Origin of the sequence: uncultured Gelidibacter sp., from assembly GCF_947500795.1 — a bacterium.
Lineage (GTDB): Bacteria > Bacteroidota > Bacteroidia > Flavobacteriales > Flavobacteriaceae > Gelidibacter.
Genome location: NZ_CANMTE010000003.1, coordinates 57,672 through 115,342, shown reverse-complemented (window position 1 = coordinate 115,342; position 57,671 = coordinate 57,672). Strand labels below are relative to the sequence as shown.

Sequence of the window (57,671 nt, the reverse complement as noted above, 5' to 3'; positions counted from 1 at the left end):
TGGTGGTAGGTATTCCATGCATTATTGTATTTATCTCTTGGGATTGGACCAGCATTACGCCATTCTTCCTGTAAATCCTTAAAATGTTTGTAGGTTGTATTGATGTTTTCTTCAACATTAATAAGGCCTTTGATATCCTCAATAATGCGCAATCTGTTTTCTAAGTTAGATTTAAGATTGGTCTCTAAAGTTTTGTAGTATGCTGTAAGATTATTTTTATAATCTTTATAAAGCGAATTGAATCGTTTTTTTAGCGGACTGGAATAAAAGAAATCGATCTCATTTCCACCTTCGCTTAAGAACTCTTCTTTCTTTTCTTCCAGAATTTCTGAAAACTTAGAATTGAATTCCGTTTTAATCTCATCAACGTGAGATTTTATAGTCTGTACTTTTTTATTGTTTAGTAGGGCTTCAAACTCATCTGCCAACTGCTCCATAGACATGGCGTGATAGTCCTTGTCCTCTAAGGAATGACGCTCAACATTGCCTTCATCTTCTGCATCTTCTGCATTAGATTCTTCAATTTCATCTACGTGGGCATCCTTCTTTTTAGCTGGAGTTTCTTCCGCAGTTGTTGTATTTTCAAATTCACTTGTTACAGATGTATCCGTGTTTTTGGCCTCTTCTGTAGTTTCGGGAGCTTGAGTTGTAGTAGCGCTATCTTCAACAGAATCTGAAGATTCAGTTGTATCTGTTGATTTGGCATTTGCTTCTGATAGGTTTTGGCTCTCAGCAACTGTATCTTCAGTAGTGATAGCCTTGCCTTTTAAATCCTCGTTTCCATCTGCATCATGCAGGTTATCTTTCTCTGACATTTCGTAATGTTTAAAGTTCTTGCTGTTGTAAAAAGTAAATATACTAACAACGCTTTAGATTACAAAAGAGAAACTTGATTTTAGGACATTTAGGCTATCGGTGCCATATTTCCCATGCTTTTTCGGCTTGGTATTCCAACATTTTGGAGCCGTTGCAAATAGTCGCACCTTTAATTTCACCGCAGATTAAAAACTTAGTTTGAATCGGGTTGTAAATCAAATCATAAAGAAGGTGGTTCTGTGTAATTCCGTCATACGGAATGTCAGGGCACTGATTAACGTTAGGGTAGGTGCCAACAGGTGTACAGTTGATAATGAGTGGATGATTTTTAATAATATCTTCAGTCAGATCAGCATAGGTATATTTAGCTTTTGGATTGGAATTTCGAGACACATAATCAAAGTTGATATCTAGATTTTTTAGCGCATATGCAATCGCTTTTGATGCGCCACCCGTACCTAAAATTAGTGCCTTATGATGATGTGGTTTTAAATGAGGTTGAATGGAATTCTGGAAGCCGTAATAATCCGTATTATAACCTTCAATTTCTCCTGAAGCTAAGAATTTGATAGTGTTTACGGCACCAATTTCTGATGCGGTCTGATCAAGTTTGTCTAAATATGGAATAACTTGTTCTTTATAGGGAATCGTGACGTTTAGTCCAAGTAAATCACCTTGGTTAAGAATTTCTGTGAATTTTGAAATATCATCAATATCAAAGTTGACATACGTATTTGAAAGGTTTTCATTTTCAAACTTCTCCGTGAAATAGGCTCTTGAAAATGAATACTCAATATTTTTACCAACAAGTCCAAATTTAGACTTTGACTTTTCTAGTTCTGTGGCCATACCATTCTAAAGCTAAGACAATTGCTATGCCTACAACAATATACGCAATTGCCAAGTAGGTTTCACTATGTAATTCGGGAATAAATCGTTCGTAATTGGAGACTACTTTTTTACCGGTTGAGTCGTAGATGTAACTGCCATCTTGAGCTAATCGATAAATTGTTTTTTTCCATGGCCAAACCACACCTAATGACCCTACAATAAAGCCGATAATAGAGGCGGTGGTAATACTTTTATAGTGCTTAAGAATATAGCTTAATATGTGCGAAAATGTGACCAAACCTGTTACAGATCCCAAAGTGAAAACAACTAATACCTTCAACAAGGTTATACGTTCAGAATTATAGAACACACTGAAATCGCCCTTAATAATTTCATAAAAGGTGTCTGAAAGTGCGTTTACGGAATCCACCAAGAGAAGCACATAGTTCCCTAATAATATCAATATAAATGATCCGGAGAAACCAGGCAATGTCATTCCTGAAACACTGATGATGCCACAGAAAAACACAAAAAAGAGATTGTCATTTTCTCTGGCGGGATCCAAAAAACTAATGCCCACGCCAAGGATAATACCTATAATAAGCGCAATTATAGTTCTATAGTTCCAATCGTTAAAATCTTTGTTGATGTAATAAATTGAGCCGATGATCAATCCGAAGAAAAGACTCCATACATACAGTTCAGCATGGACAAGAAAGTAGTCCAATATTTTAGAAATACTAAAATAGCTGATAATCATTCCAGCGAAGAGCAAGCTTAAAAATCGGCCGTTTATATAATTGAAAAAACTCTTAAAGCGTCCGTTAAAAAGGAGTTTGAAGGCCGTTTTATTGACCTTTTGAAGCGAATAAATGAACTCTTCATAAAATCCTGCAACAAAGGCAACGACACCACCAGAAACACCTGGAACCTTATTTGCAGCACCCATAGCCAAGCCTTTAATGACAAGGAAAAGTCTATCGGTAAAGGTTCTCGTGCTTTGCATTTACGGAGTTTTGGAGCCTACTTTTTCAAGAATGAAGATAGTTAAAAATCCAACAATCATCAATCCAATTGCCATTGTTATTTGTGGATCTATCGCGTTATTAATTTCTGAATAGCGGAAAGGGGATATGCTTTTTTCAGAAATCATTTTAAAGGTCTCAAAATCATTGATTTGACTTTGGTAAACTTCAATGGTGCCAAAATCTGTTATGGTGTCAATTGGTACTGTGGTCCCTGTGGCTTTATCTAAAACGGTTAGTGTTTCCTTCCAAGGCCATATTTTATTCAAGGAGCCAAAGATAAATCCCGTTAGGACTGCTAATGTTGTGTTCTTATAATTATTGAACAACCACTTTAAAATCCGACTAAAACTTAATAAACCAATGACTGCTCCAATGGCAAAAATGGCTATTTTTTTGAAATCAAAATCGTGTAGCGCATCACTTAATGTTTTATACGCCCCTAAAATCACCAAAATAAAGGAACCTGATATTCCAGGTAAAATCATGGCGCAAATCGCTAAAGCTCCCGCAAAGAACAAGAATAACGAACTATCATTATTCGCCATTGAAGGTAGGGTAGTGATGTAAAATGCAGCAAGGGTTCCAAGAATCAAAGCAACGATTGTTCCTAAATTCCAAGTTTTTATCTGTTTGCCGACAAAAAAGATACTTGCAACAATGAGCCCAAAAAAGAAGGACCATATTAAAACTGGGTGGTGCTCAATTAAGTATTTTGCAAGACGCATAAACGACACAAAACTGATCACAATACCTGTCAGAAGTGCTAATAGGAAATTGCCATTAAGTTGTTTCCAAAACGCTGAAAAACCACTTTTTCTTAAGGTTTTTAATAAATCTAAATTGACGCCACTAATTGTGGTAATCAATTCTTCATAAATGCCGGAAATGAAAGCGATTGTGCCTCCAGAAACTCCAGGAACAGCGTCTGCCGCGCCCATTGCTATTCCTTTAAGTGAAATAAATAGGTAATCTGATAAGCGTCTTTGCATTTTTAATTTACATATAAGAGCCGTAAATATATATAAATTTACTTGGAGGTCTTTTTGGAATTTGAAATAATATTGACCACCATTTGATGATCAGCAATTAAAGGAAATAATTCCTGTAGAATAAAATGATAGTCTGCATTAAGCAGTAATCCATTTTTAAGATGGTATTGGGCTTTTTCGTTTTCCAGAAGTGTGAAATAGATGCCTGCTAAACGGTATTCAATTTCAGCTGTTTCTGGATAAAACTCAGCAGCTTGGATAAGGTTTAGAGCAGATGCTTCATGTTCACCTAAACTAATAAGCACATCAGTTCTTGCAAGCCATGTGTCCAATTCATAATTACCTAAATCCAATGTTTTTTTATAACCGCGTTCTGCTTCTTCAATAAAGTTCAAACGGTGATTGATTTGCGCGTAAAGTTTCCAATACTTCACATTATCGGCATCAATATTAATCGCTTTATTGATATAATAGAGCGCTTTATGGTAATCTTTCTTTTTGTTATAAAAACGTGTGATAGAAATCCATCCTTTATCTAACAATGGGTCTTCATGAACAGTTTTGAAGTAATACTGTACAGCCAAGTCATCAGATCCTAATTTTTCATAACAGTTTCCAATTCTCAACAACGCAAAAGAAGTCGGTTCATCTAACGCCAAGGTGACGTTATAATTCTCAATGGCTTCTTCATACTTTTTCATTTTCTCCAACACCTTTCCCTTTTCAAGATAAGCGCCAACAAAAGTATCGTCAGAAATAATGGCGAATTCAAATGCAGATAAGGCTTTTGGATAATCTTTAAGGGTAGAATATTGCTTGCCTAGTTGATGCCAGGCCACTTCGCAATACGGATTTTTATCTAAATAACGATTAAGGAAATCAATCGCTTCCTCATTCAAATCTAAAAATTCGAAACAATAGATAATGTTATACAAAGCAGAATAATCTTCCATGTCAAGATCCAAACACTTAATAAAATAGTCTTTAGCGTTCTCAAATTGATCCATGAAAAGGTATTCCATTCCAATCAGCGCGTATAAATCAGCATCTTCTTCATCAGCATCAGACAATTTTAAGGCGATTTTTAGCGTATCAATGGCTTTTTCGTGCTCATCACGTTTAGATAAAATACTGGCTTTTTGAATGTAGATTTCTTCGTTGGAAGGTTCTAATATGTACAACTCATCCAATAGTTTTTCAGCTTGTGGTAATTTGTCTTCAAGAATGTAAATTTCTACTTGAAAAAGTCTTAAAACAATGGATGAAGGGTGCTGCTCCAGTCCTAATTTGACAGCTTTTTTTGCAAGTGCAATTCGGCCATTTTCAAAATAGAATTGGATGATATTTTCAAACTCAGCAGAATCAAAAAACAACACATTGTTTGTTTTAAGCATCGACTCAAACTTTGTTAGCGAATAATTATTGTCGTCGTCATGTTGACTGAACTCCATAAGCACTTTGTATTGTTCGTTGAAATAAATGTAACGTTATCATTAGAGAAATGTGATTTTTATGCCGAATGTTTTCAACAAATTAATTAACAGCATCAAGTTTCACGCTTCAATGTAATGGTTGAAAGGTGTGTCCTATAAGGGATTGCAGGCGATAACGATCTCTAGAGTTTGGCTGAAATTTCGTCTAAAATTTCAATGATTATCTGACAACCCTTAGTGATCTCATCGTTTGTAATGGTCAAAGGTGGTGTTAATCGTATGCCTTTCGTTTCAAAAAGCAACCAAAACAGAATCAAACCTTTAGCTTGAGCCTTCAAAATGACCTCCGTCGTGATTTCTGCTGATGGTGTTAAAGCCGTCAACATTAATCCGCGTCCCCTAATCTCTGTAATCAAAGGGTGTACCAAAAGTGATCTGAAAAGTTGTTCTTTTTCTAAAGCTTCAGACATCAAATTACTTTCCGTAATTTCTTTTACGGTTGCAAGTGCGGCAGCAGCAATTACGGGGTGGCCACCAAACGTGGTAATGTGTCCTAATTTTGGACGGTCTTGTAAGGTTTGCATCATCGCTTTGGAAGCTGTAAAAGCTCCAATTGGCATTCCGCCACCTAAACCTTTACCGGTCACTAATATGTCTGGAATACAGTTGTAATGTTCAAAACCAAATAATTTTCCTGTACGGCCAACACCTGGTTGAATTTCATCTAAAATCAATAAGGCGCCAACTTCATCGCATCGTGTTCTGACTTTGGTTAAATAATTGGCATGTGGCTCTATAAATCCGGCGCCACCTTGAATGGTTTCTAAGATGACCGCTGCCGTTTTATAAGTAATCTGTTTTAAATCTTCAGTATTATTGAACGTAATGAAATTGATATCTGGAATTAAGGGTCTAAACGCTTGTTTGCGCTCTTCGTACCCCATAACACTCATGGAACCCATGGTATTGCCATGATAGGCGTTATGCGCAGCAATAATCTGACTTCTGCCAGTAGCACGACGCGCTAATTTTAAAGCGCCTTCAATGGCTTCAGTGCCTGAATTAACCAAATAGGTACAGTCTAAGGATTCCGGTAGATGTTTCGCCAAAATTTTGGCAAGTTCCACTGCTGGTTCCTGAATATATTCGCCATACACCATAACGTGCATGTACTTGTCCAACTGATTTTTTATAGCATTGACCACTTTAGGATGTCGATGTCCTAAACTACAAGCTGAAACGCCCGCAACAAAGTCGAGATACGCCTTGTTATTGGTGTCATAAACATAACAGCCTTCAGCGTGGGAAACTTCCATAGCTAAAGGATGTGGTGATGTTTGTGCTTGGTACTGTAAAAAATCGCTTGTCATGTTAATTGTCCTTTTGCTGAGATTTTTGTGCCGGTTTTACTTTTGATGAATCTGCTTTTTTAAGCGCTTCCTTAGGAATGTTTCGAGATGCTTTTTGTTGATCATCCTTTTTTGCGCCTTTTGGTTTCGCGTCCTCTACACGTTTCAGTAAGGCGTCATCAAAGAATTCTTCTTGTGGTACATATTCACCCAAACCTTTAATTACTGGTAACTCCAACGGTGGGTCATCACTAAACAGATCCTCGACACTTTTTGGTCGCTCTTCTTCACGCCAGTCAAAACCTCTTAATTTTCTTGCGTTTTCAGGAAATTTCGATTCTGGATAAATATCGCCGTCCACCTGATCAATTAAAGTGATTATTTTATAACCGTCTTCAATTTTGAGGTTGATCTTTCCTGATTTCGATTTGTTAATGCCGATTAATTCTTGCTTGTCATCTCTGGAATAATTAATCACTTCGGCATTTTTTATAATATCAACGTTATATAGATCATTGTCTTTAAAAAGTCCAATAAGTCGCAGACCTTTTATTTGATTAAAACCTGTGCCAAGGGTGTCCTTGCTAATTAAAAACGCATCATTAAAAACGACTAAGGAATCTAATTGCTCTGTTTTTGGATTGGAAATAAGATGAATGGTATCACCAGTCATTTGGTTGTCCAAATTCCAAAGAATAGGCCTTCTTTTAGTCGTAAATGCATCTGAAGTTGAAAAACGCTTCAGATTGATGAGTTGCGTGAGTCCGGTTTTATGATCGGCATGAATAGAATCTGCCTTTCCGCTCAAATCACTTTTAAATATTTTAGCATTATAATACGCTCTCGTAATGCGGTGCTCAGGTTTACCGGTAACCATTAAGATATCACTATGCATGTAGATAGAATCATTTTCCTGAACAGTAATGGCTAAAGCGCGTTTGGTGATGAACACAGAATCCTTAGCGCGCCATATTTCTGCATAGTGGCCGCGGGCTACACTATTATTGATTGTATCTGTAACTTTGATGTTGTTGGTTGCTGATGCAAAACTAATTTTTCGATCAAAATACATGCTATCACCTTCAAATACACGATTCTGATAATTGATTTTCGAATTTTTGACGAAGTAGCCAGTATCATTATTAGTGTTGTAAAAACCACGCTCAGCATAAATTGTGTTAGATTCTCCTACAATAGTGGACGGTCCATAAAGATACGCGTGTCCTGTTTCAGTATAAAAATCGAGATGATTCGTGGTTAAGGTGTATTGTGGATTTACTAAAACGACATCTTGAACAAACTGATATTTTTTAGTATTCATATAATACCGACCAATTTGGCTGGTAATTGTTCCTGAAGTATCTCTTACAACCTTTCCTTTATTTCTGTAAAAGGCTTGTTGTTTTACGCGGTCAAAATGTAAGGTGTCTGTGGTTAAAACCGATTTAGGTTCTCTAAGGACAACATCACCACTTGCAAAAGCCAATTGCGTTTTTCCACTATATTCCGCATATTTTGCAGTCATATTAATGGTGTCACCTTGTTGCATGATCACATTACTGTAAGCTTCAATAAAATCTTCTTTTTCGTAATAGACGGCTTGATCGCACCATAAATTGATGCCTTCATGCGTAAAGTGAACTTGTTGGGTGTTATCTCGGGTAAATACGGAAACTCCAGGGCCTCTCAGACTGTCAGAATCGACAAATCCTGCGTATTCCACTCGGATTTTTTTAAGCTTTTCAGTTTGTGCTGTGACTGAAAGACTAAAGCTTAATAATAAGATTAAGAAAAGGGATAATGCTCTCAATGTGTGACAAATGATTTTCAAAAGTAACTCTTTAAATTAAGCATTATTTTGCATTAACATATATTTATGTTCCGCGGACTCTATTATGATGAGCATCTCAATGAAGAATTTCACCAGCAATATCATGATGAAATTTAAAACGAACCTGCCTAACTCGCGTAAAGCAGGTTCGTTTATATAATTTATCTTATGATGGTCTGTTTTCTATCCGGACCAACAGAAACAATAGTAATTGGAGTTTCAAGTTCTTTTTCTAAAAACTCAATATAGTCTACCAATGCTTGTGGCATATCCGAAGCATCTGTCATTCCAGTTAAATCCTCATTCCAGCCTTTAAATTCTGTATAGATGGGAGTTACATATTCTGGTTCAATATTGTAAGGGAAATGCTGAATTTCCTCACCTTTATATTTGTAAGCCGTACATACTTTTAAGGTTTTGAAACCTGAAAGCACATCGCCTTTCATCATAATTAATTTAGTCACGCCATTTACTTGACAAGCATAACGTAAAGCAACTAAATCTAACCATCCACAACGACGAGAACGTCCGGTTGTAGCGCCAAATTCATTACCTACGCGGCCCATAATCTCTCCATCTTCATCAAACAATTCTGTTGGGAAAGGTCCTGAACCTACACGAGTAGTGTATGCTTTAAAAATACCATAAACATCGCCAATTTTATTAGGTGCAATACCTAATCCTGTACAAGCGCCCGCAGCAGTTGTGTTTGATGAGGTTACAAATGGATATGTTCCAAAATCGATATCTAATAAAGACCCTTGTGCGCCTTCAGCCAATATAGATTTTCCTTCTTTTTGTGCTTGGTGTAAATATTCTTCAGAATCAATAAATGTCAACGACTTTAAAACTTCAATCGATTTGAAAAACTCATTTTCAAGTTCTTGTAAATCGTATTGGATGTCTACATTGTAAAAGGCTATCATCGTTTCGTGCTTATCAGCAAGAGCGCGGTATTTGTCTTTCCAATCGGCCATTTCGATATCGCCAACTCTGAGGCCATTTCTGCCGGTTTTGTCCATATAAGTTGGACCAATTCCTTTAAGGGTAGAGCCAATTTTAGCTTTTCCTTTAGAGGCTTCACTCGCAGCATCAAGCAAACGGTGTGTTGGTAAAATGATGTGAGCTTTACGAGAAATCAATAAAGATTTTTTGTAATCAACGCCTTGTTCTGCAAGTTTGTCGAGCTCTTTGTTAAAGATGACAGGATCAATTACGACACCATTGCCAACTAAGTTAATGGTCCCATCATGGAAAATTCCAGAAGGGATGGTGTGAAGCACGTGCTTTTTGCCGTTAAAGACTAAGGTGTGACCCGCATTTGGACCGCCTTGAAAGCGTGCAATAATGTTATAATTAGAGGTCAAGACATCGACAATTTTTCCTTTGCCTTCGTCGCCCCATTGTAATCCTAGTAGTAAATCTACTGCCATTTTTAAGATTCTTTAGGTTGTTCGTTTTTTGTTCCGTAAAAGTAAAGTGAGTGGTTGGAGATAGAGATATCAAAAACTTCTTCAATCGTTTTTTTGATAGATTGGATCCTAGGATCGCAGAATTCGATAACTTCTCCTGTATCTGTTAAGATGACGTGGTCGTGCTGCTTATCAAAATAGGACTTTTCATAATGCGCCTGATTTTGACCAAACTGATGTTTGCGCACCAACGCACATTCCAATAACAATTCAATGGTATTGTAAAGTGTCGCACGACTCACACGATAGTTTTTGTTTTTCATTTTGATGTAGAGAGATTCTATATCAAAATGTTCTTCACTATCATAAATTTCTTGTAGAATAGCATAACGTTCAGGGGTTTTTCGGTGCCCCTTACTTTCCAAAAATGTGGTAAACACGTTTTTAACTATTTCCTGATTGTTATGTTTTGTTTTTGCACTCATAATTTACGTTGGCAAATTTACACTATTTAAACTCTTGTAACCTTATCAATCCCGTTAATTTTTTTTAGATTTTCCATGAGTTTTTTAAGCATCGTACTATTTTTTACGATAACGTTGATTTTACCTGAAAATATACCGTCATCACTTTGAAAACTAATACTTTTCATGTTAACATGCATGTTGTTGGAAATAACTTTGGTGATGTTATTTACCAAGCCCATGTTGTCAATGCCAGAGAGTGTAATTTGTGCCGCAAATTCTTGTTGTGACGAGTCTATCCATTTTGCTTGCATAATTCTGTAAGCGTAGTTAGATTGTAGACTCAGTGCGTTTGGACAGTTTTTTTTATGAATTTTTATACCTTCATTTATCGTTAAGAAACCAAAAACGTCATCACCCGGAATAGGGTTACAGCAAGCCGAAAGTTTATAATCTAATTTCTCTTCTTCCTTGCCAAAAACCAACATGTCATATTTGGCGGTAATTTCATCCTTATCAATATTCTGAATTACCGTTGGTTTACGGATCTTACTCTTGATATAGCTCATAAATGCATTGCTGCGCGATGATGCATAATCTTTGAGCATAGGGTTGTCAATAGAACCGATTCCGACTCTATAAAATAGATCTAAACTTGTTTTTAGTTTGAAGAAGACCACCATTTCGTTGATGGATTTTTCGTCCAAATTGATCTTAAGCTGCTTTAATTTTCGTCTTAAAATTTCCTTGCCTTCTTCAGCAACTACTTTCTTTTCGTCTTTTAATGAGGATTTTATCTTGCTTCGTGCTCTAGCAGTAGTAGCATAATCTAACCAGTTACTGTTAGGTCTGATGTTTTCCGAAGTTAAAATCTCTACTTGGTCACCACTTTGAAGTTCATGGCTAAGCGGAACTAATTTGCCATTCACTTTTGCGCCACGGGTTTTCATGCCGATTTCAGTGTGGATGCTAAACGCAAAATCGAGTGGCGTAGCACCTTTTGGCAACGATTTTAAATCACCTTTTGGTGAAAAAACATAAATCTCTTTTGAATATAAATTGAGTTTAAATTGCTCTACAAAATCAACGGCATTGGTTTCATTGCTTTCCAATGCTTCCTGAAGTTTGTCAATCCAAGTATCTAAAGCATCTTCAGCATTACCTTGTTTATATTTATAGTGCGCAGCGTAACCTTTTTCCGCAATCTCGTTCATGCGTTCACTTCTAATCTGAACTTCTACCCAACGGCCTTTAGGGCCCATCACTGTAATGTGAAGCGCTTCGTATCCGGTTGATTTAGGTGAAGAAATCCAGTCGCGCAAACGGATAGGATTCGGAATAAAATGATCTGTAACAATCGAATAAATCTTCCAAGCCAAAAACTTCTCATTGGCAAAATCAGATTTATAAATGATTCGTACCGCGAACTTGTCATAGACTTCATCAAAAGAAACGCCTTGTTTCAGCATTTTTCTTCGGATGGAATAAATGGATTTTGGCCGTCCTTTAATAGAGTAGGTCAGTCCTTCCTTATCCAAAGAATCAACTATTACCTGAGAAAACGCATTGATATAATTATCCTGCTCTTCCTTACTTTCCTTTATTTTATTGTGAATTTCATGATAAACTTCAGGCTCCGTATACTTTAAACCTAAATCTTCAAGTTCACTTTTAATATTATAAAGTCCAATCCTGTGCGCGAGAGGCGCGTAGATGTATAAGGTTTCGGAAGCGATTTTCTCCTGCTTGTCCGCACGCATGGAATCCATGGTTTGCATATTGTGGAGACGGTCCGCAATTTTGATAATAATAACACGCACATCATCATTGAGCGTTAAGAGCATTTTTCTGAAATTCTCCGCTTGGGTAGAGACATCAGCTTCTTTGCTCAACGAGGAAATTTTGGTTAAACCATCTACAATTCTAGAAACGGTTTTACCGAAGGTTTTTTCAATAAACTCTAAAGTGTAGTCAGGATTATCCTCAACTACATCGTGCAATAAGGCCGCAGCAATACACGTAGCGTCCAGCCCAATTTCTTGCGCCACAAGTTTTGCAACAGCAATAGGATGAAAAATATAGGCTTCACCTGATTTACGACGCTGATCTTTATGTGCGTCCACAGCCACATCGAAAGCCTTTCTTATCAGTTTTTTGTCATCTACGCTTAACGTTTGATAACTTACCTTAAGTAGCTGTTTGTAGGCCTTCGCAATAGCGGCATTTTCCTTTTCAATATCAACTTCTGTCATAAAATAAAAGTAAGACAAAGAATGCGATTTGGCAATAATTTTTAGAAATTTTGGATGATTTTCTCAAAGAATTCGGGATTTATCAGGATATGAAGTTTTTAGGTTAATCTTTAAATCTATTTTGTTAAATGATGTTCGCCATTCAGAGTAATTTTATCAAAAATTTCAGATAATCCATCTCCAGTTTCCCCTCTATGTCTTTTGAACGTACCCAAGAAAAATTAAAAATCCTTGCCGATGCGGCTAAATATGACGTGTCTTGCGCTTCCAGCGGAAGTAACCGTAGCAATACCAACAAAGGTTTGGGTGACGCCACCGGCATGGGCATTTGTCATTCTTACACTGAAGATGGGCGTTGTGTGTCCTTACTGAAAATTTTGCTGACCAATTATTGTATTTTTGATTGTGCATACTGTGTCACCCGAAAAAGTAATGATATTAAACGTGCGGCATTTCAAGTTCAGGAAGTGGTGGATTTGACCATCAATTTTTACCGTCGGAATTATATTGAAGGTTTGTTTTTGAGTTCTGGTATTTTTAAAAGTGCCGATTATACGATGGAGCGTTTGGTTGCCGTGGCGAAAAAACTCCGATTGGAAGAGAATTTTAACGGGTATATCCATTTAAAATCCATTCCTGGAGCTTCTGATGAGTTGATGAAAGAAGCGGGATTATATGCCGATAGATTGAGTGTGAATATAGAAATCCCTACTAAGGAAGGTCTGAAATTGTTGGCGCCTGAAAAGAATCGTGAGGATTTTATTAAACCGATGATAAAGGTTAAAAATGAAATTATTCAATACCAATCTGAGAAGAAAATTATAAAAAGTACGCCAAAATTTGCTCCTGCAGGCCAAAGTACCCAAATGATTATTGGTGCGAGTGGAGAAAGCGATCAGCAAATCATGTGGACCTCTAATTATTTTTATAAGAAGTTCAATTTGAAGCGCGTGTACTATTCAGGCTATATTCCTATTAGCTATGATTCCCGCTTGCCTCAAATTGGGACTGATGTGCCGATGTTACGCGAGAATAGACTGTATCAAACGGATTGGTTAATGCGTTTCTACGGATTTGAAGTCCACGAGATTCTAAATAATGAGCACCAGAATCTCGATTTGGATGTCGATCCTAAATTAGGTTGGGCCTTAAGAAATATGGATTTTTTTCCGGTAGATGTCAATAAAGCTGATAAATTGATGTTGGCACGTATTCCTGGACTCGGGATGAAATCCGTCTATAAAATTATACAAGCGCGACAATTCAGGAAGTTGAATTGGGATCATCTTAAACGTATGGGTGTTGCTTTAAACAGGGCTAAATATTTTTTGGTGTGCGACTCAAGAGACTTTGAGCGTCGTGATTTAACGGGGCCTCAATTGAAATCCATCATTTTACAAAACTCGACCAGTAAGTATCAAACTATTTTGAGTCCACAATTGAATCTATTCGGATAGATGGTAATTCCGGAAGAACATACACTTATTTATGACGGCACATTTGATGGGTTTTTAACTGGTGTGTTTCATATATATGAACTCAAATTACAAACGGTCATTTTTCAAAAGCCTGAAAATCTTCAAGAGTCACTTTTTGGAAATAAAGTTGAAATTACTACCGATTTAGAAAAAGCTGATCGGGTTTGGAAAGGCATCAAAAGCAAAACCAGTGCGAAGGGCAGTTATAGATTATATAGTGCATTTTTGAGTGAACAACCACAGATCGAAACGTTGCTTCTCAAATATATTCAGCAAGCGTTTAAGAGTAGTAGGCCTATCGATTCCGATTTTTCGAATGAAACCGTTTTGAAAGTTTCTCAGATAGCGAAAAGCGTAGGGCGGGAGAAGCATAGAATGGAAGCCTTTGTGCGATTCCGTTTGACTAATGACGGCATTTATTTTGCTTCCGTTGAACCTGATTTTGATGTTTTACCACTCATTTCCAAACATTTTAAGAGTAGATATGCCGATCAGAAATGGATTATTTATGATTTGAAACGCGGTTACGGGCTGTATTACGATTTGGAAAAAGTGGAACTGATGCAGTTGTCGTTGCCGGAAGGTTTCGATGCCACCAAAACCAAAAGCGATTATTTTACGGCCTCAGAACTTGAGTTTCAAACCTTATGGCAGGATTATTTTGAGAGTACCAATATCGCATCGCGCAAAAATATGAAACTCCATGTGCAGCACGTTCCAAAGCGGTATTGGAAATATTTGAGTGAGAAGTTACGCTGATGTTGCTCGTTTTAATTTTGGGATTATATTTGAACCCTCCCTCAATTTCTCCTCTAAATCTTTAAAGTAAGCGATAGATTATGGCTAACTTTGCAGGAGATTTCAACCTAAACTTTCGAACTATTTATGTCGCAAGCGCTTTATAACCCATTTGAGGATTTAATTTTTGACGAACATTTTTGCTTTCTTTCAGGAACTTTAACCACTGAGAAAATGACTGTTTTCCCACAGTGGTTGATGGATCATTTCAAATTTGGTGATGAACGTATTGAAATGATGGATAAAGCCAAGTCTTATAATTATGAAGATTTGGAATTGCCGTGTTCACCTGAAGTAAAACAGGCGTTTGACGCTTTAGATGTAAAAATTAAAGCGGCTTATGAAAAAGGTTATGAAGGCATGGCCGCGCTTGATGAACTATTTATTTTTCAATGGACAGGTAGAATGGTCTACGGATTATTGTACTATGAAATGGTTTACGAAAGAAATCGACTTCAAAAAAAAGGTGAGGAGTTTGAACTTTCTCCAGCCCTAAAAGATCGTTTTTCCAACTTTCACCTCATGATGCAGTCCATAATTGAACCGATTTCCTTTGTCGGGAAGAAACCATGGAGTATTGTGGTGTTCCCATTGAAATATTCAGCGGATATTTTTAGTTATCGCGATGATGCCATCAATTTGATGTTTTCGTTTGGCGTGAATGGTTTTGGATTCGTAGCTTGTTTACAAGATAACGGCGTTATCAAGGAGAAAAACAAGGAGGTATTACAGAAAATAGAAGGTCATGTTTTGCATCCACTGCAGTTTGAAGAGTTGTACGCTAGGTTTCATTATTCGGATTATATTTTAAATTATAAACCAGAATACGATGTGCAAAATCTAAATGACAAGATCACTATTGAAGTGAAAGAAGGGGAGAAAGAACCAATGTTCGGATTTTGGAATGAGGACATTTTTTCTCAATTGCTTTCTAACTATTGGTCAGTTTATGGAATTACCAAGGATGATATTCTCCAACCACAACGACCACCATTAAGTTTTCTTGAAAATCCGTACACGAAGGAATTTGTTAATCCGGAAACGATTGCCTTACCATTTTAATCGCTTTTATAATTAAATTTTATCGCTGAAAAGGGTTTTTGTAAAAGGAATTTAAACTTGATATAGCATCCTGATTCTACAATTTAATGGCTTCAATGTTGCCTCTATCGGCAAGGGTTACATAAAAAGTTTTATAATCAGGGCTAAAGGTGATATTGGAGGGTTTTTGTCCTTTAAGTTTATATTCTTTTAATACAGTTCCTGCAGGAGACAAAACAGCAACGGTCCCTTTACCATAACGGGTTACATAGAGGTTTCCTTCGCGATCACAACGCATTCCATCCAATCCGAAATCGGCAAAAGTCATAAATTCTTTTTTGTTTTTTATGGAACCATCTGCAGCAATATCATACGCCCAAATTTTGCGTTGCACGGATTCGTTGACGTATAACTTTTTACCATCAGGACTCACTTCAATACCGTTTGTGGTTCCCATGTTTTCTTCCAATAATTCAAAGCCTTTCTCTTTGGTCACTTTCCATAGTTTTCCAGTGTTGTCAGACCAATTAGGATCACTTGCATAAATGGTTTTGTCTGGAGAAATGGCAATATCATTAGGTTGATTCGCCGTGGGTTCATGGGCAAATATTTCAATGTCTTTAGTAATTAAATCAATTTCCAGGATATTATGATTAACATAATCTGCTACAAACATCTGATGCTGTTCTCCAAACCGAATACCGTTACCAATACTGCCGTTGGGTAATTTCACAAAAACAGAGCCTTCCCCAGTCGGACTGACTTTACCTATGGTTCCTTGTTCTTTAAAATTAACCGCGTAAACAGTGCCTGTGTAATCTGTTGCTGGGCCTTCAACGCCGCTGGTAAATCTCCCTTCTTTTGTGAAATCTTTACTGTTAATACGCGTAGCGCAACCCGTCATAAGGGCTGAAAGCAACAAAATTGTGATGTATTTCATAAGTTGATTTAGTTCTCGCTTGCGGGTGTAATCATAATATGCGATCTATGTGTGTCAGCATCCATTAGCCAAGGCATTCCTGGAGCTCCTGGCTTTGTTGGTAGACCCGTTTCAGCGCCTGACATATATGGTTTGTAGAGTACGTATCTCATTTTACTGTGTTTTAACTCGCCACTTTCAATATCGTGATCTTCTTTAGTGGCTGTTACAATATATGCTACTGCAGGCTCTTTAGGCATTACCAAAGTTCCAGCATCGATTTCTTCTTTTCTAAGGTCACGTTTTTCGACTTCATTTTTTCCGCTAGCAGCCAACTCACGACCTCTAGCCATAAAAGCCTCCAACTTATCACTATAACAAGACACACTGACGCCATTTCGCTTTGGACTGTTGGCTATGCAAATAATGCCATTATTGCCTTCACGCAACGTCACGAGCTCTTCTTTTTGATTGTAGCCTAAAACTTTTGCGCCTTCCTGATACATTTCAGGACATGCATAAAGTGCTGTTTTAATTTGGCTTTCTGCTGATGGAATGGTGGTTTGACCTATTGCAGACGAAAACGAGATTAGAACCGAAAATAATAGTAAGTTTCTCATAATGAATTTTTTAATTGACTGCATAAGTTACGAAACTTTTGAGAAAATTTACAGTTAAAGTTAGTTTCTTCAACACCTGATTGTAATTTCCTATTCACTCGATAGTTAATGCTAGAGTGGGTTTTGATGTCGTCAGTCAAATTCAAATTGTCTAATGAGAATAGTTGGTAAAAAACGCCAACGTTGGCATGGACTTGAAATAAATTACGATGCTATTTCCTTAAATTCCTGACACGTTCCAATAGCGTAGGATGAGAATAATGCACCCAAACATACGCCGGATGTGGCGTTAGGTTGCTCAAACTGTTTTTTGATAGCTTTTTTAAGGAGCTTACTAAAGGTTCGCTTTTATAGGTGTTTTTAGCATAATCGTCTGCTTGGTATTCAAACTTGCGTGAGAAATGATTCATTACAAATCCTGTAACTTCCGAAATAGGCGAGTAGAGTAATCCAAAAGCAATCAATCCCACATGAAAACTCGGAATAGTCACTCCAAGCGCATTTGATAATAGCGGATTTGAAATAAAGATCGATAAAATAAACAAGGTCAAACCTGTCAATAGTAGGGAGGCAATCAGATTAAAAATGATGTGCTTCTTTTTATAATGACCGACTTCATGTGCCAACACGGCTACAATTTCCTCATCTTCTAAATCGTTTACCAAAGTGTCATAAAGCGTCACGCGTTTTTCGCTTCCAAATCCGGAAAAATAAGCATTGGCTTTTGTGCTGCGTTTGGAGCCATCAATGATGAAAATTTTATCTAAATTAAAGCCAACAGAGTTAGCATACGCTGAAATCTTTTCCCTTAATTCTCCCGCTTCCAAAGGGGTTTGTTTGTTAAATAACGGAACAATAAGTCGTGCATAAAAGAGATTGGCAAAAATGCTAAACAGTGCTACAAGTGCCCACGCATAGAGCCAAAAGTGAGTGCCTGTCACGTGGTAAAACCAAATAATCAAAGCTAAGAGTCCGCCGCCAATAATGCCCATCATCAGTAACCCTTTTAGTTTGTCAAGGATAAATGTTTTTTTCGTGGTTTTGTTGAATCCGAACTTTTCTTCGATCACAAAAGTTTGATAGTAGGAAAAAGGAGTCGTAAGAATATCGCTTCCCAACATAATAATTCCGAAGAAAATCAATGCAATAACAATATTGTTGTCACTATAACTTCTCGCAATAGTATCTACAAATTCAAATCCATCAAACAGTAAAAATGACAAGGTCAATACCAATGAAAATGTTGAGGTAATTAATCCGAATTTATAATTTGTGGCTTTGTATCGCTGTGATTTTTCATACGCCTCTTGGTCGTACACATCTTTCAGTTCCGCTGGAATTGGGTCATTATAATGTTTGGCATTTAACGCATCCAATATTTTATCGACTATAAAATCGATGATGATTATGGCAATTATGATATAGAAAAGGGTAGTAGCAGTCATTGTTTTTAGTATGCAGTGTTCAGTATGCAGTTCTCAGTATTCAGTAGGCAGTTCTTACTTAAAATCGCGTTGTCGTTTAGCCTCAAAAATAAGGATTCCGGCAGCTACGGAAACATTCATACTGTCAATTTCTCCTTGCATTGGGATGATGATGTTTTGGGTAGATTGTTGTAACCAAGCATCGCTTAAGCCTGTAGCTTCCGTGCCCATAACAATAGCGCTGGCAGTGTTGAAATCTTGAGTGGTATAAATTTCTGAAGCTTGTAACGCCGCACAATAGATGGCGATATGTTGTTCTTTTAGGAATGAAATAATATCAGCTGTTGTTCCTGTAGCAATCTGATTGGTAAACACACAGCCTACACTACTGCGGATGATATTCGGATTGTATAAATCGGTTTTTGGATTGGCAATAATAACCGCATCTACATTGGCAGCATCAGCCGTTCTAAGAATCGCACCGATATTTCCTGGTTTTTCAGGAGCTTCCGCAACAAGTACTAATGGGTGTTCAGATTTGAATACGATATCCTTTAAATCGTGCGATTTTGTCTTAGCCACCGCAATAATCCCTTCAGTCGTATCTCTGTGCGCTAATTTTTGATAGACTTCTTTAGAAATTTCTATCACCGATTTTGGTTGTATGTCTAAGCTTTTTAATTGTGCATCAGAAAACACTTCAGGGTAATACAACACAGTGTCAATTTGATAGTTTCCCTTTATGGCCAAACTAATTTCGCGTGCGCCTTCAATTAAAAATAACCCTGATTTTTTACGATCCCTAGATTTTTCCTTGAGCTGAACCAATTCTTTGATATACGGGTTTTGAACGCTTGTTATTTCTTTATTCACAGATTAGTAGTATTTTGCTTGCACAAATTTACTGAATAAGAGCGTAGAATTGTGGTATTCTAGAGAAATTGCATGGAGACCCAATAATTATCGACGTCTTTTTTTATGTATTTTTATGATAGAATTAATAACTAACCTTTACCTTTTTTAATACCATCAATTTATGAAAAGAATCCTTTATTTATCACTGATGCTTGCTGTTATGGTGTCTTGTAAAGATAAAACCACTGAAACAAAACCGGAAACTGAACCGTATACGGAAGAAGAATTGGATGTGACTACAAGTGTCTATCCTGAGAATATGACCAAAATTTTTGATGCACATGGCGGACTTGATACTTGGAATGAGATGGCCACCTTGGAGTTTTCTATGGAAAAACCTGGTGGTTATGAAATTACTACGACCGATTTAAAAGACCGTTATTCGCTTATAGAAATGCCAAAACACACCATTGGATATGATGGCGAAGTACTTTGGTTAAAAAACACAGCTAATGCTAAATATGAAGGCAATCCGAAGTTTTACTATAATTTGATGTTCTATTTTTATGCGATGCCTTTTGTGTTAGCTGATGATGGCATTATGTATGCTGACGCTGACCCTTTAGTCTTTGAAGGTAAAACGTATCCTGGAATCCAAATTTCTTTTGAAAGTGGCGTTGGTGAATCGCCTGACGATGAATATATCCTGTATTATGATGCTGATACCAATAAAATGGCTTGGTTAGCTTACACGGTGACCTTTGGCAAAAACGAAAAAGCAACAGAATATCATTTTATTAAATATAGCAACTGGCAAGAAGTTGAAGGTTTGCTATTGCCTGAAACAATGGTATGGTATAACTATGAAAACAACAAACCAACAACGGTAAAGAATGAAGTGAAATTTATAAGTCCGATGTTGACTCCAGTTAAAATGGACATTAGAGTGTATAGCAGACCGGAAGGGGCGGAGTTGGTGCAGTAAGGTGAGAATTGAGATCGCTGCGCTTTTAGTATTAAGTATTAAGACTGCTGCGCTGTTAGTATTAAGAATTAAGATTTGATTCGTAAATGCTTGCGGCCTCATGGTTTCATCAATTTGTAGAACACTAAATACGTATTGAAATAAAAAAAATCTGTCATTCCCGACTTTTGGGCTTGACAGATTTTTTTTGTAATAGATTTTGGAGTTTTAAACATGAAACTTCCGGCTTCATGCTTCCAACTTCTTAAAACTATTTTCCAGCTTTAAATTTGTTATCGTAGCGTTGGTACAGTTCTGTTTGGTGGGTTTCTAAACTCACTAAACGACCATCAATAAAAGCATGTGTTAGTCTGTTGGTACGCATGTCTAAAGCGTCACCTTCACTAATAAAAAGGGTTGCGCTTTTACCAGCTTCCAAAGTGCCGTAATCTTTATCGATTCCTAAAATTTTAGCTGTATTAGAAGTGATCAGTTTTAAAGCTTCTTCTTTGTCTAAGCCGTGAGCGACTGTGGTACCTGCATAAAACGGTAAATTTCTAGAATGCATACGCTCCATTTGTCCGTTAGCATTTAATGCGACTAAAACGCCTTTTTCGACTAATAAATTAGCAAGTTTGTAGGCCATATCATAATCGTCATCATCTCTACTTGGTAAGGAATGCACACGTTGTAAAATAACAGGAATGTTGTTTTGTTTTAGCAAATCGGCTACTTTATAAGCTTCACTTCCTCCAACAATTACCATGTGTTGCACGTTATTGTTTTTTGCAAAATGAATGGCATCTGTGATTCCTTTTTCGTCATCTACTCTAATGTATAATTTTTTGGTACCATCAAACAACCCTTGAGTAGCAGCGTATGGTAAATTAATTACTGGTTGATCTCCTGCAGCATAGGCTTTTGTTTCGTTAAAAAATGATACTACTTCATCAACTTGTTCGTTGTATTTCTCATTGCTTTTTAATCCGCGGTCTTCGCCAAGCCACCATCTACCACGTGTAAAACTACTTGGCCAATTCATGTAAATGCCGTCATTAACTTTTACGGTAGCATCTTCCCAGTTCCAAGCATCAAATTGTACTACTGAGGAAGTTCCAGAAATACGGCCGCCTTGAGGTACAATTTGTCCCATCAATACTCCGTTTGGACGCATAGATTCGACCACTTTAGACTCCGTGTTATAAGCAATAATACTTCTAATGTGCGGGTTCATTTCACCCATCTCACGATCATCAGAAGTTGCTTTTACAGCATCAATTTCTACTAATCCTAGAGTAGAAGAAGGCACGATAAATCCAGGATACACATGTTTTCCATCAGCTTTGATAACCTCCATTGCCGAAAGATCCGTTTGTGATGCACTAGAAACCGTAGTTAATTTTCCATCCTTAAAAATGATAAGGCTGTTTTCAATCACATCGCCATTGCCTAAATGCGCGGTAGCACCCGTAATGGCAATCGGTTTAGATTGCTTGGAAGCGGGTGTTTGTTGTGCAAATCCAAAGCTGGTGCACAGTGCGAGGAGAACTATATATATGTTTTTTTTCATTTGAAATCTGTTTACATTCCCTCGAAGGAGGAAATCTTATTAATATGTTTAAGTGTTATTTTGTCGCGAATAAAAAATAATTCTAACTGACTGTCAACTGCCGTCTGAAGACTGAAGACTGCCAACTGAAAACTATTCCGAATCGCAGTGCAATAACTCTTTTTCTTTCTTCTTAATCGGTTGTGTTTTTAAACCTTTATTCTTGGCCTGCAACATATCGTTGATCAGTTGACTTCTTTCTTTTTTGATTTGTGTTCTGATTTGTTCATCACGTTTCAAATCGAAATAAGTAACACCTTCAATCACTGTTTTTTCAGCTCTAGCATATACTGAAAGTGGATGGTCTGTCCATAATACAACATCGGCATCTTTACCAACTTTAATACTACCTACACGATCATCAATATGTAATAATTTTGCCGGGTTTAACGTAACAAATTTCCAAGCCTCTTCCTCGCTAACACCACCGTATTTAACGGTTTTAGCCGCTTCCTGATTCAAACGACGGCTCATTTCAGCATCATCACTATTAAGCGCAACAGTGACGCCTGCATCATGCATAATGGCAGCGTTGTAAGGAATAGCATCATTAACTTCATATTTATAAGACCACCAATCGCTGAATGTAGATCCACCAACACCGTGCTCCACCATTTTATCCGCCAATTTATAGCCTTCTAAAATATGGGTAAACGTGTTGATCTTAAAGTTGAATTGTTCAGCAACTTTCATGAACATATTGATTTCACTTTGTACATATGAGTGACATGAGATAAAACGTTCACCGTTCAATATTTCGACCAAAGTTTCCATTTCAGCATCCTTACGGTATGGTTTTCCACTTTTCTTAAGCGCTTCGTAAGCTTTCGCTCTTGTAAAATAATCTACATAAACCTGCTCAACACCCATTCTTGTTTGAGGGAAACGCGTACCGTCCCAATTAGATTGTTTAACGTTTTCACCTAAAGCGAACTTTATAAATTTCGGACTGTTAGTAAAGATCAAATCTTTGGCAGCATGTCCCCATTTTGGTTTGATAATAGCCGAACGTCCACCAATCGGGTTTGCAGAACCATGTAATATTTGAATGGAAGTTACACCACCAGCTAAGTTTCTGTAAAGATTGACATCCGTCTCATCAATGACATCTTCAATAGTCACCTCTGCTGATGAGTTTTGTCCGCCCTCGTTAATAGAAGCTGCAGCAATATGTGAATGCTCATCAATAATTCCAGAGGTTAAATGTTTGCCAGTTGCATCAATAACTTTGGCGCCACTTTCAGATAAGTTTTTGCCAATTTTGGCAATTTTACCATTTTTGATCAACACATCCGTATTCTCTAAAATACCGTCATTTTCGTTGGTCCAAACTGTAGCATTCTTAAACAATAATGTTTCTGCTTTTGGTAATGTTTCAAATCCGTAGCCATTATTTGGGAATGTGATTGGCGATACAGAAGCAGTAGCCTCTTTTTTATCGTCGTCATCTTCTTTTTTAGATGGCGTATCTTTCTTAGATTCCGTTTGTTTTGCGAAGAAGCTCAGTTCATTTCCTGTCGGAAGAATCGCTTTTCCATTAAGATTTTTATTGGCATCAACTGTCGCCACAACTCTTACAAATTCCTGTTTTGTGCTGTCTTGAGTGGTGAACGCAATATTCACCCAGTCATTAGCATAAGAAACTTTCGAACCACGTTTTTTGTCGTTGGCAGTAATTTCTGATTTCAACTTGTTCAATTCCCCAGAAAGGATCATTTCATAAGTATCGCCAGCTAAAGTGAAGGTATACGTACCCGTAATATCGATGGTATTTCTGTCTTCAATGGTGTTTTTGTAACCTTGAACCCAGTTTTCATATAACGTCGTTTTCTTGTCAAAAATATCACCAGAAGTAATCAGGAAATTCGCATAAGCGCCATTCTTTAAAGATCCGATTTGATCAGATTTCCCTAAAAGTTGCGCCGGAATAGTTGTCAACGCTTCCAATGCTTTTTCTTTAGATAATCCTGCTTCAATGGCTTTCAGTAAATTCGCTTTAAATTCTTTAGACGATTTTAGGTCGTGCATCGTCAAGGCAAACGGAATGTTTTTCTCAGCCAATAGTTTTGGGTTGGTCGGTTTCTGATTCCAAGCTCTCATATCCTGAATGGAAAGCGTAGAGGCCAAAAATGCATTTTCAACATCATAAGCATCTGGGAAATTGATAGGGATAATCATTGGCGCATTCATCGCTTTAATCTCATCAATACGCTCATACTCGTCACCACCACCTAAAATAATGTATTGGATGTTGAAAAGATCGCCAACTTTATCAGCACGTAAGTTATTGGCTCTGCTTCCTGCTTCAAAAATCTGAACCATAGATTTGTTGTTATTCAACGCTTCAATAGACAAATCTTTAGTTTTAGAATGGCCTTTTGCATACCAATCGGCATCATTATATAACTGTCTCAATAACGCCATACTTCCCATTACTGAAGAAGGGTAGGACTGATTGGATTTTACACTTTTACTGAACGATAAGTATTGTGCCGATTTAGCATCAATAATACGCATTGAATTATCAGCGTCAGAATTAAGAGCGACTAGCGTTCCCGTGCCACGCACAATTCCGTCTTGAATATGCGTATTCACAACACCAAATCCTGCTTTAATTAGGTCTTCTGCCTTTTTAGAATCATACTTAAATTCATCAATAGCATTGTTTTCTGGCATCACATGGTCATTCCAGTAAAACCCAGTGCGTGATGGATCGTATTGTGCACTTCTCCCGCCACCTTGACGTTTTGGTTTTTCAATACCAAAATCAGAATACATATCAATAAAAGAAGGGTAAATGCTTTTGCCCGTCGCATCAATTTTTGTTGCGTTTTTAGGGATGTTCACTGACGTTCCCGAAGCAACCACCTTGCCGTCTTTAATAAGTAAGGTCCCCTTCTCAATAACTTGAGTAGGCGTTACATAAATTTTGGCGTTTGTAATAGCGGTGTAATTCGTGTTTTTTGTAGAAACCCCGTCGTTTTTGGGGAAATAATCTTGTGCGAGCATTGAAAAACTGCACATGAATGTCATGATGGTTAATAATGGTTTAATCATACGGTTGAAATTAGTTAGTATATGAATTCTAAAGATAAATATTATGTATAGTTTAGCCTGATATTAAGAATTTTTTAACGTTTACATGGGGTGCGATTCAAAATAGTTCACCAAAAGTGCTACAATATAACTGTAACTCTCAATACCACCTTTTTGATTGTTGGCCATTAAAAAACCACTATACGTGTTTTTAAAAAAGGTTTCTGATATGTTTTCATAAGACTGCCAAAACAATCGTGTTTCCTCATAATTTCTAAGGACGCCGATATTAACGGTCATGATTAAGGCTTCATAAGTTGCTGGATCTCTCAAATAAATATCATTCAAACAATGGCGCAAAGCGAAGGAATAACCTGAATAATTAAAGTAGATGTTTTCATGTTTCATCGCTGCCATCGCACCAATAAAATTCGCTTCATTTTCAGCTGCATAACCTAATTGATGGGCAATTTCATGACTGGTGGTCGTAGGATATTTGTACGCCGGAATGAGGCCGTCTATTTGAGCTTCATTTGTAAACGGATTCAAATAGCCGCTAAATCCCATATACGTCAACGGCAGACTATAAATAGAGCGTTTTAAACTGCTCGTGCCGTATGTAAGGTTTGGATATTCTTTAGAAAGTTGTTCGTAACCTTTTGGTGCCAATGCAATAAGTTCTCTTTTGGAATAGGGCATAATCACCATGCTCGTATCATTCTTTTTAATGATACCGTGGATGAGGTTCGTTTTAGTGATTAAATCTTTAGTAATTTGAACCAATTGTTCGGTAGAATACTCGTTGTCTATTTTAAGCGATTGATGCAATGGCAAGCGGTAATAGTTGAACGCCCAAAGCATGTGAAAGGCAAAATAGCCGAAGGAAACCGTCGCTAATATATCCAAAACATAATTTTTGGTATCGGTTCTGAGTCGCTTTCGGTTCTTATAAAGCCACCTTAATATATAGATGGTAGCAACGGTATAAAAAATATCCCCAACCGAAAATGGGATCCACCCAAAAACCACGTGCATCGCTTTAGAAATCCATTTGTAAATCCCGTTGCTGTAGTACTGTTCTACAAATTCAGGGAAATTTGCCAATACCTTAATAAGTACGATTTGTAGGGGCAAGGAAAGGGCAATAATAAGTTTGGTGTGTTTGCGCATCCTTCAAAAATAGAAAATAGTTTTATATAACATACACGAATCCGTACCTTTGTAAAACAACATAAAATACTTCTATGAATACAGAAATAAGACAATTAGAGCCTAAGGAGCTTTGGAATAAATTTGCCGATTTAAACGCTGTGCCGCGACCTTCAAAAAAGGAGGAACGTGTAATTGCATTTATGAAGGAATTCGGTGAGAAATTAGGCCTTGAAACTTTTGAAGATAAAGTAGGCAATGTTATCATCAAAAAACCGGCAACTGCTGGGATGGAAGACCGTAAAACGGTAGTGATGCAATCGCATTTAGACATGGTGCACCAAAAAAATAACGACACCACATTTGATTTTGATACCCAAGGAATCGAGATGTATGTAGATGGCGATTGGGTACGTGCTAAGGGAACAACGTTAGGGGCGGACAACGGATTGGGTGTTGCAACCATTATGGCAATTTTAGAAAGTACTACGATTCCGCATCCTGCTATTGAAGCGTTGTTTACGATTGATGAAGAAACAGGAATGACGGGTGCTAAAGGTCTGGAAGGTGGCTTATTGCAAGGTGAGATTCTGCTGAATTTGGATACTGAAGAAGATGATGAAATTGGTGTAGGTTGTGCCGGTGGTATTGATGTGACCGCGACAAGAACTTATAATGAAGAGGAAACGCCAGAATTTAAAACGGGTTATAAAATTACGGTAAAAGGACTTCAAGGTGGCCATTCTGGAATGGATATCCATAAAGGATTTGGGAATGCCAATAAATTGATGAACCGTTTGCTTTTTGACGGATTTGAAAACTTCGGATTGCGTATTTCTGAAATTGATGGCGGAAGTCTCCGTAATGCAATCCCGAGGGAAAGTAATGCCATTGTAGCGATTGATACGATGAATGAAGATGCATTTGCTACAGAAATGGAAGAAATGATCAACGATATTACTACAGAATATAAAACAATTGAGCCTAATTTAACCATTGAAATCACAAAGGTTGAAACTCCAAAAATGATGATGGATTTAGGAGTTCAAGAAGGTTTAACCAGAGCGCTTTATGCCGCTTGTAATGGTGTGTATAGAATGAGTCCGGATATTCCTGATTTGGTAGAAACATCCAATAATATTGCCCGCGTCATTGTAAAAGAAGGTGAGATTAAAATTGGCTGCTTAACACGTTCTTCGGTAGAATCTTCAAAGTGGGATTTAGCGAACATGCTACGTGCTACATTTGAATTGACAGGATGCGAAGTAGAATTTTCAGGAGACTATCCAGGTTGGAAACCAAATATGGATTCGGCCATCTTAAAAGTCCTTTCAGAATTGTATACTAAGATGAATGGTAAAGACGCTCACGTAGCAGCGTGCCACGCAGGATTGGAATGCGGAATCTTAGGTCAGAACTATCCAGAAATGGATATGATCAGTTTTGGTCCTAACATTAAAGGTGCTCACTCTCCTGATGAGCGTGCGCAAATTTCTTCAGCACAAAAATATTGGAACTATGTACTGGAAATTTTAAAGCATATTCCAAAAAAATAAGATAGACGATATCTATTTTTAAAGTATAAAAGAGGTTATAGTTGCTATAACCTCTTTTTGTATTTTATAGAGTCTGAATCCTAACTTTTTCAATTATTAAAAATTATGTTAAAATTTTTGAGAAATAAGGGGTAAAATAGTGACATTTAAAGACTATAATTGCACTTTGTCGACAAAATTTCCTTCCCGTACAGCATTAGTATAAATTCGTATCTCCCTCATTAACGGTTAACTAGCATTTCGACGAATAATTTTAACATATCATGGTTATTTTAAATAATTATATGATATTTAAGAGATTAATGTCATTTACCATAATTCTATGATATGAAAAACTACTACTCCCAATTTTTTAAATGTGTATTACTTCTTTTACTGAGTAATGTAGCCTTAGGGAATTCATTTTATAATAATGATTTTTTTACTCAACATAAGGTCGCGGGAACGTATTATCTGAATTTTGAGTCTCCTGGTTTTCTTACTATTGAAAATCCAACTAAGATTGAATCTTTACGTTTCGATTATAATGCGTTAAACCATGTCAGTAAGAATTTAGATGTGTCTGGTTTTACGTCATCCCAACAATTGTTTGTAAATCTTGCTCAAACGAAATTATATAAACAGGAGACGCATTTCCTTTATAGAAGTGGATTAAACTCTCTTGCCTCTGCAATGTCTACTGTTTCGAGTTCTAATTTAATGACAGAGGAGTTCACTGGGCCCTATGTTTGTACCGCTTCTGTTGAAATTTCCTCAGATGCTTCGGAAAATACAATTTGTGAAGGAGATTCGGTAACATTTACCGCAACTCCAGAAAATGGAGGTAGTAATCCTAAATATCAATGGCGACTTAACGGTCTGATTGTTGGAACTAATAGCTCTACGTACACGTATTCGCCTTCCGACAATCCCCCTAATAAATTGTTAGACGGGTCTGTTGTTAGTGTGATTTTAACATCTGATATCGCGGGCTGTGGAACAGAGAATACTGTAACTGATCAACTTACAATGAAGGTAAATCCAATTCCATCTGCGCCAACTGCTAATAGTAATGGTCCAGTCTGTGCAGGAGGAACAATTAATCTAGCGGCAAGTCCCATTTCAGGTGCCACATATTATTGGACCGGGCCAAATGGTTTTACAAGTACTCTTCAAAATCCGAGCATTCCAACTGCAACGGCTGCTATGGCTGGTCCATATAGTGTGCAAGCTACTGTATCTGGATGTACGAGTAATGCTGGTACCACCAACGTTGTTGTAAATCCAATTCCACCTACCCCTATTGCTAACAATAATGGTCCAGTGTGCGTAGGAGGAACCTTTAATCTAACAGCGAGCAACATTACTGGTGCAACATATTCCTGGACCGGGCCAAATGGTTTTACAAGTACTTCTCAAAATCTGAGCATTTCAAATGTTACTTCCGAGATGGAGGGTGCTTATAGTGTGACCGCTACTGTATCTGGATGTACAAGCGAGGCAGGTTCGACAAATGTAATTGTAAATCCAGTTACACCTGCACCTAAGGCTGATAATGATGGTGCAGTGTGTTCAGGAGGTACAATTAATCTAACAGCGACTACCATTGAAGGTGCAACATATTCCTGGACTGGGCCAAATGGTTTTACAAGTACTCTTCAAAATCCGAGCATTTCAGGCGCAACTGCTGCGATGGCAGGTACTTATAGCGTGACAGCTACTGTATTGGGATGTACAAGTAGTGCAGGTACGACAGATGTTAATGTAAATCCAATTCCATCTGCACCAACTGCTAATAGTAATAGTCCAGTGTGTGTCGGCGGTACAATTAACCTGACAGCTCCTACCATTGTAGGTGCAACATATTATTGGACTGGTCCAGATGGTTTTACAAGTACTCTTCAAAATCCGAGTATTTTAGGGGCAACTGTGGCGAAGTCAGGTACTTATAGTGTGACAACTACAGTATCTGGATGTACAAGTCCTGCAGGAACAACAAATGTTGTTGTAAATCCAATTCCATCTCCGCCAACTGCTAATAGTAATGGTCCAGTCTGTGCAGGAGGAACAATTAATCTATCAGCAAGTACCATTTCAGGTGCCACATATTATTGGACCGGGCCAAATGGTTTTACAAGTACTCTTCAAAATCCGAGTATTTTAGATGCATCTGTGGCGAAGTCAGGCACTTATAGTGTGACAACTACAGTATTTGGATGTACAAGTCCTGCAGGAACAACAAATGTTGTTGTAAATCCAATTCCATCTGCGCCAACTGCTAATAGTAATGGTCCAGTCTGTGCAGGAGGAATAATTAATCTATCAGCAAGTACCATTTCAGGTGCCACATATTATTGGACCGGGCCAAATGGTTTTACAAGTACTCTTCAAAACCCGAGCATTGCAAATGCAACAGCTAAGATGGCTGGTACATATAGTGTGACAGCTACTGTGTCTGGATGTACAAGTAATGTAGGAACGACAAATGTTGTTGTTAATCCTACGGTAATACCTTCAGTTGAAATAACTTCAACTTCAACTTCTATCTGCTCAAGCTCTGGAACTCCAGTAACGTTTACTGCAACTCCTACAAATGGTGGAGGTACTCCAACCTATCAATGGAAAAGAAATGGAATAAATATACCTGGAGCAACTAGCTCTACATATACCCCAACATCACTGGAAAATCCTTCTACAATTACTGTTGCTATGACTTCAAATGCTACTTGTGCGTCGCCGGCGACAGTTACAAGTACTAATAGTATTTTGATGACCGTCTACAGCGGAGCCCCAGCAACACCGGGAGCAATAACAACAAATGCTCCATCATCAATTTGTCCTGTAGCAACCTATAGTTTTTCAGTTGCGGCCGTACCGAATGCTACAAACTACAAATGGACCTTGCCAATCGGTTGGGTAATTACTTCAGGAACTGGCACAAGGTCTATAACGGTTGATATTACAGGAAACGCTGCAAATGCACCTAATCAAATTGTTTCAGTGCAAGCTGAAAATAGTTGTGGTTTAAGTAGTAAAAGAGATTCTGGTAAATTTAAAATAGATAAATTCGCAGCAGTTAATGCAGGTTCTGATCAAAGCATATGTTCAGGGGAATCAATAACTTTAACAGGAACTTTACTCGGTGCGGCTTCTAGTGGAACTTGGTCTGCAGGTTCAGGTACATTTTCCAATGTTAATAGCAATAATGCTACGGCTACTTATACCCCTAATATTACCAATGGGACAGTTACTTTAACGCTTACTCCAAACCCCGTTGGTGGTTCATGCAATGGTGGTGTCGATACAGATCAAATGATTTTAACGGTTATTCCGCAAGCCTCTTCATATGCTGGCACAGCCGTAGCATCGTGTTCTAATACTGCAGTTAATATTACGGCTGGATCATCTGCATCCAATAATGCAGGAGTTTACTGGACATCTAACGGAACTGGAACAATTGCAAACCCTACTTCCCTTACTACAGCCACGTACACACCAGGTAGTGGTGAAACAGGCCCTGTTACCTTAACACTTACAGCTACAGGGAAAACCCCTTGTGCAGATGCGGTGTCAACTAAAACATTGACAATATCACAAGCTGCGACGGCAGTGGCGGGAACAGCGATAAGTACCTGTTCGAATGTTGCAGTTAATATTACGGCTGGATCATCTGCATCCAATAATGCAGGAGTTTACTGGACATCTAACGGCACGGGAACAATTACAAACCCTACTTCTCTTACTACGGCCACTTACACACCTGGCAGTGGTGAAACAGGCCCTGTTACCTTAACACTTACAGCTACAGGGAATACCCCTTGTGCAGATGCAGTGTCAACTAAAACATTGACAATATCACAAGCTGCAACGGCAGATGCCGGTACCGCCATAACTGCCTGTTCGAATGTTGCAGTTAACATTACAACAGGATCATCAGCTACCAATAATACAGGCATTATCTGGACATCTAACGGAACGGGAACAATTACAAACCCTACTTCTCTTACTACGGCCACTTACACACCTGGCAGTGGTGAAACAGGCCCTGTTACTTTAACACTTACAGCTACAGGGAATACCCCTTGTGCAGATGCAGTGTCAACTAAAACATTGACAATATCACAAGCTGCGACGGCAGTGGCGGGAACAGCGATAAGTACCTGTTCGAATGTTGCAGTTAATATTACAACAGGATCATCAGCTACCAATAATACAGGCATTATCTGGACATCTAACGGCACGGGAACAATTACAAACCCTACTTCTCTTACTACAGCGACTTACACACCTGGCAGTGGTGAAAAAGGCCCTGTTACCTTAATACTTTCAGCTACAGGTAATACCCCTTGTGCAGATGCAGTGTCAACCAAAACGCTGACAATAAATCAAGAGATAACAATTACAGCACAGCCAACAGAATCTCAAACCGTTTGTTCCGGATTCCCTGTGAGTTTATCCGTATCCACTACGGGTACAGGTCTTACCTATGAATGGTTTAAGAATGGTAGTTCTATTGGAGTAATGGGTGCTACATTAAATATTAGCCAAGCAACATTAGGTGATGCAGGAACCTATACAGTTCTCGTAAAAGGAGCTGCGCCCTGTGGAGAAGTAACTTCAGCTAATGCGGAAATTAATGTGAATGAAGATATTGAAATTACAACTCAGCCGGATGACAAGGAAATTTGTGCAGGTACTAGCACGTCGCTTTCAGTTGCAGCCACAGGAACAGGACTCAGTTATCAATGGAGGAAAGGTGGGGTTTCGATTTCTAATAGTGGAGCTGTTTCAGGTGTTAATACCAACACCTTAACTTTTACCAATGCAACAGAAGGCAATTCCGGAAGTTACGATGTGGTAGTCAGTGCTACGGATGGTGCGTGTCCACAAACCATATCAAAGCCTACTTATCTCAAAGTAAATCCTAACAACACTATAACACTTACCTCAGCTGTAAATACAGACAATCAGAACATATGTTTTAATACATCACTTACCGAAATCACGTATGCTACCACTGGTGCTACTGGAGCTTCGTTTTCTGGATTACCAGCAGGCATTACCGGTACTTGGGCAAACAATACAGTTAAAATAAATGGCATACCTACTGAAGTTGGTGGTCCATTTAATTATACGGTCACTCTTACCGGGGGGTGTGGTGACGTAGAAATAACAGGGACAATTAGTGTCGATCCATCTAATACAATTACGCTAACTTCTGCTTCGGGTACAGATGCACAATCCGTTTGTATTAATACTCCGCTAACTGATATTACCTATGCCACCACTGGTGCTACTGGAGCTACATTTTCAGGATTACCAGCGGGCGTTACCGGAAATTGGGTAAACAATACTGTTAAAATAAGCGGAACCCCGACTGCAGCAGGTGGTCCAACAACTTATACCGTCACACTAACCGGGGGATGCAGTGTAGAACCTATTACAGGGACAATTAATGTCGATCCAACTAATACATTTTCGCTAACTTCAGCTTCGGGTACAGATGCACAATCCGTTTGTATTAATACTTCGCTAACTGATATCACCTATGCCACCACTGGTGCTACTGGAGCAACATTTTCAGGATTACCAGCTGGCGTTACCGGAACTTGGGTAAACAATACTGTTAAAATAAGCGGATCCCCGACTGCAGCAGGTACAACAATTTATACCGTCACACTAACCGGGGGATGCAGTGTAGAACCTATTACAGGGACAATTAATGTCGATCCAACTAATTCATTTACGCTAACTTCAGCTTCGGGTACAGATGCACAATCCGTTTGTAAAAATACTCCGCTAACTGATATCACCTATGCCACCACGGGTGCTACTGGAGCTACATTTTCAGGATTACCAGCTGGCGTTACCGGAACTTGGGTAAATAATACTGTTAAAATAAGCGGAACCCCGACTGCAGCAGTTGGTCCAACACCTTATACCGTCACACTAACCGGGGGATGCAGTATAGAACCTATAACAGGGACAATTAATGTCGATCCAACTAATACATTTTCGCTAACTTCAGCTTCGGGTACAAATGCTCAATCCGTTTGTACTGATACTCAGATTACGGCTATTACTTATGCCACCACTGATGCTACTGGTGCTTCATTTTCTGGATTACCAGCAGGAGTAACAGGTACATGGTCAGATAATGTTGTTACCATCAGTGGCAAGCCTACTGAAGTTGGTTCATTTAATTATACAGTAACTCTTACTGGGGCATGTAGTGGAGAGAAGCCAAAGGGGACAATTACTGTTAAACCCTCTAATACAATTACGCTAACTTCAGCTTCGGGTACGAATGCACAGTCCGTTTGTATTAATTCACCGCTTACCGATATTACCTATGCCACCACTGGTGCTACTGGAGCTACATTTTCTGGATTACCAGCTGGTGTTACCGGTACTTGGGTAAACAATACAGTTAAAATAAGTGGAACTCCAACTGCAGCAGGTGGTCCAACAACTTATACCATCACACTAACCGGGGGATGCAGTGTAGAACCTATAACTGGGACTATAAAAATAGATCCAAAACCTGTTGGAGGCCAATTGCTTTTTGATGGTCTCAACAAGTCAACATATTTAGTGTGTCATAATGCAACTTCAGGCACTTCGAGAGCTATCGAACTTACTGGTGCAACTGGAACAGTTCTAAAATGGCAAAAAACAGATAATCCTTCCGTTGCAACTTCTTGGACAGATATTCCAAATACAGAGAATACTTACTCTTATTCTGGATATTCGGGTTTAACTAAAACGACCTTATTTAGAGCCGTTATTTCCAGTGGATCCTGCGGCTTAACTTACTCTAAATTTGCGGTGATTAGTGTGATTCCTGCTGATATAAAACCAAGTCCCGTTAAAGCTAGTTTTTCAGAAGTCTGTTTTGGAACACCGGTACAATTAACTTCGCAATTAAACTACTCTACCAATACTCAAATCGCTGATGGTGGCTCTTTTAATAGTGGAAATCCTGACGGGTGGTTAGTGGACGGTTGTGGTAATTGCCTTCCTGCAAATGGCGATGCTACCAAACCAGGGCCATGGGCATTAACAAATGGCCCAAAATCCTTTAATGGTACAGAATATGATTCACCTGACAAAAAATTCGCAATTGTTAGGGGTAATCTTAATTCTATTATGCAAACCCCAGTATTTAATACTTTAGGATTATCTGAGCTTACTCTCAAGTTTAATCAAGCTTATGTTTTGACCGCCGGTGCTCAAGCAATTATTGAATTGTCTTTGGACGGTGGCGCAAATTATGACGTTCTTTTAAGTAAAATATCGGGAGCCGCAGATTCTGGGAATCATAACGGTTTAAACCCGACTACGATTGATTTGCAAGATTATGTAGGTCAGACTAATTTAAAAATTAGATTTAGATATATTGGTAATGCTGCCAGCTCTTGGGCAATTGACCAAATTGCTCTCCCAAATCCTCCGCTTAATATTTCCTCAGTTTGGACTTATACCAATGCTCAGGGGGAGGTAATAACCGTAAAGAACCAGCAAAATATAACCGTGACACCAGATAAAATTGGGTTAAATACATTTAAAATCACCTCTTTTTTAGTGACAGATGATGGAACGGAATGTAGAAGTGCAGATCCTAATAACTCCGAAACTGTTAATGTTTACGTTTTCGACAACTATACGTCAACTGCTACAGCGCCGCCTGTAGCAGCATGCGGAAAAAACAATTTCCAATTAAAAGCAGAATTAAAGGGATCGAAGCAGGGGAATAGTCTTACGTTCCCAACACCAGACGGTTATGACGCTCCATTCTGGGAAGTTGTAGGTCCAGAACATTCAGGATATTCTTTTTCCAATCCAGATCCAAATGATACTTCGGATCCTATTAAAAATCCAAATGCAATTTTTAATGCACCTAATGAAGGAGCTTATACCCTAAGATGGACAATGAGCCGCAGCGTCAACGATGGTAGAGATGCGAGCAAATGTCCAATTAACTTTACAGCAATTACAATAAATGTACAAAATTGTGTTGCCCTTGATTTCGATGGTAAAGATGATTTTGTAGATCTTGGTGACTATACTGGAGATTATAGTATAGAAGCATGGATTCGTCCTAAGGCTTCTACAGGTACAATAATAAGTACTAAAAATAGGGAAATTAATATGTCCGACCTACCAGGTGTTATTCCAAATAACAGATGGTATCACATAGCTGTTGATAGCAATGGAAAATTATATTTAGATGGTATTGATACCGGTACAACAATTAGCACCACAGGAACAAGTCGATCCTTTATTGGTGCAAAATGGTCGCCTCCTAATGCAACAAACTTTTTTTCCGGATGGATAGAAGAAGTGCGCATTTGGAATGGAAATATTTCTCAAGAACAAATTCGATTCTTAATGAACCAGAGATTACAACCAGGTCCAAATATTGGTGTAGAAATTCCTATGCCTGCACCAGGACTCCCTTATACAAGCCTTGCGGGTTATTATAAATTACTTTCCAACGATATTTTGAATGGTGGATATACGCCTAACCTGGCTGGTACTGTAAATGGCAAGTTGAGGAATATGACAACGCTACAGGAAAACACGGCCCCACTACCTTATAAATCAGCAGCAAATAGTGATTGGGATATTAAATCTACCTGGTTAGAACCTGATGTTTGGGGTATCCCAAATAGTACTGGTGTGAATGGTGACCCAATTGATTGGAATATCGTCAGAACTGCGCATAATATTTCATCGGGTGCACGAGACATCACCTTATTAGGTTTAATTTCAGAATCTGGTGAATTAACAATGGAAGGAAATACTGGAGCTGATGGCACGGGGACTGGTCAAGGTTTATGGATTACGCATTATCTAAAATTAAATGGTCTTATTGATTTAAAAGGAGAGTCACAAATGGTGCAGACTGAAGGAAGTATTTTGGATGACGATAGTAGTGGACAATTAGAACGTGATCAACAAGGTACCGGCAACCACTTTAACTACAACTACTGGGGATCACCGGTAGTGGAAGGTAGCGCTAACTCAAAGAGTTTTAAAATTGGGAGCGTACTACACGATGGAACTGTATCAGCAAATCCAGGCACTATAACCTGGACAACTGGTCGTGATGGCGCACCAGGCACCCCAATTGTATTAAGCACACGATGGTTAACAACCTACGATACCATTTCTAATTATTTTACAGGGTGGAAGAGGATTAATGATAAAACGGCTAATAAAATAGGATTAGGGTATACTATGAAAGGTAGTGGTAGAGGTAGTGGTACTACTCAAAATTATGTTTTTGTTGGGAAACCGAATAATGGTACAATTAAGAATAAAATTCCCGTAGGTAATGACCTTTTAGTAGGTAATCCATATGCTTCTGCTATAGATGCTAATGAATTCATTAGAGATAATATGCCAGCCACTAATCCAGACGGTGAATCTAGTAATGCCAACCCAAATACCTCGGGAAGTATTACTGGAATCTTATATTTTTGGGAGCATTACGAAGCGAATAACACTCATATCTTAAGAGAATATGTTGGGGGTTATGCAACCTATTCCTTAAGCGGTGGAGTTGTAGCTGTTACACCGAAAATCACTGATGATGGTTATGCGCAAGATCAGGAACTTAATGGTATAAGGAAACCGGAACGGTACGTGTCAGTTGGACAAGGTTTTTTTGTAAAAGCTAGTGATATGGGTGGACAAGTAGTTTTTCATAATAGTCAACGTGAATTTAAAAAGGAAAAAGTAACAGGAGCAGCTAACGATGGCTCACTATTTTTTAGAAATTCAAATTCTACAAACTCACCCAATATTGATGACGTTATAAAACGGGTTCGTTTAAGATTTAAAACACCAGAAGGAGCTTCTCGACCTTTGTTGTTAGCGTTTACACCTAACAATGAAGCTTCTGATGCCGTAGATTATGGTTACGATGCTTTAAATAATGACGCTTTCCCAAGCGATTTGCTATGGTTAATCAATGATTCTAAATACGTGATTCAAGGCGTCGGGCAATTTGATACTGCTAAAAAGTATCCTTTCGCAATGCAATTGGCAAAAGAAGGTAAAGTAGAATTTAAATTAACAGATTTAGAAAACTTCAGTGAAGCTATAGATGTATTTGTTTACGATTCTACATTGGATACGTATCACCAAATCAACGATACCAGTTTTGCTATCACTTTAGAGGCTGGGAACTATGATAAACGTTTCTTCTTAGTGTTTCAAGAAGAAAAACCATTATCTGTTATTGATTCAGAATTTGAAAACGTAGTGGTTAAATATTTACAAAATACGGATGAGATCTTTATTCAAACGCCAAATGATGTAAATGTAAAACAAGTGTATTTAATCAATATTATTGGTCAAACAGTTCAAGCATGGAATGCTACCAATATGACCTTGTCTACTGAAATGAGAATTCCAGTTAAAAATGTTCCTGATGGAAGTTATGTTGTGAAAATAGAAACCACTTCAGGAAGTTTAAATAAGAAGGTCATTATTAAAGACTAATATGACGATCTCATAGACGCTATTTATAATGCGTAAAAACCGTTTCTATCGTAGGGATAGGAACGGTTTTTTTATTGGTGGAGAATTGATGGATTTTCTCTGGTAAAGGTGTACACCGTGGTAGGATTATAATTAATGAATGATAGAATTGGAGTATTACTATTGCTTGTGCAGGGATCGTATAGTCAACATTCAATAGCATATCGACAGATTGCCACGTCGCTACGCTCCTCGCAATGACGTATGGGAGTGGTGCGTTGTGAGGTTGGAAGAGGGGAATTGGGAGTTGGAAGAGGGGAGTTGGAAGTTAGAATAGAGAATAGAGGATAGAGGATAGAAAAGAGAGAAGTAAGGAGTGAGAAGTAAGAAGTAAGAAGTGGTTCCTTTAATAAGACATAAAAAAACCGCCCTGAATATTCAGGGCGGTTTGATGTTAAAATAGGCTATTTTAAATTCGCTTGGACCTTAAAATAGACTCATAATATATATTTAGACTATTTTTCGATGCCTACCATTTCAATGATAAAGATCAAGTCGGTTCCTGGAGGAATAATACGGTTACCGCGCTCTCCATAAGCCAAATGAGATGGTAAAAAGAAATATGATTTATCGCCTACACGCATTTGTGCCGCCGCCTCTTTAAAGCCAGCAATCATTGGAGCGTCTGGACCAATCTTGGTTGGCATTGGGTTGTACATCTGCTCTTCGTCTTTTTGCTCATTATACATGCCGTAGTTTTCTTCAACACTTTTTACGTTACTGTCAAACAAGCGTCCGTCTGTAAAGTAACCCTCATAATACAATTGTGCAGTATCGCCAGCTTTTGGTTTCTCTCCGGTACCTTTGGTAATATTGTACATTTTTAAACCAGAAGCCAAAGTTTTTGACTTGCCTTCATATGTATCTAAAGCAGGTTTCATGTCTGCAGCAGCGCTAGCAGATTTTTCTTCTCTTTCTTTCTGAGCAGCTTCAGCTTTAGCAAGACGTTCTTTTTCTTCCTCTTCAGCTTTAGCAAAATGCTCTTTAAATACTACTGGTGCATCAAAGCTTTTAGCATCTTTTCCTTTGCGGATAATGTTTACTTCTTCCATAACAACAGGGTCTACCGGTCTGTCTCCAGGGCCAGTTTCAACTCCTGCTAGCGTGTGTAAAACATCTTCTCCTAAAACCAAGTATCCAAAAACATTGTATCCTCCATCTAAGTTAGGTGTAGCACCTTCTGTAATGAAAAATTGGCTTCCATTAGTGTTCGGACCTGAGTTAGCCATAGATAATGTACCAACTCTGTCATGCTTAAGATCTTCAGAAATTTCATTGTTGAATTTATAGCCTGGGCTACCACTTCCTGTTCCAGTTGGGTCACCACCTTGAATCATAAATTCGTCAATAATTCTGTGAAAAGTCAAGCCATCAAAATATTTTTTGCCAATATAAGCACTGTCTACAAGCGTGTTGGTGCCTTCAGCCAAAGAGATGAAGTTAGCTACCGTTACAGGTGCTTTTTGGTATTCTAAACGGAGCACCATAGTCCCTTTATTGGTGATAATTTCAGTGTACAATCCATCTTCTAAATCTGGATATTTGTCCTTACAAGCCGTTGCCGTAACAAGGAGCATTACTACTAACAGGCCAAAAGCCTTTCTAATCAATCGCATAGTTTAATCGTTTTGGTTTTGAATTATTGAATTTACGGTCACTTCGCATATCACGGGAGTGTTTGTGCCAATTTTGTTCTTGTCACCGTAGTAACCGTAAGCTTTTTGAGAAGGAAATAAAAAGGTGACAGTTTCACCTGGTTTCATGAGTTTTAAACCTTCTCGAAGTCCTGTAAATAGCTCTTCCTGATCCATCGCATAATCACGAGGATGGATGTCTTCATCAGAATAAATATCATTACCATTAAAATCTTTCACATCATAATCAAAGTTAACGATGTCTCCAAACGAAGGAGTGATGGTGTCTTTTTCTACTTTTGTATTGTAATAATACCAAAAGCCGCTTTCTGAAGCTATATAAGTTTTAGTAGTATCTGATGCGATGATGCTTTCAATCTTCGCAGTCTCTTCTGCGTTTAGTTTCTTATTACGCTCTGCCGATATTTTTATAAAAGAACCAGTTTTTTGAGATATTGGTTTTCTAGCTTCAGGAGACTTGCAGCTACTGATGCTGAGCGCTAAAGTGAAAATGAGAAGAATAGCTCTTATCATAAATTTAAGTTGTGTTTATACCTAGGCAATATACTAATAAATTTTTCAACAGTTTCATTTAAACCAAGGTCGCTTTTGCCTCCTGCTGCATTGGTGTGACCACCGCCGCCAAAGTTCTCGCGAGAGAATTCATTAACGGAAAAATCACCTTTGCTACGTAAAGAAATTTTTATAATTCCCTCTTGTTTATGCTCAATAAAAATGGCAGCAAAAACAATATCTTTAATAGATAAGCCATAATTGACAAAACCTTCAGTATCGCCTTTTCTGAAATTTGCAGCATTCAACTCTTCTTGAGTCAATGTAATATAGGCTGTTCTATATTCAGGCAGGATCTTTAAATTTTTAAGAGCGACTCCCAATAGTTGCAAACGTTCAAAACTGTTGGTGTCGTATATCGCGTTATAGATTTCTGAGTGATCCGCGCCTTTGTCAATCAAATCAGCTGCTACAATATGTGTTGTACTTGTAGATGAAGGAAACCTGAAAGAGCCTGTGTCAGTTAATATACCTGCATAAAGACATGTGGCAATGTTCGTATCAATGTCCTCCCCAGCGTCAAGCTTATTAATAAAATGATACACCATTTCACAGGTTGAGCTCATGGTAACATCACTATACATATATGTTGCGTAACCATCTGGTTGTTGGTGATGGTCGATCATGATTTTTAATGCTTTAGAATTTTCTAAGTGCTGTTCCATCTGTCCTGAGCGATGGAACGCATTGAAATCGAGTGTAAAAATGATGTCGGCTTGTTCAATTAAGGCCTCAGCATTTATTTTGTCAGATTCATGAATGATAACATGTTCATGTCCTGGTAACCATTTTAAAAAATCAGGATAATCATTGGGAGCAATCACTGTTGCTTTATGATTGTTCTTTGTAAGGAAGTGGTAAAGCCCCAAAGTAGAACCCATGGCGTCTCCATCTGGGTTTTTATGTGGAACAATTACGATGTGTTTTGGCGCCAATAATAGCGACTTAATTGCTTTAATATCGTGTTCAGTCATAGCTTGCGAAGATACAATTTTTTAATATCCATAATATGGTTTTTAGTGATAAATGCCGTACTTTTGCACGAAATTTATCAGTGGTTTACAAAATGTAAATCACTTAAAGGGCTTGTTTTATGCGAGTCCACCCTCTAAAATTAATTAAATTACAAATATGGCAACTAACAGAACATTTACAATGCTTAAGCCAGATGCAGTCGAAAAAGGACACATCGGTGCTATCTTAGAAAAAATCAGTGCTTCAGGCTTTAGAATTGTAGCATTAAAATTAACACACATGACCACTGCTGATGCAAAGGCTTTTTATGCTGTACACAGCGAAAGACCTTTCTACGGCGAATTGGTAGAATATATGACGCGTGGTCCTATTGTGGCTGCCGTTTTAGAAAAAGAAAATGCGGTTGAAGATTTCAGAACTTTAATTGGTGCAACCAATCCTGCTGATGCAGCTGAAGGAACAATCCGTAAACTTTATGCAGCTTCTATTGGTGAAAATGCTGTTCACGGAAGTGATAGTGATGAGAATGCAGCTATTGAAAGCGCTTTCCATTTTTCAGGAAGAGAAATGTTTTAAGGTTTAAAACGTTTTACATACAAAAAAAGCTTGGGACATTGTTCCAAGCTTTTTTTTGTATAGCATTGAAAGCAAAAAGGCCCGCAACAGTGTTGCGGGCCTTTAACATTTAAAAAAGCTTATATATTAGATAACTTTTACGTTAACTGCGTTTAATCCTTTTTTTCCTTCTGTAAGATCGAATTCAACTTCATCGCCTTCACGAATTTCGTCGATTAATCCTGAAATGTGAACAAAATGTTCTTTGTTGTTTCCTTCTTCTACGATAAAACCGAAGCCTTTAGCATCGTTGAAAAATTTTACTGTTCCTCTACTCATTGTAATAAATATTAAATTAATTGTAAATAATAAGTCAAAGATAATGCCAAAAAGGATACAAAGTGCTTTTTGGGCCATAATTATTTTTAAATGACCGAATTATGCCATTTTATTGAGGGTTTTCAATTACGGTAGAGAAGTGGTGTAATTAAATTTTAGATTGGAAATTAAAATATCGGAACGAAAGACAGTGAAAAAAGTGGTTTGATTTTCTGAGTGTGCTTTCTTAAATGACACCCTAAAAACCAGGAATCGGCATCAAAATTAACGCAATACCAATTTTTTGATAATGTCCTTGCCTAAAGATTCGTTGAGCATGGTAATAATTTTCTCCTTCCCATAACTCAATTCTTCGCGTAACACACTCGAACTTAATTGTACATAAAGTGTGTCTCGTTCCAACTGAATAGCTGTGGTGTAGTTGTTGACTCCATTGCCCATCATTTTCGCCCAAGCATCTCTCACGTTCACCTTGTCCAGTCCTGTTTGTAGTTTATTGGTGTCCACAAATTCTTGAAGAAGCTCGCTAATCGAAAGATTGTCTTTAGTGCGTTTTGCCATTGGGAATTGTTTTAGTTGCTATTAGTAGTTTTGATAAATGAAAAGCTCTGATTTTTAGAAAATAGTTTAACAACCTATTTCTCAACTGTTATAGGTTCAAAGCGCTTGTAAAGATACCTTACATTTTGCTCGTTTACAATCAAAAGTGCATCTTCCGTCGCATTTAAAACCGTTTCCTTCCATTGTGCGTATGGTGTGGTGTAATAGACGTTGAGACTATCGTTTTCTATTTTCAGTTTTAAACTTTCGGCGTCATCAGAGGTTGTATAGGTGCCGTCAAAACTTGGTTTCATCTTTTTTCTGAACCCAGTTAAACTGTCCGTTACGCTTAAATAATCGACAGTATCATTATAAGTGTAGTCACGTTTAGAGCCATCTGGCAAGGTCACTTCGTCAATTTCCCAATACCCATTTAAATGCGGGATGAAACTTTCCGGATTTTTGCCACATGCCATTACTAAGAAGAAGATGCTGTAAACTAATAATTTTTTCATTTTGAATTATTAAATAGTGATACGAGTATATTTTAGTTTAAAGTTTAAACATTTTATACGATTGATGAACTTGTTTGATGATGTTTTCGGTACGGTCAGCATGTGTGTCACTGATAAAAAGCTGTCCAAAATTTTCATTATCCACCAATTCGATAATTTGCGCCACTCGATTTTCATCTAATTTATCGAAAATATCATCTAATAATAAAATAGGAGAGACGCCACTTTGCTCTTTTATAAAATCAAATTGTGCTAATTTTAAAGCGATCAAAAACGATTTTTGCTGTCCTTGACTCCCGAATTTTTTAATAGGAAACCCGTCGATTTCAAAATTCAAATCGTCTTTATGAATGCCTACAGATGTATAGTGAAGCGCTTTGTCTTTATTAATATTGTTTTTTAAAAGTGAATTTAAATCGGCTTCAAACAAATCACTTTTATAGCTTAAATTCACTGGTTCCTGTTTGTTACTAATGGCGTTATAGCGTTCCTTAAAAATCGGAATAAACGTTTCCAAGAATGCTTTTCTTATGGTGAAAATTTCAGAACCATAATCATGCAATTGGTCGTTATAAACTTCCAATGTTTGCGCGTTAAAAGTGTTATTTAATGCGAAATACTTTAAAAGCGCATTACGCTGCTGAAGTATTTTGTTGTAATTAATGAGTTGGTTGAGGTAATTTTTATCACTTTGTGAGATAACACTGTCAATAAATTTACGTCTCGTTTCACTGCCTTCAATAATTAAATCTCTATCGGCTGGCGAAATAATCACTAAGGGAATAAAGCCAATATGATCGCTGAATTTTTCATACGCCTTTCCATTGCGCTTGATCATCTTTTTCTGACCTTTTTTAAGCGATACAATGATTTTTTCTTCACGCTCATCTTTCTCGAAAAGGCCTTCTACCACAAAGAATTCTTCTCCATGACGAATATTTTGTGAAGCGATAGGATTGAAATAACTTTTCCCAAAAGAGAGGTTATAAATGGCATCCAAGACATTCGTTTTTCCGATTCCATTGGCCCCCACAAAACAATTGATTTTCTTATCAAAAGTGAAGTCTTGACTGTCAAAATTCTTGTAATTCAGTAAGGAAAGTGAGTTTAAAACCATGTGAAATTTTCGCTTTTAAATAAGATTTTAATCAACTGTGCGAAAGGATGTGCAAATTATTGAAAAATAACAAATAATTTACCTTTTATATACCAATAAATATTATAATTTTGCGGCGCACAAATTACAATGATATGGCAACTTATAAGAAAAGAGGTTACAAACCAAAAACACAAGCTGAAAAAACTGAAGCTCTAGAGGATGACTCAACAACAGCAGAAGTATTTAACACCTTGGATGAGTCTGCTTCTAGAACGGAAGAATGGGCAGTAAAAAACCAAAAATATATTATTGGTGCTGTAGCGGTTATCGCTGTAGTTGTTTTAGGGTACTTAGGCTACAATAAATTTGTTGCTGAACCTAAAGCGAGTGAGGCAATGAACGAAATGTTCAAAGCTCAGCAATATTTTGAACAAGCAGTTAACGATACTAACGCTAAAGATTCTCTATACACATTGTCTTTAAACGGAGGTGAAGGGAAGTTTGGTATGTTGGATATCATCAACGAGTACGGTGGTACACCTGCTGCTAACTTGGCTAACTACTACGCTGGAATGGCTTACTACAATTTGAATGACTACCAAAATACGGTTAAATATTTAGGTGATTTTTCAAGTGATGATAAAATATTAGCACCTATTGCAAAAGGAAGAATCGGTGATGCTTTTGTTCAATTGAATCAACCAGAAGATGCATTGAGCTACTATGAAAAAGCAGCGAGCTTAAATAAAAACGAGTACACAACGCCAATGTATTTGTTTAAAGCGGGCACTGTTGCATTGACTTTAGGTAAGACTGAAAAAGCTCTTGATCATTTCAATACGATAAAAGAAAATTATCCTAATTCTACTGAAGCATCTAATATTGATGTGTTCATAGGACAGGCGCAAGCAAGTTTGTAAAAACATGGCAACAAAAAATCAAAATTTATCGGCTTACGATAAAAACACAATCCCAAATGCGAAGAACCTTCGGTTTGGGATTGTTGTTTCAGAATGGAATAGTAATATCACAGATAACCTTTACGAAGGTGCGCTAAATACGTTGGTAGAACACGGTGCGCTGTCTGAAAACATCATTAGCTGGCATGTTCCTGGTAGTTATGAGCTTATCTATGGTAGCAAAAAAATGCAAGAGCATATGGTGGATGCTGTGATTGCCATTGGATGTGTGATTCAAGGTGAGACTAAGCATTTCGACTTTGTTTGTGAAGCGGTTGCAAATGGGATTAAGGACTTGAATGTGATGCATGACACTCCAGTAATCTTTTGTGTATTGACTGATAATACCATGCAACAATCTATCGATAGATCGGGCGGGAAACACGGTAATAAAGGTGTTGAAGCTGCGGTTGCTGCTATTAAGATGGCGGTTTTGCGTCAGAACGCTTAGTTCAGTAGCCAGTAGGCAGTAAGCAGTCTTCAGTTGGCAGTCTTCAGTAGGCAGTATTCAGTAAGCAGTCTTCGGTAGGCAGTAGGCAGGTTTCAGTTGGCAGTAGGTTGAGCTGGGTGTCAACTGCGAATTCAGGAATGGCTGTCGTTTTATGTCATTGCTATTCTGTGTGATAGCATATGTGATATTTATTATTGAGATAATTATCATCTATTTTCCTATTAACATATCTTCGAGCTTCAAACCACATACTTGGAGTTTCGCGCTTCTTCTTAACATTTTTTAGCAGTTAAAACATCGTTTTTCCTCGTATTTTAAGTACATTTGAAGTTCACAAAGGCAAAGCGTTCAACCGTGAATTTATTTAAACAACGTCAACCTAAACGTTTCAGTTACACACCAAGGTATCTTAAAGAACAGCATCAGGACAAGTCCTATGAATTTGATCCTAAATGGCGTCAAAAAAACCAGCGCAATAAAAAGGCGCCAACGTTAGTCATACTTTTAATCATTTTAGGTATGGTAATTGGTGTTTGGTATGTTTTGAGTAACTACGAAATTTAGAAATTATGGGCATCTTTAAAACACGTCAAAATAAGAAATTTAACTATGTACCGCGTCACTATAAAGGTGAGGGGAATCCTTTTGAGATCAAACATAAATTTGATGATCACAGAAAGACCATAGGCAAAGTTGGCTTAAAAGGCACGTTAGAAAATGCTTTAGACGACTATAAAAACACGCCTGACCAAGCCGCAAACAAACGTACCCTGATTATTGTTGGAATTTTAATATTTATTTTCCTTTTAATCATCGGTTTTGATTTGTCAATATTCTTTCCAAAAGGCTAATGTCAGATATTATTCAACTTTTACCAGATCATGTTGCTAATCAAATTGCAGCAGGAGAGGTCGTGCAACGTCCTGCTTCTGTGGTCAAGGAATTACTTGAAAATGCCATTGATGCTGAAGCAACATCCATAAAATTAATTCTAAAAGATTCAGGAAAAACCCTTGTTCAAGTTATTGATAACGGAAAAGGCATGAGTCCAACAGATGCTCGATTGAGTTTTGAGCGTCATGCGACTTCAAAAATCCGCTCTGCTGACGATTTGTTCAGTTTAAATACGAAAGGGTTTAGAGGAGAGGCTTTAGCTAGTATCGCCGCTATTGCGCATGTGGAGCTGAAATCCAAACAGGAAGATGATGAACTCGGCACCTTGATCGCTATCGAAGGGAGTGAAATTAAAACTCAGGAAGTTACCGTTACACCTACAGGAACATCAATCGCTGTAAAACATTTGTTTTTCAATATTCCTGCACGTCGCAATTTTTTGAAATCCAATACAGTTGAATTACGTCATATTATTGATGAATTCCATCGCGTAGCGTTGGCACATCCTAATATTGCTTTTGCGATGTACCACAATGGGAGTGAGCTTTTCAATTTGTACGAAAGTAATTACCGCCAACGTGTGGTTCATATTTTTGGTTCAAAAACTAATGAAAAACTAGTACCTGTTGAAGAAACTACTGAAGTTTTGAAAATTTCAGGATTTGTAGGAAAACCACAGTTCGCCAAAAAAACAAAATCAGAACAGTTCTTTTTTGTCAATAATAGATTTATTAAAAGTCCATATCTCAATCATGCCATTAACGCAGCTTTTGAGGGACTGATCAAGGACGGCAATCATCCTATTTATTTTTTAAACTTAACGGTCGATCCAAAATCGATTGATATCAACATCCATCCGACAAAAACGGAAATTAAGTTTGATGATGAACATACGCTTTATGCTATTTTAAGGTCATCTGTAAAACATAGTTTGGGCCAATTCAACATTGCACCTGTTCTGGATTTTGAATACGATACCAATTTAGATACGCCGTACGATTATAAAGATAAAGGCGCCCAAACCCCAACAGTAGAGGTCGATCGCAATTATAATCCGTTTCGGGAAGAGCGTACACCTGGCAAACAGGTTACTGCTTTTAAAAAGCAAACGCTCAACAATTGGGACAGTTTGTATGTAGGTTTGGAATCAAAAGGGACTCGTGATTCTCATGATTTCAGTCAAGTGGAATTTGAAAGTGAGCCTGAAAACGTGTCGCTATTTGGTGATAAATTACAACACGAAAACACGCAAAGCACTTATCAATTTCAAAATAAATACATCATCAGCACCATTAAATCTGGCATGTTGATGATCGATCAGCATCGTGCACACCAACGTATATTGTACGAAGGTCTGTTGAAAAGCATGACGGTTAAGGAAGCTGTAAGTCAACAGTTGTTGTTTCCCCTACATTTACATTTTACAGGTGCAGAGTTGACTATTTTGAGGCAATTACAAAGCGATTTGGAAGCTACAGGTTTTGTGTTTTCGGCGATTGATGAAGAGCAGGTAGAGATTACCGGACTGCCAATAAATGTGCCTGACAGTGAAGTGTCTATCATTTTAGAACAACTTATTAGCGATGTAGAGCAGGAAGTGCCTGATAGTCATTTTAGCGCAACGGACCTCTTGGCAAAATCCATGGCGAAGAGTTTGGCCATTAAAACAGGGCAATCCTTATCAAATTTAGAGCAGGAACATTTAGTCAATAGTCTTTTTGCCTGCAAGGAGCCTTCTGTATCGCCTACTAATCGCGCTACATTTATTACGATGTCAATTGATGAGGTTGACAGAAAATTTATGTAATTTTAATTAACCTTTAGATCAAAGAAGCATGAGAGGAATTACAGATACCGTTAAGCATTTGCTCATTATAAATGTGTTGATGTTTATAGGTACACTTACCATTCAAAATGGGGTGTTTTATAATTGGTTCGCATTATATTTTCCTAAAAACGACTTATTTCAGCCTTGGCAGATCATCACCCACATGTTTATGCATGGTAATATGATGCACATTGCCTTTAATATGCTAGCTTTATGGATGTTTGGAACCGCAGTAGAACAGGTTTTTGGTGCTAAAAAGTTTATATTTTTCTATATATCAGCTGGTTTAGGAGCTGCTTTAGTGATGTTGGGCGTATATTATTTACAGTATTTACCTATGGAATCTGAAATGCTTGCAGCGGGATTCACATCTTCTGAAATTCACGAAACCCTGACCACAGGAAGAGTTATGGACGGTGCTAATGTGGCACAACGGGATTTATTACAGAGCATGTTCAACATCTTTAATTCATCAATGGTTGGTGCTTCAGGTGCTATCATGGGGGTTTTAGTAGCTTTCGGAATGTTATTTCCTGATGCGAAATTGATGCTTATCTTTTTACCTGTACCTATTAAAGCGAAATACTTTATTCCAGGAATTATCGCTTTAGATTTGATATCAGCTTTAACAGGAACGTCGTTTTTTAGCCCGAATAATACCGCCTATGCAGCGCATCTTGGTGGAGCATTAACCGGATTTTTGATGATGTGGTATTGGAAGAAAACACAATTCAATAAAAACCGTTGGGATAGATGACCTCATTAAATCAAGATATTCAAGAGAAATTGAGAAACCTCAATGTGCTCGAAAAAATAATCGCTATCAATGTGGTGGTTTTTTTAATTGGGTTAGTGCTGTCGCTGATTGTAACATCGGGGAGTAGCTTATATTGGTTAGAGTTGCCAAAAGATCTTGGAGAATTCATCTTTAAACCTTGGAGTATCATTACCTACGGATTTACGCATTATGGCTTGTTCCATATATTGTTCAACATGTTGGTGCTGTATTACGTATCTCAAATGATGCTTAATTTATTCGAATCTAAACTCACGCTAAAAATCTATTTCTTGGGTATCATCTTGGGCGGACTCTTTTTTCTTTTCGCTTACAATGTATTGCCTTTAAGTTTTTTGAAACCGGCAGGCGCTTTGGTTGGAGCATCCGTGGGTGTGAGGGCATTATTGATTTTCTTATGTGCCTATATGCCAAATACTCAAGTCAAGTTATTGATGTTTAATATCAAATTATGGCATTTGGGGGTTGCACTTGTAGGTTTTGATCTTATAGGACTTTTCGGAGCCAACCAAGGTGGAACTATTGCGCATTTAGGTGGTGTAGCGTTGGGGTATTTCTATGCCAAACAGCTGATTAAAGGGAATGATATTGGTGAAGGTTTTGAAAAGCTAATGGACTGGGTTTCCAATCTTTTTAAATCTAGTAATAAATCGCCTTTAAAAACCGTACACAAGCGCAAGTCTAATTCTGTTGCAGGTCATAATAAAAATGAGTTTAAAGAGTTTAATAAGCAAAAGCAAATAGATCTTATCCTGGATAAAATTAGCAAAAGTGGTTATGAAAGTCTGACTGAGGAGGAAAAAGCTTTTTTATTTAAAGCTAAAGACTAGGTGCGATGAAAAAACTCAACCTCTTTAATAAGTTTGTGTTTTTCTTAAATTCAATTGCAGCAACTACACTTTTGCTGTCATATATATTGCCTTATATTGAGCCGGAACGCTCCGCTTTTATCTCTGTTTTAAGTCTGACAGTACCATTTCTGATTATTGTCAATATCCTCTTTGTTATTTATTGGCTTCTAAATATTAAAAAGCAGCTGTTATTGTCCTTAATTGTGCTTTTAATAGGCTTCAATTACGTGAGTTCACTCTATAAAGTATCATCTTCCAAACAAGTAGAAGATGATCAAAACTTAGCGGTCATGAACTATAATGTGCGCTTATTCAATCTGTTTGAATGGTTGCCGAGTAAAAATGTCACTACTGAAATCAGTAAATTTATAGCCGATAAGAATCCTGATATTATTAGCATGCAGGAATATCGTCTTGATAACGATTTGCAGTTAAAGGAGTATTATAAGTTTGAAGTGCTTTCAGGAAAAAAAATTAAGAACGGTCAGGCTATCTTTTCTAAGTTTCCTATCATCAATAAAGGATCTATCGAGTTTCCTAACACTTATAACAACGCTATTTTTGTGGACGTGGTAAAGGGAAAGGATACCATCAGAATTTATAATGTACACCTGCAATCGCTTAAAATTGATGCGAATTCTGATCCATTGAAAAACGAAACTTCTGAAAATTTATTTAAGCGTGTTGGTAACACTTTTAGGCATCAACAGTCACAAGCAGATTTGTTTTTAGAACATAAGGCAAAGTGTAAATACAAGGTGATTGTTTGTGGCGATTTCAATAATACGGCCTATTCTTATGTGTATAATAAAATTAAAGGTGACGATTTAAGCGATGCGTTTGTGGAAGCTGGTAACGGTTTTGGGCGTACGTTTAATTTTAAGTTTTTCCCTGTGAGAATCGATTTTATAATGGCTGATAAAAACTTTGAAATCAATAGTTTTAAGACTTTTGAAGTTAAGCTTTCGGATCATTTCCCGATTATGAGTAAGGTGAAGGTGAAGTAAGGGGGGATTCAGTAGGCAGTATTCTGTCTGCAGTAGGCAGTTTTCAGTTTTCAGTAAGCAGTATTCAGTTGACGGGTGCTAATCAACAATCTTCAATCACCAATCATCAATCACCAATCACCAATCACCAATCATCAATCATCAATTCTCAACCAATCTTCAATTAAAATTCATCATCATCCAACAATCCGTGGCATCTGCGATCATGTGGATGACCAGTCCTAAACCGATGATTCTAGTTTTTTTGAAGAATAAGAATCCCACATAAACTACCATCGCATAATAGGTGTGTAGCGGATGGAAATTAATACTACAACGTCCAGGATCAAAAAGTGGCACTGCCAAAAGATGGTCTAAATCGATAATCATGGTAGCAATCATGATTAAAAAGGCGCGTTTCCAAACCGATTTAAAAAATAAAAGTGCAACTGCCAGAGGCACGCCAAAATGAATTCCGTAATGTATAAAGGATTGTAGCATTAGTGAGGTAGTTGCTGACGTTCCAAATATAACAATGCATTCGGACCTTCATTAAATATCAAATCGAGAACGCTCAGGTTTGGAATAAAGCCGTGTTTGTCATCAAAAACTTGAACATAGGTTTTTAATGGTTGTTCCTTTTCTTTTCTGTGATCTACCAAATAGCGGTAATCTGTTTTGGACTGCGGATGTAGTTCAAATTCAGTAGTCCTATCAAACTTTAAATCGTGTTGTAGGCATTCTAAAACAGCCTCGAGACATTTGAAGTTAAACGCCATCAAATTGGTTACTTCCTCTTGAAAAAGATGTATAAGATCATGTTCATAAAACTCAAAAAACGGAGAACTGCTGTAGGCTGACTGAATTGATTTCCAATGTAAATCCTGCCATTTTTCATCATTTGAGATGACAATATCCTTATACAGTTGTCTGTTTTTTTGCGAATAGACTACAGGAACGGTGAGTGGCATTCTGCCGTGGGCACCGTAGATAGTCATTCGGTTTCTATAGGTTTGCTTTTGATAATTATCGCACACTTCAAAGGTCACTTTTTTCGCTTGCACCATGGCGACGCATTGCGCAATACTCGGAAAATAGGTGGGATGAAGTAGAATGTCCATAATTGAAATGCTGCTTATTTAGTAGCTCTTCGTTTACGCCATGCATTAAAACCGAGTACAATACCTAAGAGAACAAGAAATGGAATAAAGTAAGATACGAGTTTCCCATTACCACCAACTGTTGTGAAAAAACGTTCCCAACGTGGACTTTTTCCATCCCAGCTCATCCAAACCAAGACTGGTTTCCCTACGACGTGGTCAAATGGAACAAATCCCCAAACGCGAGAATCTTGTGAGTTGTGACGGTTATCTCCCATCATCCAATAATAATCTTGTTTAAACGTATATTGATTCGTCACTTGACCGTCAATACTGATTTGATTGCCATTTACAGAAAGCTCACGCCCTTCATAAGCCGTAATAACATGTTTGTATAAAGGTAAGTTTTCAGGCGTTAATGTGATGGTTTTTCCTTCTTGCGGGATGTATAACGGTCCAAAATAATCGTTGTTCCAGTTATATGCCGAATTCATTGGGAAAATACCGGCATCACGATTACCTAAAGAATCTTTTCTAATTTCGATGGATGCAATATTCGGATGATTTCTTGCTCTTGCCACCGCTTCTTCAGTAGCTGCAGGAATAATCCATTTTTCGTTTTGTTGATCATAACCTAAACCATCAGTCATGTCAAAACGCTTCAATATTTCATAAACTTGAGCATTTGACGCTATCTGACCTTGAAAAGTAATGTTGTATGAAAACTGGATTCGTGCGCGGTCATTAAGTGCATTTTGCTTTCCGTTGATATACACATACCCATCTTTTATGGAGAGCGAATCCCCCGGTAAACCCACGGCACGCTTCACATAATTGGTTTTCTTGTCGATAGGCTTGTAGTAATGTTTATCGGTGTGGCGCATGTCCAGCATAGTGTCGACCGGCCAATTGAATACCACAATGTCATTGCGTTTTATCTTTTGAAAACCAGGAATTCTCATGTAAGGGAGCTCAGGTTTTGAAAGATATGATTTGACTTTTAAGACAGGAATTGTATCGTGAACCATAGGTGCAGCGACAGTCGTCATAGGAAGTCGCGCGCCATAATGAAATTTACTCACGAATAAAAAATCGCCCACCAATAATGTTTTTTCTAATGATGACGTCGGAATTGTAAACGGTTGAATAAAATAGGTGTGGACAATGGTTGCTGCAACAATAGCGAATAGAATGGAACTAATCCAATCTCCCGCAGCCGATTTAGGATGTAAACTTCTGTCCTTAACGTGTTGTACATCTGTAAAATAGTTCAGGTAATAGTTGTAAAACCCTAAAGTAACAAGGGCTAAAACCGTATCTGTAGTGGTGTTTTTTCCGAAGCTTCGCGCAGTTTCTACCCAAACTACAGGAAACATGATCAAATTGACAATTGGTACAAATAGTAAAATGGTCCACCACCAAGGTCTGTTGATGATTTTCATTAAAACCACAGCATTATATACCGGAACAAAGGCTTCCCAAGCTTTTCTACCTGCTTTTATGTATAATTTCCATGTGCCAAGTCCGTGGATAATTTGTATCACGAAAAAGAATATAAACCACTGAGTAAATGTCATCTGATAAGCTTTAGTTTTATTGTAAAAAGAGGGTTTTAGCCCTGTTTAGCAAATATATTGTTATTGATAAATCGCAATTTAAAAATCGGCAGTAAGTTAACCAATGTTTAACACATCTTTCATTGAAAATACACCCTTTTTTCCGGCTATCCATTCTGCTGCAATTACGGCGCCTAAGGCAAATCCTTCACGGCTGTGGGCAGTATGTTTTATGGAAATAGTGTCTACTTCAGACGTGTAATTGACTTCATGTGTCCCAGGAACATCTTCAATACGCTTGGCATTAATGTGTAATTCCTTAGGTTTTGCAGCATCAAGAGTCCACGTGCCGTATTTGGAATTCATAATGATATCTTCTGCTAAAGAAATAGCCGTGCCACTTGGAGCATCCAATTTTTGGGTATGATGGATTTCTTCCATACTAATGTTGTATTCAGGAAGATTGGCCATTAATTTTGATAGTGTTTTGTTCAATTCAAAAAAGATATTCACACCTAAGCTGAAATTTGAGGCATAAAGAAATGTGCCTTCTCTTTCTTTGCATAAGGCGATAACTTCATCATAATGGTGCAGCCATCCTGTAGTTCCCGAAATAACCGGAACGTTGTGGCTAAAACACTTTAAAATATTATCTACTGCGGCATCTGGCGTACTAAAATCAATTGCTACATCAACGTCTTCGAGATTATAATGGGCCGTGTTGGTGTCAACTTTTAAGACGATCTCATGTTGTCTTTGAAGTGCTATTTTTTCGATAGTTTTACCCATCTTTCCATAACCTAAGAGACCTATTTTCATGTTTAAAATTTAAAATTTAGCGTCACACCTAAGTCGGTGGAATTTTCCTGCTCGTTAAATTGAAAATGAGGTTTTAGAGCCAAATTTTCATCTAAATTATACTGTAATAAATGTGCATCAACATTAGCGTCAATGATGTTCAGGGCATATAATCCGAAGGTGATCAATAGTGACAATTCCTTGTTGCGGCGCAACGTGTTTTGTGCACGAATAAGTCCGTCGTTAGACACTTTAGGCGTTGGTCCATCACCATAAAATTCATCATCCGTAAAACCAGCAAGGCGACGTTTGTAAACATCACGGTAGCGGTTATAGTTTTTATCATTATCCAAATAAATATAGATGCCGGTACCAATTGCAGCGTAAACAATAGGGATTTTCCAATACTTTTTATTGTAGGCTTGGCCTAATCCTGGAAGAATAGCTGAGTAAAAGGCCGCTTTTGAAGGCGCCAAAATATTCATCGGTTTTCTTACGACGCTATCAGCAATAACGGCGTTTGAAATCGTTGTTGGAGAGCTATCTGTAGCTGTTGGAATAGAATCCGTTTCGGTTTGTGAAAATCCGAAGAAAGAAACAAAGCAGAATATAAAAAGAGATATATAAATGCGTTTATTTAGCACTTTGAACAAGTTTTTTGATACGGTTAAAATCCTCTTCAGAGTGGAAAGGAATACTAATAGTTCCTTTTCCGTTCTTACTCACTTTAACGTTGATTTTTTGTCCAAAGTATTCTGAAAATTCTTTGACACCATTTTTAATGAATTTCGGTAACTCCGTTTTTTCAGGACTTTTGGTCTCGCCTTTATTATGATAGTTTTTAACTAAGGCTTCCGTATCTCTAACTGATAATTTGTCAGAAAGAATTTTTTCATAGATGTCTAGCTGATGCGACTGATCTTCAATGTTTATGATGGCACGTCCGTGTCCCATTGATAAAAATCCATCACGCATCCCTGTTTGGATGATTGGATCCAACTTTAATAGACGCAGATAATTGGCGATTGTAGAACGTTTTTTACCCACACGCTCACTCATTTGCTCTTGTGTCAACTGAATTTCATCAATTAAACGTTGGTAGGACAATGCAATCTCAATAGGATCTAAATCTTGACGTTGAATGTTTTCAACCAATGCCATTTCAAGAGATTCCTGATCGTTCGCAATCCTGATATAGGCAGGAATTGTTTGCAAGCCGATTAATTTGGAAGCTCTAAAACGACGCTCCCCAGAAACCAACTGGTACTTGTTAAAATCGAGTTTTCTAACGGTTATCGGTTGAATAACGCCCAATTCCTTAATAGATGACGCTAATTCCCGAAGTGTTTCTTCGTTGAAATTAGTTCGCGGTTGGAACGGATTGATTTCAATGGCTTCCAATTCCAATTCAACAATATTACCAATTACTTTATCGGCATTTTTATCCTGAACAGATTTGATATCGTTCGCAGGATCTTTTAAAAGTGCTGATAATCCTCTTCCTAAAGCTTGTTTTTGGGTTGCTTTCGCCATTAATGGTTCTTTTTAATAATTTCCTTTGCTAAACTTAAATAGTTGGTGGCTCCTTTACTGCTCACATCATAATTAATGATGCTTTCACCAAAACTCGGCGCTTCACCTAAACGTACATTACGCTGAATAATCGTATCAAAAACCATGTCGCTAAAATGCTTTTGCACTTCTTCAACAACTTGGTTTGACAAACGTAAACGCGCATCATACATGGTTAACAACATGCCTTCAATATCTAAATTCTGATTGTGGATGCGTTGCACACTTTTTATGGTGTTCAATAATTTACCTAAACCTTCCAACGCAAAATACTCACATTGAATCGGGATAATCACCGAGTCCGCAGCTGTAAGTGCATTCAAGGTCAACAGACCTAAAGAAGGAGCGCAGTCAATCAAGATATAATCATATGTTTCTTTCAGATGGTCGATTGCTTTTTTAAGCATGTACTCGCGTTCATCCTTATCAACCAATTCAATCTCAATAGCGACCAAATCAATGTGCGCCGGAATAATATCCACATGCGGCGCATTTGTAGCAATGATACAGTCTTCTGCCGTTGCTGAATGTTCTATAAGTTGATAGGAACCAACTTCTACACCTTCTACATCAATCCCTAAGCCAGATGATGCATTGGCTTGTGGATCTGCATCTATTAATAATACTTTTTTCTCTAATGCACCTAAGGAAGCGGCTAAATTTACCGACGTTGTTGTTTTTCCAACGCCTCCTTTTTGATTGGCTATTGCAATGATTTTACCCATTAAATGATCTGGTTTTAGTCTCGGTAAAAATACGATTATTTGCGAGTTTAAAAAATGTTACTTGTTAACAAAAGAGGCTTATTTATAGTGATGAAATCTCAGAAATTATAAATCTCTTCATGGTTTATAACTAAGGGTTTAGATAGTAATTGGTCCTAAAAATGGAGACTGATTTTCTGTTCTCCTTTGGGTTATAGACTGTTAAAAGTAAATATGTTTTGGGGATTGCTTTTTAACTCTTACTTTTTTTTGCTCTAATCATGGCTTCCAATTGGTCCCACATTTCTTCAGGAATTTCTTCCAATAGGTTGAATTGTCCAGCGCCTTTAAGCCATTCGCCACCATCAATGGTAATCACTTCACCATTCACATAGGCCGAAAAGTCAGAAACCAAATAAGCAGCCAAGTTAGCCAGCTCTTGATGATCGCCCACACGATTTAATGGCACTTTTTTAGCCATATCAAACTTATCTTTTAAGTCGCCCGGCAGCAGTCGGTCCCATGCGCCTTTGGTAGGAAATGGACCAGGTGCAATAGCATT

47 protein-coding genes (2 of these 47 cut by a window edge) are annotated in these 57,671 nt (G+C 37.7%); 15 read left to right on the top strand and 32 right to left on the bottom strand.

Features of this window, described 5'->3' with window-relative positions; translation table 11 throughout:
* The 10 genes from Q0947_RS08325 to Q0947_RS08280 all read right to left on the bottom strand — a co-directional run.
* Positions 1-815, bottom strand: partial view of a DUF349 domain-containing protein gene (locus Q0947_RS08325; RefSeq protein ID WP_299395461.1) — the beginning only. The gene continues 1,252 nt to the left of window position 1, outside the view; the window shows 815 of its 2,067 coding nt (coding positions 1-815); the start codon lies at positions 813-815; its stop codon lies off the left edge, out of view.
* Between the two features lie 94 nt (positions 816-909).
* The gene (locus Q0947_RS08320; RefSeq protein ID WP_299395456.1) at positions 910-1,665 is read right to left on the bottom strand and encodes a shikimate dehydrogenase; all 756 of its coding nucleotides are present in this window, start codon (positions 1,663-1,665) and stop codon (positions 910-912) included.
* Positions 1,634-2,653 (bottom strand): DUF368 domain-containing protein, encoded by a 1,020-nt coding sequence (locus Q0947_RS08315; RefSeq protein ID WP_299395452.1) that lies wholly within the window; start codon positions 2,651-2,653, stop codon positions 1,634-1,636. The genes Q0947_RS08320 and Q0947_RS08315 overlap by 32 nt, the downstream gene beginning before the upstream one ends.
* Positions 2,654-3,664 carry a DUF368 domain-containing protein gene (locus Q0947_RS08310; protein ID WP_299395448.1) on the bottom strand — a complete coding sequence of 337 codons (1,011 nt, stop codon included), beginning with the start codon at positions 3,662-3,664 and terminating at the stop codon, positions 2,654-2,656.
* A gap of 38 nt (positions 3,665-3,702) precedes the next feature.
* The gene (locus tag Q0947_RS08305) at positions 3,703-5,115 is read right to left on the bottom strand and encodes a tetratricopeptide repeat protein (protein WP_299395438.1); all 1,413 of its coding nucleotides are present in this window, start codon (positions 5,113-5,115) and stop codon (positions 3,703-3,705) included.
* 164 nt (positions 5,116-5,279) lie between these two features.
* A complete protein-coding gene (locus tag Q0947_RS08300) occupies positions 5,280-6,467 on the bottom strand; it encodes an aspartate aminotransferase family protein (protein ID WP_299395434.1) in 1,188 nt (395 codons plus the stop codon).
* Between the two features lies 1 nt (position 6,468).
* Positions 6,469-8,169 (bottom strand): OstA-like protein, encoded by a 1,701-nt coding sequence (locus tag Q0947_RS08295; RefSeq protein ID WP_299395429.1) that lies wholly within the window; start codon positions 8,167-8,169, stop codon positions 6,469-6,471.
* Between the two features lie 269 nt (positions 8,170-8,438).
* Positions 8,439-9,710: an adenylosuccinate synthase gene (locus Q0947_RS08290; RefSeq protein ID WP_299395420.1), complete on the bottom strand. Its 1,272-nt coding sequence runs from the start codon at positions 9,708-9,710 to the stop codon at positions 8,439-8,441.
* 2 nt (positions 9,711-9,712) lie between these two features.
* Positions 9,713-10,174: a transcriptional repressor gene (locus Q0947_RS08285; protein WP_133756158.1), complete on the bottom strand. Its 462-nt coding sequence runs from the start codon at positions 10,172-10,174 to the stop codon at positions 9,713-9,715.
* Between the two features lie 26 nt (positions 10,175-10,200).
* On the bottom strand, positions 10,201-12,405 hold the full coding sequence (locus Q0947_RS08280; protein ID WP_299395409.1) for a RelA/SpoT family protein: 2,205 nt from the start codon (positions 12,403-12,405) through the stop codon (positions 10,201-10,203).
* A 194-nt stretch (positions 12,406-12,599) separates the two neighbouring features.
* Between Q0947_RS08280 and Q0947_RS08275 the strand changes: the two genes are divergently transcribed.
* The 3 genes from Q0947_RS08275 to Q0947_RS08265 all read left to right on the top strand — a co-directional run bounded on the left by Q0947_RS08275 (position 12,600) and on the right by Q0947_RS08265 (position 15,743).
* Positions 12,600-13,862 carry a putative DNA modification/repair radical SAM protein gene (locus tag Q0947_RS08275; RefSeq protein ID WP_299395405.1) on the top strand — a complete coding sequence of 421 codons (1,263 nt, stop codon included), beginning with the start codon at positions 12,600-12,602 and terminating at the stop codon, positions 13,860-13,862.
* Entirely contained in the window at positions 13,863-14,642 is a 780-nt protein-coding gene (locus Q0947_RS08270) for a TIGR03915 family putative DNA repair protein (protein WP_299395399.1), read from the top strand. It begins immediately after the preceding gene.
* Positions 14,643-14,768: 126 nt separating this feature from the next.
* Positions 14,769-15,743 carry a hypothetical protein gene (locus Q0947_RS08265; protein ID WP_299395395.1) on the top strand — a complete coding sequence of 325 codons (975 nt, stop codon included), beginning with the start codon at positions 14,769-14,771 and terminating at the stop codon, positions 15,741-15,743.
* A gap of 76 nt (positions 15,744-15,819) precedes the next feature.
* On the opposite strand, the gene Q0947_RS08260 is transcribed toward Q0947_RS08265, so the two are convergent.
* From Q0947_RS08260 to Q0947_RS08245, 4 genes are all read right to left on the bottom strand, one after another.
* Positions 15,820-16,662, bottom strand: coding sequence for an SMP-30/gluconolactonase/LRE family protein (locus Q0947_RS08260; protein WP_299395391.1), 843 nt, complete (start codon positions 16,660-16,662; stop codon positions 15,820-15,822).
* Between the two features lie 8 nt (positions 16,663-16,670).
* Entirely contained in the window at positions 16,671-17,261 is a 591-nt protein-coding gene (locus Q0947_RS08255; RefSeq protein WP_299395387.1) for a hypothetical protein, read from the bottom strand.
* Between the two features lie 212 nt (positions 17,262-17,473).
* Positions 17,474-18,706, bottom strand: coding sequence for a M48 family metallopeptidase (locus Q0947_RS08250; RefSeq protein ID WP_299395384.1), 1,233 nt, complete (start codon positions 18,704-18,706; stop codon positions 17,474-17,476).
* Positions 18,707-18,760: 54 nt separating this feature from the next.
* The gene (locus Q0947_RS08245; RefSeq protein WP_299395381.1) at positions 18,761-19,558 is read right to left on the bottom strand and encodes an RNA methyltransferase; all 798 of its coding nucleotides are present in this window, start codon (positions 19,556-19,558) and stop codon (positions 18,761-18,763) included.
* Between the two features lie 163 nt (positions 19,559-19,721).
* Here Q0947_RS08245 and Q0947_RS08240 point away from each other — a divergent pair, with 163 nt between their 5' ends.
* The gene (locus tag Q0947_RS08240; RefSeq protein WP_299395377.1) at positions 19,722-20,525 is read left to right on the top strand and encodes a DUF6503 family protein; all 804 of its coding nucleotides are present in this window, start codon (positions 19,722-19,724) and stop codon (positions 20,523-20,525) included.
* Positions 20,526-20,775: 250 nt separating this feature from the next.
* Here Q0947_RS08240 and Q0947_RS08235 read toward each other — a convergent pair whose 3' ends face one another.
* The 3 genes from Q0947_RS08235 to Q0947_RS08225 form a co-directional block, all read right to left on the bottom strand.
* The gene (locus Q0947_RS08235) at positions 20,776-22,074 is read right to left on the bottom strand and encodes an amidohydrolase family protein (protein ID WP_299395373.1); all 1,299 of its coding nucleotides are present in this window, start codon (positions 22,072-22,074) and stop codon (positions 20,776-20,778) included.
* A 132-nt stretch (positions 22,075-22,206) separates the two neighbouring features.
* The gene (locus Q0947_RS08230) at positions 22,207-25,170 is read right to left on the bottom strand and encodes an amidohydrolase family protein (RefSeq protein WP_299395368.1); all 2,964 of its coding nucleotides are present in this window, start codon (positions 25,168-25,170) and stop codon (positions 22,207-22,209) included.
* Positions 25,171-25,251: 81 nt separating this feature from the next.
* Positions 25,252-26,319: a DUF3810 domain-containing protein gene (locus tag Q0947_RS08225; RefSeq protein WP_299395365.1), complete on the bottom strand. Its 1,068-nt coding sequence runs from the start codon at positions 26,317-26,319 to the stop codon at positions 25,252-25,254.
* Positions 26,320-26,393: 74 nt separating this feature from the next.
* Between Q0947_RS08225 and Q0947_RS08220 the strand changes: the two genes are divergently transcribed.
* A complete protein-coding gene (locus Q0947_RS08220) occupies positions 26,394-27,854 on the top strand; it encodes an aminoacyl-histidine dipeptidase (RefSeq protein ID WP_299395360.1) in 1,461 nt (486 codons plus the stop codon).
* 327 nt (positions 27,855-28,181) lie between these two features.
* On the top strand, positions 28,182-38,345 hold the full coding sequence (locus Q0947_RS08215; protein WP_299395356.1) for a hypothetical protein: 10,164 nt from the start codon (positions 28,182-28,184) through the stop codon (positions 38,343-38,345).
* Between the two features lie 494 nt (positions 38,346-38,839).
* Here the strand turns inward: Q0947_RS08215 and Q0947_RS08210 are convergent, their stop codons facing one another.
* Genes Q0947_RS08210 through Q0947_RS08200 form a run of 3 tightly spaced genes read right to left on the bottom strand, consistent with a single transcriptional unit; the run spans position 38,840 to position 41,565 of the window.
* Entirely contained in the window at positions 38,840-40,000 is a 1,161-nt protein-coding gene (locus tag Q0947_RS08210) for a peptidylprolyl isomerase (RefSeq protein WP_299395351.1), read from the bottom strand.
* 3 nt (positions 40,001-40,003) lie between these two features.
* A complete protein-coding gene (gldI, locus tag Q0947_RS08205) occupies positions 40,004-40,552 on the bottom strand; it encodes a gliding motility-associated peptidyl-prolyl isomerase GldI (RefSeq protein WP_299395346.1) in 549 nt (182 codons plus the stop codon).
* Positions 40,549-41,565, bottom strand: a complete 1,017-nt coding sequence (locus Q0947_RS08200; protein ID WP_299395341.1) for a bifunctional oligoribonuclease/PAP phosphatase NrnA — start codon at positions 41,563-41,565, stop codon at positions 40,549-40,551. The genes gldI and Q0947_RS08200 overlap by 4 nt, the downstream gene beginning before the upstream one ends.
* Positions 41,566-41,722: 157 nt before the next feature.
* On the opposite strand from Q0947_RS08200, the gene Q0947_RS08195 reads away from it, so the two are divergent.
* Positions 41,723-42,142, top strand: a complete 420-nt coding sequence (locus Q0947_RS08195; RefSeq protein ID WP_299395337.1) for a nucleoside-diphosphate kinase — start codon at positions 41,723-41,725, stop codon at positions 42,140-42,142.
* A 126-nt stretch (positions 42,143-42,268) separates the two neighbouring features.
* Here the strand turns inward: Q0947_RS08195 and Q0947_RS08190 are convergent, their stop codons facing one another.
* The 4 genes from Q0947_RS08190 to Q0947_RS08175 all read right to left on the bottom strand — a co-directional run bounded on the left by Q0947_RS08190 (position 42,269) and on the right by Q0947_RS08175 (position 44,632).
* Entirely contained in the window at positions 42,269-42,460 is a 192-nt protein-coding gene (locus Q0947_RS08190) for a cold-shock protein (protein ID WP_299395332.1), read from the bottom strand.
* Between the two features lie 264 nt (positions 42,461-42,724).
* Positions 42,725-43,021: a DUF721 domain-containing protein gene (locus tag Q0947_RS08185; RefSeq protein ID WP_299395328.1), complete on the bottom strand. Its 297-nt coding sequence runs from the start codon at positions 43,019-43,021 to the stop codon at positions 42,725-42,727.
* Between the two features lie 74 nt (positions 43,022-43,095).
* Positions 43,096-43,515, bottom strand: coding sequence for a lipocalin family protein (locus Q0947_RS08180; RefSeq protein WP_299395324.1), 420 nt, complete (start codon positions 43,513-43,515; stop codon positions 43,096-43,098).
* 37 nt (positions 43,516-43,552) lie between these two features.
* Positions 43,553-44,632, bottom strand: coding sequence for a DNA replication/repair protein RecF (locus Q0947_RS08175; protein WP_299395320.1), 1,080 nt, complete (start codon positions 44,630-44,632; stop codon positions 43,553-43,555).
* A 134-nt stretch (positions 44,633-44,766) separates the two neighbouring features.
* On the opposite strand from Q0947_RS08175, the gene Q0947_RS08170 reads away from it, so the two are divergent.
* The 8 genes from Q0947_RS08170 (at position 44,767) to Q0947_RS08135 (ending at position 51,400) form a co-directional block, all read left to right on the top strand.
* Entirely contained in the window at positions 44,767-45,534 is a 768-nt protein-coding gene (locus Q0947_RS08170; protein WP_299395315.1) for a tol-pal system YbgF family protein, read from the top strand.
* A gap of 4 nt (positions 45,535-45,538) precedes the next feature.
* Positions 45,539-46,024: a 6,7-dimethyl-8-ribityllumazine synthase gene (gene ribH / locus Q0947_RS08165; protein WP_299395314.1), complete on the top strand. Its 486-nt coding sequence runs from the start codon at positions 45,539-45,541 to the stop codon at positions 46,022-46,024.
* A 354-nt stretch (positions 46,025-46,378) separates the two neighbouring features.
* Entirely contained in the window at positions 46,379-46,588 is a 210-nt protein-coding gene (locus tag Q0947_RS08160) for a hypothetical protein (RefSeq protein WP_299395309.1), read from the top strand.
* Between the two features lie 5 nt (positions 46,589-46,593).
* On the top strand, positions 46,594-46,875 hold the full coding sequence (locus Q0947_RS08155; protein ID WP_299395305.1) for a riboflavin synthase subunit beta: 282 nt from the start codon (positions 46,594-46,596) through the stop codon (positions 46,873-46,875).
* The gene (mutL, locus tag Q0947_RS08150; protein WP_299395300.1) at positions 46,875-48,725 is read left to right on the top strand and encodes a DNA mismatch repair endonuclease MutL; all 1,851 of its coding nucleotides are present in this window, start codon (positions 46,875-46,877) and stop codon (positions 48,723-48,725) included. Before Q0947_RS08155 ends, mutL begins: the two co-directional genes overlap by 1 nt.
* A 28-nt stretch (positions 48,726-48,753) precedes the next feature.
* Positions 48,754-49,503, top strand: coding sequence for a rhomboid family intramembrane serine protease (locus Q0947_RS08145; RefSeq protein WP_299395295.1), 750 nt, complete (start codon positions 48,754-48,756; stop codon positions 49,501-49,503).
* Entirely contained in the window at positions 49,500-50,372 is an 873-nt protein-coding gene (locus tag Q0947_RS08140) for a rhomboid family intramembrane serine protease (RefSeq protein ID WP_299395291.1), read from the top strand. The genes Q0947_RS08145 and Q0947_RS08140 overlap by 4 nt, the downstream gene beginning before the upstream one ends.
* Before the next feature lie 5 nt (positions 50,373-50,377).
* Entirely contained in the window at positions 50,378-51,400 is a 1,023-nt protein-coding gene (locus Q0947_RS08135) for an endonuclease/exonuclease/phosphatase family protein (RefSeq protein ID WP_299395286.1), read from the top strand.
* A 159-nt stretch (positions 51,401-51,559) separates the two neighbouring features.
* Here Q0947_RS08135 and Q0947_RS08130 read toward each other — a convergent pair whose 3' ends face one another.
* The 8 genes from Q0947_RS08130 to Q0947_RS08095 all read right to left on the bottom strand — a co-directional run.
* Positions 51,560-51,880 carry a DUF6122 family protein gene (locus Q0947_RS08130; protein WP_299395279.1) on the bottom strand — a complete coding sequence of 107 codons (321 nt, stop codon included), beginning with the start codon at positions 51,878-51,880 and terminating at the stop codon, positions 51,560-51,562.
* Complete coding sequence (locus Q0947_RS08125; RefSeq protein ID WP_299395274.1) at positions 51,880-52,500, bottom strand: WbqC family protein; 621 nt, start codon at positions 52,498-52,500, stop codon at positions 51,880-51,882. The genes Q0947_RS08130 and Q0947_RS08125 overlap by 1 nt, the downstream gene beginning before the upstream one ends.
* A gap of 14 nt (positions 52,501-52,514) precedes the next feature.
* Positions 52,515-54,056 (bottom strand): signal peptidase I, encoded by a 1,542-nt coding sequence (gene lepB / locus Q0947_RS08120; protein ID WP_299395269.1) that lies wholly within the window; start codon positions 54,054-54,056, stop codon positions 52,515-52,517.
* A gap of 96 nt (positions 54,057-54,152) precedes the next feature.
* Positions 54,153-54,854 carry a 4-hydroxy-tetrahydrodipicolinate reductase gene (gene dapB / locus Q0947_RS08115; RefSeq protein ID WP_299395267.1) on the bottom strand — a complete coding sequence of 234 codons (702 nt, stop codon included), beginning with the start codon at positions 54,852-54,854 and terminating at the stop codon, positions 54,153-54,155.
* A gap of 2 nt (positions 54,855-54,856) precedes the next feature.
* Positions 54,857-55,393: a DUF5683 domain-containing protein gene (locus Q0947_RS08110; RefSeq protein WP_299396696.1), complete on the bottom strand. Its 537-nt coding sequence runs from the start codon at positions 55,391-55,393 to the stop codon at positions 54,857-54,859.
* Between the two features lie 73 nt (positions 55,394-55,466).
* Positions 55,467-56,366, bottom strand: coding sequence for a ParB/RepB/Spo0J family partition protein (locus Q0947_RS08105; protein WP_299395265.1), 900 nt, complete (start codon positions 56,364-56,366; stop codon positions 55,467-55,469).
* Positions 56,366-57,130, bottom strand: a complete 765-nt coding sequence (locus tag Q0947_RS08100) for an AAA family ATPase (RefSeq protein WP_299395261.1) — start codon at positions 57,128-57,130, stop codon at positions 56,366-56,368. The genes Q0947_RS08105 and Q0947_RS08100 overlap by 1 nt, the downstream gene beginning before the upstream one ends.
* 232 nt (positions 57,131-57,362) lie before the next feature.
* Positions 57,363-57,671: the 3' portion of an SDR family oxidoreductase gene (locus Q0947_RS08095; RefSeq protein ID WP_299395257.1), read on the bottom strand. It continues 576 nt past the right edge of the window; only the last 309 of its 885 coding nucleotides appear in the window; the start codon falls outside the window, past its right edge — the gene reads right to left on this strand; its stop codon occupies positions 57,363-57,365.

Excerpts from the sequence above, each read along its gene's own strand:
- Q0947_RS08320 (WP_299395456.1), bottom strand. The coding sequence starts at position 1,665 with ATGGCCACAGAACTAGAAAAGTCAAAGTCTAAATTTGGACTTGTTGGT.
- Q0947_RS08315 (WP_299395452.1), bottom strand. The coding sequence starts at position 2,653 with ATGCAAAGCACGAGAACCTTTACCGATAGACTTTTCCTTGTCATTAAA.
- Q0947_RS08310 (WP_299395448.1), bottom strand. The coding sequence starts at position 3,664 with ATGCAAAGACGCTTATCAGATTACCTATTTATTTCACTTAAAGGAATA.
- Q0947_RS08305 (WP_299395438.1), bottom strand. The coding sequence starts at position 5,115 with ATGGAGTTCAGTCAACATGACGACGACAATAATTATTCGCTAACAAAG.
- Q0947_RS08300 (WP_299395434.1), bottom strand. The coding sequence starts at position 6,467 with ATGACAAGCGATTTTTTACAGTACCAAGCACAAACATCACCACATCCT.
- Q0947_RS08290 (WP_299395420.1), bottom strand. The coding sequence starts at position 9,710 with ATGGCAGTAGATTTACTACTAGGATTACAATGGGGCGACGAAGGCAAA.
- Q0947_RS08285 (WP_133756158.1), bottom strand. The coding sequence starts at position 10,174 with ATGAGTGCAAAAACAAAACATAACAATCAGGAAATAGTTAAAAACGTG.
- Q0947_RS08280 (WP_299395409.1), bottom strand. The coding sequence starts at position 12,405 with ATGACAGAAGTTGATATTGAAAAGGAAAATGCCGCTATTGCGAAGGCC.
- Q0947_RS08275 (WP_299395405.1), top strand. The coding sequence starts at position 12,600 with ATGTCTTTTGAACGTACCCAAGAAAAATTAAAAATCCTTGCCGATGCG.
- Q0947_RS08270 (WP_299395399.1), top strand. The coding sequence starts at position 13,863 with ATGGTAATTCCGGAAGAACATACACTTATTTATGACGGCACATTTGAT.
- Q0947_RS08265 (WP_299395395.1), top strand. The coding sequence starts at position 14,769 with ATGTCGCAAGCGCTTTATAACCCATTTGAGGATTTAATTTTTGACGAA.
- Q0947_RS08260 (WP_299395391.1), bottom strand. The coding sequence starts at position 16,662 with ATGAAATACATCACAATTTTGTTGCTTTCAGCCCTTATGACGGGTTGC.
- Q0947_RS08255 (WP_299395387.1), bottom strand. The coding sequence starts at position 17,261 with ATGAGAAACTTACTATTATTTTCGGTTCTAATCTCGTTTTCGTCTGCA.
- Q0947_RS08250 (WP_299395384.1), bottom strand. The coding sequence starts at position 18,706 with ATGACTGCTACTACCCTTTTCTATATCATAATTGCCATAATCATCATC.
- Q0947_RS08240 (WP_299395377.1), top strand. The coding sequence starts at position 19,722 with ATGAAAAGAATCCTTTATTTATCACTGATGCTTGCTGTTATGGTGTCT.
- Q0947_RS08235 (WP_299395373.1), bottom strand. The coding sequence starts at position 22,074 with ATGAAAAAAAACATATATATAGTTCTCCTCGCACTGTGCACCAGCTTT.
- Q0947_RS08230 (WP_299395368.1), bottom strand. The coding sequence starts at position 25,170 with ATGATTAAACCATTATTAACCATCATGACATTCATGTGCAGTTTTTCA.
- Q0947_RS08225 (WP_299395365.1), bottom strand. The coding sequence starts at position 26,319 with ATGCGCAAACACACCAAACTTATTATTGCCCTTTCCTTGCCCCTACAA.
- Q0947_RS08220 (WP_299395360.1), top strand. The coding sequence starts at position 26,394 with ATGAATACAGAAATAAGACAATTAGAGCCTAAGGAGCTTTGGAATAAA.
- Q0947_RS08215 (WP_299395356.1), top strand. The coding sequence starts at position 28,182 with ATGAAAAACTACTACTCCCAATTTTTTAAATGTGTATTACTTCTTTTA.
- Q0947_RS08210 (WP_299395351.1), bottom strand. The coding sequence starts at position 40,000 with ATGCGATTGATTAGAAAGGCTTTTGGCCTGTTAGTAGTAATGCTCCTT.
- gldI (WP_299395346.1), bottom strand. The coding sequence starts at position 40,552 with ATGATAAGAGCTATTCTTCTCATTTTCACTTTAGCGCTCAGCATCAGT.
- Q0947_RS08200 (WP_299395341.1), bottom strand. The coding sequence starts at position 41,565 with ATGACTGAACACGATATTAAAGCAATTAAGTCGCTATTATTGGCGCCA.
- Q0947_RS08195 (WP_299395337.1), top strand. The coding sequence starts at position 41,723 with ATGGCAACTAACAGAACATTTACAATGCTTAAGCCAGATGCAGTCGAA.
- Q0947_RS08190 (WP_299395332.1), bottom strand. The coding sequence starts at position 42,460 with ATGAGTAGAGGAACAGTAAAATTTTTCAACGATGCTAAAGGCTTCGGT.
- Q0947_RS08185 (WP_299395328.1), bottom strand. The coding sequence starts at position 43,021 with ATGGCAAAACGCACTAAAGACAATCTTTCGATTAGCGAGCTTCTTCAA.
- Q0947_RS08180 (WP_299395324.1), bottom strand. The coding sequence starts at position 43,515 with ATGAAAAAATTATTAGTTTACAGCATCTTCTTCTTAGTAATGGCATGT.
- Q0947_RS08175 (WP_299395320.1), bottom strand. The coding sequence starts at position 44,632 with ATGGTTTTAAACTCACTTTCCTTACTGAATTACAAGAATTTTGACAGT.
- Q0947_RS08170 (WP_299395315.1), top strand. The coding sequence starts at position 44,767 with ATGGCAACTTATAAGAAAAGAGGTTACAAACCAAAAACACAAGCTGAA.
- ribH (WP_299395314.1), top strand. The coding sequence starts at position 45,539 with ATGGCAACAAAAAATCAAAATTTATCGGCTTACGATAAAAACACAATC.
- Q0947_RS08155 (WP_299395305.1), top strand. The coding sequence starts at position 46,594 with ATGGGCATCTTTAAAACACGTCAAAATAAGAAATTTAACTATGTACCG.
- mutL (WP_299395300.1), top strand. The coding sequence starts at position 46,875 with ATGTCAGATATTATTCAACTTTTACCAGATCATGTTGCTAATCAAATT.
- Q0947_RS08145 (WP_299395295.1), top strand. The coding sequence starts at position 48,754 with ATGAGAGGAATTACAGATACCGTTAAGCATTTGCTCATTATAAATGTG.
- Q0947_RS08140 (WP_299395291.1), top strand. The coding sequence starts at position 49,500 with ATGACCTCATTAAATCAAGATATTCAAGAGAAATTGAGAAACCTCAAT.
- Q0947_RS08135 (WP_299395286.1), top strand. The coding sequence starts at position 50,378 with ATGAAAAAACTCAACCTCTTTAATAAGTTTGTGTTTTTCTTAAATTCA.
- Q0947_RS08130 (WP_299395279.1), bottom strand. The coding sequence starts at position 51,880 with ATGCTACAATCCTTTATACATTACGGAATTCATTTTGGCGTGCCTCTG.
- Q0947_RS08125 (WP_299395274.1), bottom strand. The coding sequence starts at position 52,500 with ATGGACATTCTACTTCATCCCACCTATTTTCCGAGTATTGCGCAATGC.
- lepB (WP_299395269.1), bottom strand. The coding sequence starts at position 54,056 with ATGACATTTACTCAGTGGTTTATATTCTTTTTCGTGATACAAATTATC.
- dapB (WP_299395267.1), bottom strand. The coding sequence starts at position 54,854 with ATGAAAATAGGTCTCTTAGGTTATGGAAAGATGGGTAAAACTATCGAA.
- Q0947_RS08105 (WP_299395265.1), bottom strand. The coding sequence starts at position 56,366 with ATGGCGAAAGCAACCCAAAAACAAGCTTTAGGAAGAGGATTATCAGCA.
- Q0947_RS08100 (WP_299395261.1), bottom strand. The coding sequence starts at position 57,130 with ATGGGTAAAATCATTGCAATAGCCAATCAAAAAGGAGGCGTTGGAAAA.